The 41257-nt window shown below is 70.9% G+C and carries 28 protein-coding genes and 1 pseudogene; 19 read left to right on the top strand and 10 right to left on the bottom strand.

The window, feature by feature from the left end:
* Nucleotides 1–99: 99 nt before the first annotated feature.
* The 3 genes from pepN (ACZ53N_RS23770) to ACZ53N_RS23760 all read right to left on the bottom strand — a co-directional run bounded on the left by pepN (ACZ53N_RS23770) (nt 100) and on the right by ACZ53N_RS23760 (nt 7413).
* Entirely contained in the window at nt 100–2667 is a 2568-nt protein-coding gene (gene pepN, locus ACZ53N_RS23770; RefSeq protein ID WP_469142824.1) for an aminopeptidase N, read from the bottom strand.
* Between the two features lie 217 nt (nt 2668–2884).
* Complete coding sequence (locus ACZ53N_RS23765; protein ID WP_469142823.1) at nt 2885–3913, bottom strand: aspartate-semialdehyde dehydrogenase; 1029 nt, start codon at nt 3911–3913, stop codon at nt 2885–2887.
* Between the two features lie 197 nt (nt 3914–4110).
* Nucleotides 4111–7413 (bottom strand): S8 family serine peptidase, encoded by a 3303-nt coding sequence (locus ACZ53N_RS23760; RefSeq protein ID WP_469142822.1) that lies wholly within the window; start codon nt 7411–7413, stop codon nt 4111–4113.
* 506 nt (nt 7414–7919) lie between these two features.
* On the opposite strand from ACZ53N_RS23760, the gene ACZ53N_RS23755 reads away from it, so the two are divergent.
* Nucleotides 7920–9650, top strand: coding sequence for a TIGR03767 family metallophosphoesterase (locus ACZ53N_RS23755; protein ID WP_469142821.1), 1731 nt, complete (start codon nt 7920–7922; stop codon nt 9648–9650).
* A gap of 225 nt (nt 9651–9875) precedes the next feature.
* On the opposite strand, the gene ACZ53N_RS23750 is transcribed toward ACZ53N_RS23755, so the two are convergent.
* Together ACZ53N_RS23750 and pepN (ACZ53N_RS23745) are read right to left on the bottom strand one after the other, a co-directional pair.
* Nucleotides 9876–10922, bottom strand: coding sequence for a hypothetical protein (locus ACZ53N_RS23750; RefSeq protein WP_469142869.1), 1047 nt, complete (start codon nt 10920–10922; stop codon nt 9876–9878).
* Between the two features lie 137 nt (nt 10923–11059).
* Nucleotides 11060–13666, bottom strand: coding sequence for an aminopeptidase N (gene pepN, locus ACZ53N_RS23745; RefSeq protein WP_469142820.1), 2607 nt, complete (start codon nt 13664–13666; stop codon nt 11060–11062).
* A 113-nt stretch (nt 13667–13779) separates the two neighbouring features.
* Between pepN (ACZ53N_RS23745) and ACZ53N_RS23740 the strand changes: the two genes are divergently transcribed.
* Complete coding sequence (locus ACZ53N_RS23740) at nt 13780–14418, top strand: DsbA family oxidoreductase (protein WP_469142819.1); 639 nt, start codon at nt 13780–13782, stop codon at nt 14416–14418.
* Nucleotides 14419–14681: 263 nt separating this feature from the next.
* On the opposite strand, the gene ACZ53N_RS23735 is transcribed toward ACZ53N_RS23740, so the two are convergent.
* The 3 genes from ACZ53N_RS23735 to ACZ53N_RS23725 form a co-directional block, all read right to left on the bottom strand.
* Complete coding sequence (locus ACZ53N_RS23735) at nt 14682–15323, bottom strand: superoxide dismutase (protein WP_130877757.1); 642 nt, start codon at nt 15321–15323, stop codon at nt 14682–14684.
* Between the two features lie 164 nt (nt 15324–15487).
* Nucleotides 15488–16924 carry an amino acid permease gene (locus tag ACZ53N_RS23730; RefSeq protein ID WP_469142818.1) on the bottom strand — a complete coding sequence of 479 codons (1437 nt, stop codon included), beginning with the start codon at nt 16922–16924 and terminating at the stop codon, nt 15488–15490.
* A 160-nt stretch (nt 16925–17084) separates the two neighbouring features.
* The gene (locus tag ACZ53N_RS23725; RefSeq protein WP_469142817.1) at nt 17085–18494 is read right to left on the bottom strand and encodes an amino acid permease; all 1410 of its coding nucleotides are present in this window, start codon (nt 18492–18494) and stop codon (nt 17085–17087) included.
* Between the two features lie 630 nt (nt 18495–19124).
* Here ACZ53N_RS23725 and ACZ53N_RS23720 point away from each other — a divergent pair.
* On the top strand, nt 19125–19727 hold the full coding sequence (locus tag ACZ53N_RS23720) for a biotin transporter BioY (protein ID WP_469142816.1): 603 nt from the start codon (nt 19125–19127) through the stop codon (nt 19725–19727).
* A gap of 269 nt (nt 19728–19996) precedes the next feature.
* Nucleotides 19997–20737, top strand: coding sequence for a CAP domain-containing protein (locus ACZ53N_RS23715; RefSeq protein ID WP_469142815.1), 741 nt, complete (start codon nt 19997–19999; stop codon nt 20735–20737).
* Nucleotides 20738–20893: 156 nt separating this feature from the next.
* Here ACZ53N_RS23715 and ACZ53N_RS23710 read toward each other — a convergent pair whose 3' ends face one another.
* A complete protein-coding gene (locus ACZ53N_RS23710) occupies nt 20894–22342 on the bottom strand; it encodes an amino acid permease (RefSeq protein WP_469142814.1) in 1449 nt (482 codons plus the stop codon).
* 154 nt (nt 22343–22496) lie between these two features.
* On the opposite strand from ACZ53N_RS23710, the gene ACZ53N_RS23705 reads away from it, so the two are divergent.
* Nucleotides 22497–22985, top strand: coding sequence for a ribose-5-phosphate isomerase (locus ACZ53N_RS23705; RefSeq protein ID WP_365370578.1), 489 nt, complete (start codon nt 22497–22499; stop codon nt 22983–22985).
* A 159-nt stretch (nt 22986–23144) separates the two neighbouring features.
* Nucleotides 23145–23948 (top strand): Fpg/Nei family DNA glycosylase, encoded by an 804-nt coding sequence (locus ACZ53N_RS23700; protein WP_469142813.1) that lies wholly within the window; start codon nt 23145–23147, stop codon nt 23946–23948.
* Between the two features lie 22 nt (nt 23949–23970).
* Here the strand turns inward: ACZ53N_RS23700 and ACZ53N_RS23695 are convergent, their stop codons facing one another.
* A complete protein-coding gene (locus ACZ53N_RS23695; RefSeq protein ID WP_469142812.1) occupies nt 23971–25218 on the bottom strand; it encodes a GNAT family N-acetyltransferase in 1248 nt (415 codons plus the stop codon).
* Nucleotides 25219–25388: 170 nt separating this feature from the next.
* Here ACZ53N_RS23695 and ACZ53N_RS23690 point away from each other — a divergent pair, with 170 nt between their 5' ends.
* The 13 genes and pseudogenes from ACZ53N_RS23690 (at nt 25389) to ACZ53N_RS23630 (ending at nt 41096) form a co-directional block, all read left to right on the top strand.
* Nucleotides 25389–26528 (top strand): PP2C family protein-serine/threonine phosphatase, encoded by a 1140-nt coding sequence (locus ACZ53N_RS23690; RefSeq protein ID WP_469142811.1) that lies wholly within the window; start codon nt 25389–25391, stop codon nt 26526–26528.
* Nucleotides 26529–26718: 190 nt separating this feature from the next.
* Complete coding sequence (locus ACZ53N_RS23685; RefSeq protein ID WP_469142810.1) at nt 26719–27051, top strand: hypothetical protein; 333 nt, start codon at nt 26719–26721, stop codon at nt 27049–27051.
* 19 nt (nt 27052–27070) lie between these two features.
* The gene (locus ACZ53N_RS23680; RefSeq protein WP_469142809.1) at nt 27071–27385 is read left to right on the top strand and encodes a pore-forming ESAT-6 family protein; all 315 of its coding nucleotides are present in this window, start codon (nt 27071–27073) and stop codon (nt 27383–27385) included.
* Between the two features lie 44 nt (nt 27386–27429).
* Nucleotides 27430–27813, top strand: a complete 384-nt coding sequence (locus ACZ53N_RS23675) for a DUF6507 family protein (RefSeq protein WP_469142808.1) — start codon at nt 27430–27432, stop codon at nt 27811–27813.
* A complete protein-coding gene (locus ACZ53N_RS23670; RefSeq protein ID WP_469142807.1) occupies nt 27810–30506 on the top strand; it encodes a hypothetical protein in 2697 nt (898 codons plus the stop codon). Before ACZ53N_RS23675 ends, ACZ53N_RS23670 begins: the two co-directional genes overlap by 4 nt.
* A 37-nt stretch (nt 30507–30543) precedes the next feature.
* Nucleotides 30544–31317, top strand: coding sequence for a hypothetical protein (locus ACZ53N_RS23665; protein ID WP_469142806.1), 774 nt, complete (start codon nt 30544–30546; stop codon nt 31315–31317).
* A 166-nt stretch (nt 31318–31483) separates the two neighbouring features.
* On the top strand, nt 31484–31654 hold the full coding sequence (locus ACZ53N_RS23660; protein WP_469142805.1) for a hypothetical protein: 171 nt from the start codon (nt 31484–31486) through the stop codon (nt 31652–31654).
* A 373-nt stretch (nt 31655–32027) separates the two neighbouring features.
* Nucleotides 32028–32564 (top strand): hypothetical protein, encoded by a 537-nt coding sequence (locus ACZ53N_RS23655; protein WP_469142804.1) that lies wholly within the window; start codon nt 32028–32030, stop codon nt 32562–32564.
* Between the two features lie 39 nt (nt 32565–32603).
* Nucleotides 32604–32906: pseudogene (locus ACZ53N_RS23650) on the top strand (hypothetical protein); the annotation flags it as partial.
* Nucleotides 32907–33069: 163 nt separating this feature from the next.
* A complete protein-coding gene (gene eccD, locus ACZ53N_RS23645) occupies nt 33070–34467 on the top strand; it encodes a type VII secretion integral membrane protein EccD (RefSeq protein WP_469142803.1) in 1398 nt (465 codons plus the stop codon).
* A 17-nt stretch (nt 34468–34484) separates the two neighbouring features.
* On the top strand, nt 34485–35651 hold the full coding sequence (locus ACZ53N_RS23640) for a MinD/ParA family ATP-binding protein (protein WP_469142802.1): 1167 nt from the start codon (nt 34485–34487) through the stop codon (nt 35649–35651).
* On the top strand, nt 35648–39652 hold the full coding sequence (gene eccCa / locus ACZ53N_RS23635) for a type VII secretion protein EccCa (protein ID WP_469142801.1): 4005 nt from the start codon (nt 35648–35650) through the stop codon (nt 39650–39652). Before ACZ53N_RS23640 ends, eccCa begins: the two co-directional genes overlap by 4 nt.
* Nucleotides 39653–39668: 16 nt before the next feature.
* On the top strand, nt 39669–41096 hold the full coding sequence (locus ACZ53N_RS23630; protein WP_469142800.1) for a DUF6177 family protein: 1428 nt from the start codon (nt 39669–39671) through the stop codon (nt 41094–41096).
* Nucleotides 41097–41257 lie beyond the last annotated feature (161 nt).

Below are 41257 nucleotides of genomic sequence, written 5' to 3'. Positions count from 1 at the left end.
GGAAGGGAGGAAGCCCCACAAGAGGGGGGGAAAGACTCGGGGGCCCCCCCCCCCCCCCCCCCCCCCCCCCGCCCCCGTTTCTGTCGTCTCCTACGGGCGTCAGGCCGCCGCGGCGTCCGCCGCCTGGGCCTTCAGCGCGCGCTCGACACCCGCGCGGGACTCGGTGACCAGCCGGCGCAGGGCCGCGTTCGGCCCGGCCGAGGCCAGCCACGCGTCCGTCGCGTCCAGCGTGTCCTGCGACACCAGCAGGGACGGGTAGAGACCGACCGCGATCTGCTGCGCGATCTCGTGGCTGCGGCTCTCCCAGATGTCCTTGACCACCGCGAAGTACTTCTCGCTGTAGGGGGCGAGCAGCTCGCGCTGGTCGGTCTGGACGAAGCCGCCGATGACCGCTTCCTGCACCGCGTTGGGCAGCTTGTCGGACTCCACGACCGCGGCCCACGCCTCGGCCTTCGCCTCGGCCGTGGGACGCGCGGCGCGTGCCGAGGCGGCGTGCCGCTCGCCCGCCGAGGTCTTGTCGCGCTCCAGCTCCGCCGCGATGGCCTTCTCGTCGGCGCGGCCGGTGGCGGCGAGACGCTCCAGCAGCGCCCAGCGCAGCTCGGTGTCGACGGCGAGGCCCTCGATCACCTCCGTGCCGTCCAGCAGCCCCTGGAGCAGGTCGAGCTGGTCACCGGTGCGGGCCGTGTCGGCGAACGCGCGGGCCCACGCCAGCTGGTGGTCGCTGCCGCCCTCGGCGGCGCGCAGCTGCTCGAGCGTCGCCTCGGTCCACCGCGCCAGACCGCTCTCGCGCCAGTCGGGGGCCGCGTACAGGTCCAGGGCGAGCTTCGCCTGGCGCTGCAGCGACTGCACCACGCCGATGTCCGACTCCTTGGTGACGCCGGACAGCACCAGCGAGAGGTAGTCGCGGGTGGCCAGCTCGCCGTCGCGCGTCATGTCCCACGCGGAGGCCCAGCACAGGGCGCGCGGGAGGGACTCGGTGAAGTCGCCCAGGTGCGCGGTGACGGTCGCCAGCGACTCGGCGTCCAGCCGCACCTTCGCGTAGCTCAGGTCGTCGTCGTTGAGCAGCACGACGGCCGGGCGGGCCCGGCCCACCAGTGCCTCGACGGGCGTCAGCTCGCCGTCGACGTCCAGCTCGACGCGGTCCTTGCGGACCAGCTTGCCGTCCTCGTGCTCGTACAGGCCGATCGCGATGCGGTGCGGGCGCAGCGTCGGCTCACCCTTGGCGCCGGCGGGCAGCGCCGGGGCCTCCTGCTTGACGGCGAAGGAGGTGATGACGCCGTCGGCGTCCGTGGTGATCTCCGGGCGCAGGATGTTGATCCCGGCCGTCTCCAGCCATGCCTTCGACCAGGTCTTGAGGTCACGCCCGGAGGTTTTCTCCAGTGCGCCCAGCAGATCGGACAGCCGGGTGTTGCCGAAGGCGTGCGCCTTGAAGTACGCCTGCACGCCCCGGAAGAACTCGTCCTGCCCCACGTACGCCACCAACTGCTTGAGCACGGAGGCGCCCTTGGCGTAGGTGATGCCGTCGAAGTTGACCAGGACGTCGTCCAGGTCGCGGATGTCCGCCATGATCGGGTGGGTGGACGGCAACTGGTCCTGCCGGTACGCCCAGGTCTTCATGGAGTTCGCGAACGTGGTCCACGAGTGCGGCCACTTCGAGCCCGGCGCGTACGCCTGGCAGGCGATGGAGGTGTACGTGGCGAACGACTCGTTCAGCCACAGGTCGTTCCACCACTCCATGGTGACCAGGTCGCCGAACCACATGTGGGCGAGCTCGTGCAGGATCGTCTCCGCCCGCACCTCGTACGCCGCGTCCGTCACCTTCGAGCGGAAGACGTACTGGTCGCGGATGGTGACCGCGCCCGCGTTCTCCATCGCGCCCGCGTTGAACTCCGGCACGAACAGCTGGTCGTACTTGGCGAAGGGGTACGCGTAGTCGAACTTCTCCTCGAACCACTCGAAGCCCTGCCGCGTGACCTCGAAGATGGCGTCCGCGTCGAGGAACTCGGCGAGCGAGGGACGGCAGTAGATGCCGAGCGGGACGCTGCGCCCGTCCTTCTCGTACGCGCTGTGCACGCTGTGGTACGGGCCGACGATCAGCGCGGTGATGTAGCTGGAGATCCGCGGCGTCGGCTCGAAGCGCCAGACGTTGTCGGCGGGCTCGGGGGTCGGCGAGTTCGAGATGACCGTCCAGCCCTCGGGCGCCTTCACCGTGAACTGGAAGGTGGCCTTGAGGTCCGGCTGCTCGAAGGAGGCGAACACGCGGCGCGCGTCCGGCACCTCGAACTGTGTGTAGAGATAGGCCTGCTGGTCGACCGGGTCGACGAACCGGTGCAGTCCCTCACCGGTGTTGGTGTACGCGCAGTCCGCGACGACCGTGAGCTCATTGCGCCCGGCGAGCAGGCCCGGCAGCGCGATCCGGCTGTCGGCGAACACCTCGGCGGCGTCGAGCGCGGTGCCGTTCAGCACCACCTCGTGCACGGCGGGGGCCACCAGGTCGATGAACGACTCCGCGCCCGCCTCGGCCGCGTCGAAGCGGACCGTGGTCTTCGACCGGTAGGTGCCGCCCTCCTGCGCGCCGGAGAGGTCGAGGTCGATCTCGTACGAGTCGACGGTGAGCAGACTCGCCCGCCGCCGCGCCTCTTCGCGGGTCAGATTCGTTCCAGGCACCTGGGCATCTCCTTAACATCGCGACTTTCCGCCCATCCTTCCACGCGGATGGGGGCGGGCGCCCGTGTTAATCCGGCTGCGGGCCGCCCGTGCCGCCTGCGGCGGCGAGCGCCCTGCGGGCGCGTCCTCAAACGCCGGACGGGCTGCGCATGCAGCCCGTCCGGCGATTGAGGACACCGCCGCGCAGCGGTGGTGCGGACGACGTGCCCCGAAGGCGTCAGCCCCGAAGCTCGGCCGCCACCAGCTCCGCGATCTGCACGGCGTTGAGCGCCGCGCCCTTGCGGAGGTTGTCGTTGGAGAGGAACAGCGCGAGAGCGTTCTCGGCGGTCTCGTCGGCGCGGATCCGGCCCACGTAGCTGACGTCCTGGCCGGCCGCCTGGAGCGGGGTCGGGATCTCGGAGAGGGCGACCCCGGGCGCGTCCTTCAACAGCTCGTGCGCGCGCTCGACGCTCAGCGGACGCTCGAAGCGCGCGTTGATCTGGAGCGAGTGGCCGGAGAAGACCGGGACGCGGACACAGGTGCCGGAGACCTTGAGGTCCGGGATCTCCATGATCTTGCGGGACTCGTTGCGGAGCTTCTGCTCCTCGTCCGTCTCGAAGCTGCCGTCGTCGACGATCGAGCCGGCCAGCGGCAGCACGTTGAAGGCGATGGGGCGCTTGTAGACACCGGGCTCGGGGAACGTCACGGCGTCACCGTCGAAGGCGAGCTGGTCGGCGGCCTCGGCGACCTGGCAGACCTGGGTGTGCAGCTCGGCGACGCCGGCCACGCCCGAGCCGGAGACGGCCTGGTAGGTGGTGGCGACCATGGCGGTCAGCCCGGCCTCGTCGTGCAGCGGACGCAGCACCGGCATGGCGGCCATGGTGGTGCAGTTGGGGTTGGCGATGATGCCCTTGGGGCGGTTCGCGATCGCGTGCGGGTTGACCTCGGAGACGACCAGCGGCACCTCGGGGTCCAGCCGCCAGGCGGAGGAGTTGTCGATCACCACGGCACCGGCCGCGGCGACCTTCTCCGCGAGGGCGCGGGAGGTGGCGCCGCCGGCCGAGAAGAGCACGATGTCCAGGCCGGAGTAGTCGGCGGTGGACGCGTCCTCGACGGTGATCTCGGTGCCCCGCCACGGCAGCGTGGACCCGGCGGAGCGGGCCGAGGCGAACAGCCGCAGCTCGGCGACGGGGAAGGCCCGCTCGTCGAGGATCTGGCGCATGACTCCGCCGACCTGACCGGTGGCTCCGACGATTCCGATCCTCACGGGCGCTCCCTACCTCATACGTTCAGTACGTCTGTACGCGAAAGACGGTGTTACCTGGCTCAACAGTTCCATCATGTGGTGCTACCCGCACCAAAAGTCCAATCCATTGCCGCAGGTCCCGGCCCTTCGGTGACCGGGATCACGAAGACGGGGCGGGCGCCCGTACGGCGCCCGCCCCGTGTGCCGTTCACCGAGGGTTACGACACGACCTTCTCGATCTTCACGCTGCCGCCGCCCGCGGCCGTGCCGGCCGCGTTGACCAGCTGGACGTCACCGAAGAAGGTGCGCCCTTCCGGGGCCGCGCCCGCGACCACGACCTGGGCCGTGACCTGGGCGGATGTGCCCGCGTCGAGCTTGACGACCGCGGTCGGGTCGACCTTGATCTCACCCAGCGCGGGGGCGAAGTACACATCGCGGTAGTCGTACTCCGCGCTGCCCGCGGGCACCTCGTAGCCGGTGACCTCGACGGTGTACTCGCCCGCCGCGGGCTTGCTCAGGCTGACCAGCTCGTCCGAGCCGCCGCTGGTGGAGGCGCCGACGGGCTTGCCGTCCTTGAAGACGGCCAGGTCCAGGTCCGCCTTGGGGTCGGAGGCGCCGCCGATGGCGGCGTCGAAGCGGGAGACGCCCTCGCCGAGAGTGACCTTGGTGGTCCGCTTCTCACCCTTCTTGATCGACGGCCGGTCGATCTTCGACGAGCCGAGCTGGCCGCCCTTGAGCCTGCCGTCGAGCGCGGCGAAGCCGTTGGTGGCCTTCCAGGTCACCGCGGTGGGGTTGCCGATCTTCGCCTCGGGCACGGTCTGCGTGGCCGGGTCGAAGGTGACGCCCAGCACGGAGGCCGTCAGCGCGTACGGGTTGTCGAGCAGCGGGGAGGTGCGACGGGACTCGACCTCGATCTCCCAGACGCCCGGCATCGGGTTGGCGTACGTCCGCAGCTCGGGGCGGCAGGTGTTGGCCGGGTTCGGGTAGTTCGGGTAGCAGTTGACCGTGGAGGTCGGATCGGCCGGGACGCCGTAGGGGCTGATGGCGATGAACCGGGTCTGGCTGCCCGTGGCCAGGCCGCCGAGCGAGACCTCCAGCGACTTGGCGCCCTTCGGCACCGTCACGAAGTACGAGGTGGAGGCGTTGCGCGTGGCCGTGCCCGAAGCCTTGACCACGTAGGACGGCTTCGCCAGTGGCTGTGCGACGACGACGGTCGACAGGATCTGCTTGTCGATGCCCTCGGTGCGGCCGTCGTCGACGGTCAGGATCGCGCTGTGGATGCCGGCCGCCTTGGCCTTGGCGCGCACCTTGACGGTGACCGGCTTGTTCAGCGGCAGCCGGACCTCGTTGTCGCCGACGATCTTGAACGTGCCGTCGTTGTTCTCCCAGCCCAGCTCGTGCCAGAGGGCACGGTCGGGGCCGGTGGTGCGGGTGACGACGACGTCGTACGTCTTGGTCTCGCCCGCCTTGAGGCCGCTCTCGCGGTCGTAGACGCCGGTGCCGAAGCCCGGGGTCTTCAGCGCGCCGGAGAGCGCCGTTGCGACCGGGGCCTTGACCGAGTACGCGTGGGCGGTGGCGCCCGCGCGCAGCGCGTCCCAGGCGTCCTCGATCTGCATCAGGCCCGCACCCTGCTCGTGCGGCTGGAAGCCCTTGATCTTCTTCGCGGTGCTGGTGAGCGCCGTGCGCAGATCGGCCGGGCTGAGCTTCATCTTCTTCTGCTTGGCGGCCGAGATCAGCAGCGCCGAGGCACCCGCGGCCTGCGGGGAGGCCATCGAGGTGCCCTGCAGCATGCCGTAGCCCGGCGGGAGCTGGTAGCCGGCTTCGGCGACGGGCGCGCCCGGCTCCCAGGTGGGAGTCGTGTTGATCGAGGCACCCGGGGCGGAGATCGTCGGGGTGAAGCCGCCGTCCTCACGCGGGCCGCGCGAGGAGAACGGCATCATCGCGTACTTGGTCTTGACTTCGGAGCCGTAGTTGGCGGCCCAGGTCTCCTTCGACACGGACGCGCCGACGCTGATGACCTTGTCGGCCAGGCCGGGGTCGCCGATGGTGTTGGTGCCGGGGCCGCTGTTGCCCGCCGAGATGACGAGCTGGACGCCGTAGTCGTCGATGAGCCGGTTGTACAGCTCGGAGCGGGCGTTGTTGCCGTCGTTCAGCGCGGGCAGCCCGCCGATCGACATGTTGACGATGTCGACGCCGCGGTTGACGACGAGGTCGATCATGCCCTCGGTGAGCGCCACGTTGGTGCAGCCACCGGACCAGGTGCAGGCGCGCGAGGAGACGAGCTTCGCGCCCGGGGCCGCGCCGTTCATCTTCCCGCCGAACAGGCCGTTGGCGGCGGTGATGCCCGCGACGTGGGTGCCGTGCTCGGACTCGATGACGCCGATGTTGACGAAGTCGGCCTTCTTGCCGACCCAGTCGCCGCCCTTCGGCGTCATCGACACGTCCTTGCGGATCTGGACGACGAAGGGGATGCGCTCGGCGATCGGGGTGTCGGGGTTGTCGGTCCCGAAGTAGCCGACCTGGTAACCGTCCTTGTACGGCTTCAGCTCGGCGTCGTTGCCGAAGTCGCCGTTGTCGTCGAGGTCGACGCGGACGGTGCCCTTGGCCTTGTCGTACAGGACCGCCCAGGCGTCGGTGGTGTCGCCGTCCCGGTTCAGGTCGCCCTTCATGTCGCCGCCGGCGGTCACGCTCTCCCGGAAGAGGCTGACGTCGTAGGACCCGGCGGGCACGGTGTAGTTGCGGCCGTTGAAGGAGAAGCTCGGCCCGGAGACGGAGTTCGTCATCGGCAGCCACGTGCCGTCCGCGTCCGCGAGCGGGTCGGTGGCGGTGACCCAGTCGACGATCTTGCGCTCGCCGGTGGTGGTCTTCTGCAGCGCGGGGTGGCCGAGGTCGACGCCGGAGTCGAGGATGCCGATGGTCACGCCGCGGCCGTCGGCCTTGGGGTGGTCCTCGACGAAGTCGACGGCACCGGTCTCGAAGGCCGGCTGGTAGGGGTTGGCGGCCGGGGTCTTCCTGCCCGGGCCGGGGTACGCCTTGGCCTTCGCGGTGCGCTCGCCCTTGACGGTGTCGGCGCGCGGCGTCGGGTCGGGAAGCTTGATCTCCTGCTGGAGGTCGATGCCGTGCACGGAGGCGAGCTTCTTCGCCTCGTCGATGGCGGCGTCGGCCTTGCCGGTCGGGACGGTGGCCCGGACGTAGCCGAGCTTGTCGTAGGACTCACCGACCGAGGCGCCCTTGATGGCGCCGAGCTTGTCCTTGATCTGCTCGGTCCCGCCGGGGGCCGTCGCGATCATCATGGTGACGGTCTTGGCGCCGTCGGCCTTGGCGTCGGCGAGCAGCTTCGCGTCGTGCGAACCGAGCTTGTCGGAGGACGACTTGACCGGGCCCGGGGCGGGCCGGGGGTCGTCGGCGAAGGCGGGCACGGCGCCCGCGGCGGTGAGCGCGGCCACGACGGAGGCCGCGACGGCTATTCGCGCCGCGCGTCTCGCGCCGCCGACGGGGGCGTGCTGGGGATCGGGGGTCATGAACATCCCTAGGTGACGACGTAGAAGGACGTACGAGGACCTGGCAGGGCCAGGGAGGAAGCGTCCGGAAATCGGAGCCGGATGAGCGCCCACTTTTATGGAAGTGACGGGGGTTTGGGGAGAGTTGTCGGGGTGGGAAAGTAAGGATGGCGTAAACCCGCCATGCGCCACACGGGATGAAGCATGCCGAAGGCCGTGAAGCGGTCAGGGGCGTTCTCGCAGCTCAGCGCGTGTAAGGCAAACGGACTACACCACCGCCCCCGTGACCGGCGGGGCCATTCCCCTCGCGAGTGAACGCTGAGTGAGCGTCAGCGCGCCAGGGGACGAGTGCTGTATGTCTGTTCGCAATCGCCAAGATCGATGTGAGGTGATCGGCGGCGGCCGTTGCGGCCGCGTTCACGCCCAGGTCACCCGCGCTGCCAACGATCCTCACTGACAGAGCCGACTCACAGGACCGCAGCTCAGCAGCCCGTCCCGCCTTCGCGTTCGCACCGGGGAGACCGCATATGCCTCGCAGATCCCGTAGACCCGCAGGACTCGACCGCCGCACGTTCCTCGCTGCGGCGGGCGCCGTCGGCACCGCCACCGGGCTCGGAGTCGCCCTGGGGCCCGACAGCGGCCGGGCCGCCGCCCTGCAGCCCACGGCCGACACCACCGAGAGCGCGGCCGCCCCGGAGGAGGTCGCGGCAGGCACCCCCACCGGGGCCGGCACCACCCTCGTCTCCGTCGCCGCGCCCACCGGCACCACCGGCTACCGACGGCTCGGCGAGGGCCCCGGCTGGCCGCGCGTCGTGCGCTCCGAGCTCGCCGCCGGCCGGCCGGGCCGCGAGGACCGCCGTACCACACTGGCGTCCTTCGTGCAGTTCACGGACCTCCACCTGACGGATGTGCAGCACCCGCTGCGCTACGAGTTCTTCCGGGCCGGCGACGCCGGGGCCTGGCGTCCGCACGAGGCGCTCACCCTGCCCGGCGCCGTCGCCCTGGTCGAGCGCGTCAACAAGCTCCGCCGGGGACCCGCCACCGGTACGCCCCTGGGCTTCGTCATCACCACCGGCGACAACGGCGACGAGAACGCGAAGATCGAGACGGAGTGGTTCCTGACCGCCCTCAGCGGTGGCCGGATGAACCCCCAGACCGGCGACCCCCGCCGCTACGAGGGCGTCCAGGACAGCGGCCTCAAGCTGTACTGGCACCCCGACAGCGCCCTGAACGACGACGACAAGAAGCTCGGCTACCCCCGCATCCCCGGCTACCTCCGCGCCGCCACCCGCCGCGTCGACAGCCCCGGCCTGCGGATCCCCTGGTACTCGACCTTCGGCAACCACGACCTCCTCTCCGGCGGCTGCTACCCGGCCAAGGGCAGCTTCATCGAAGAGGTCTGCGTCGGGGACAAGAAGCTCCAGACCATCTCCGCCGCCGAGGCCAAGTGGCTCATGGAGGGCGAGGCCGCGGGCGTCGACCCCAAGGGCGAGCGCATCCGGGCGCTGCTGCGCGAGCACAAGAAGAACCTGCGCACGGTCACCGCCGACCCGCGCCGGGTGCCGCTGACCGCCCGCGAGTACATCGCCGCCCACCTCGACCCCGCCCACAAGGGGCGCGGACCGCTCGGCCACGGCTACACGCGCGCCAACCTCGACTCCGGCGAGCTCTACTACTCCTTCCGGGTCTCCGACCGGGTCGTCGGCATCAGCCTCGACACGACGGACCCCGGCGGCCACTACCAGGGCTCGCTGGGCACCGCCCAACTCCAGTGGCTGGAGCGGACGCTGAAGGACCACCGGGACGAGTACGCGCTGATCTTCAGCCACCACCCGAGCTGGAGCATGAACAACCTCACGCCCGACCCCGCCCGCCCGGGCGAGAAGCGGCACGACGGCAACGAGCTGATCGCCCTCCTCCAGCGCCACACCAACGTCCTGGCCTGGATCAACGGCCACAGCCACCGCAACCGGGTGCGGCCGCGCGGCAGCTTCTGGGAGGTCTCCACCGCCTCGCACGTGGACTACCCGCAGCTCGCGCGGGTCATCGAGGTCACCGACAACAAGGACGGCACGGTCTCGCTCTTCACCACCCTCATCGAATCGGCCGCCCCCTACCGCACCGACTACGCGGACCTCTCCCAGACCGGACTCGCCTCCCTCTACCGCGAACTGGCCTTCAACGCCCCGGGTTCGGACGGCTCCCTCGCCGGTTCACCCACCGACCGGAACACGGAGTTGTTGCTCGCGCGGGCCTGATCTCCCGCCTCTCGCCTGTCCGGCGAATCATCGACTGCGGGCGGTCCTTGCCGCCTGCGGCGGCGGGCGCCCGGCGGGCGCGTCCTCAAGCTCCCCCAGCTACCGCTGGGAGGTGCCCCCAGCGGGCTGATAGTGGCTGGGCTCAGCCGCCGAGCCCGTCCGGCGCTTGAGGACATCCGCCGCGCAGCGGTGGTGCGAACGGCACGGCCCAACGGGTCGACCCGCTCACTTCGGCAGGACGACGACGTACGCGGCGGGCTCGCGGTCGGCCGACGCCATCAAGGCGGTACGGGCCACCGCGGCCTGCTGCTCCGGCGCCTCGCGCAGCTTCTTCGGCGTGATGTGCACGACCAGGATGCCGAGCCGCTCCAGGCGGTCGCGTTTGCCCGCCTGCTCCGCCCAGAGCGCGTCGTCGTCCTGGCGCGGCGTCCGGGCGTCGATCTCCAGCGCCACCCCGTACTCCGGCCAGTAGGCGTCCACACCGCCCAGCCGCGGGCCGCCGGGCAGTCGCAGGTCCACGTTCCACAGCGGCTCGGGCAGCCCGTGCCCGCGCACCACGTCGTAGAGTCTGCTCTCCGCGATCGCCCGGCTCTCGGCGAGGAGGGTGTCGACGGCGTCCACCACGGCGGGCCGGTTCAGCAGCCGGGCGCGGGTCAACTCCCGTACCACGGCGCTTGCTTCGCAGTGGCCGCCGCGTACCGCCTCGGTCAGCAGCCGGTGCACCGTCGTCGGCTCGGCGAGGCTGCCCACCGCGTCGGCGACCGCGCGGGCGGGCGGTGCGACCGGCACCCCCGTCAGCCGGATCGGGCGCGGCAGGGTGTGGGCCCGCACCACCCGTACGAAGCCGGACGAGCGCAGCCGCCGGGTGCGCGGCACGAGGACGTCGATCCGGCCGAGGGAGATCAGCGGGGGAGCGGAGGTGAAGTCGTGCAGGGCCAGCGCCGCCAGCCCGGTGATCATGGCCTCGCCGTACGGGGCGGCCTCCGCCGCGGCGTCGGCGTCGCCCGGCCGCGGGCGGTCCGCCGCGGCCCGGGTGCGCGGCACGGTGTACAGCAGCCCGGCGTGCAGCCGCTCCTCGCTGGTCGGCGGGCCGGGGCGGAGCAGGAAGACGCCGGGCAGCAACTGCTGCCAGGGGCCGCCGGGCCGGCAGCGCTCGGTGACCGTGGTCCCCGGGACGCCGTGCTCGCGCAGTTGACGTGTCGTCAGAACGCGGTGCCGGACGTCGGAGCGGTGGTGCAGGGGGCGGGGGGACAGGGGGGTGTCGGGGTTCATGCCCCGGCCATTCCCGCTGTCCACCCACCTCCTAACCGCTGTTACACACCCGTCGGCAAATCAGGACAACTTCGCCCTAAAGTACGGGCGTTCGATGCCGATTACGGGCCGTCGCGCCACCGTCACCGATGGTGATTTCAGTTGGCCGCGCCCGTGTCGCAGTCCTGCGCCAGCAGTGCCCGCGCCAGGTCGTCCCGCTCCTCCAGCACCAGGCGCCGCAGCGCGGGCGCCGCGTCCTCGTGCGCCGCGAGCCAGGCGTCCGTCGCCTCCAGCGTCCGCCGGTCGTCCTGGAGCATCGGGAACAGCCCGCGCACCACGGCCATGGCGATCTCGATGGACCGCTCCCGCCACACCCGCTCGATCACCTCGAAGTAGCGGGCCGCGTAGGGCGCCAGCAGCTCCCGCTGCCCCGGCTGGTCGAAGCCCGCGATGGTGGCCTCGGCGAGAGCGTTGGAGAGGGCGTCGGACTCCACCACCGCCGCCCACGCCTCGGCCTTGACCTCCGCCGAGGGCCGCGAGGCCAGGCAGCGGACCTGGTGCCGCTTGCCGGAGGCGGTGTTGTCACGGGCCAGCTCGGCGGTGACGGCCTGCTCGTCGGCCGCGCCCCGGGCGGCGAGCGTGCCCAGGAGTGCCCAGCGCAGCTCCTGGTCGACCTCCAGGCCGTCGATCCTCGCGTTGCCGTCCAGCAGCCCGCGCAGCAGCTGCAGATCGGCCGCGCTCTTCGCCGTCTGCGCGAAGAACCGCATCCACGCCAGCTGGTGGCCGCTGCCGGGCTCGGCGAGCCGCAGTTCGCTCAGCGCGGCCTGGGCGAGCCGCCGGCCGCCCTCCTCGCGCCAGTCGGGCGCCACGTAGTGCACCAGGGCCGTCCGCGCGCAGCCGTGCAGCGTCTGGAGCACCCCGATGTCGCTCTCGGCCCCGGCGAACCGCTCCACCAGCCCCAGGTATTCGCGGGCGGGCAGCAGGCCGTCGCGGGTGAGGTTCCACAGCGCGGACCAGCACAGGGCGCGGGCGAGGGGGTCGGTGAGGTCGCCGAGGTGCTCCCGCAGGGTGGCGAGCGAGACCTCGTCGAAGCGGATCTTGCAGTAGGTGAGGTCGTCGTCGTTGACGAGGATCAGCTCGGGCCGCTCGGCCCCGGCCAGCTCGCTCACGACCGTGCGCGGACCGGCGACGTCCACCTCGGCGCGGGCGTAGCGCACGAGCGCGCCACTGATGTCCTCGCGGCGGTAGAGGCCCACAGCCACCCGGTGCGGGCGCAGCTCGGGGTGCGAGGCGGGGGCCTCCTGGAAGACGGAGAGCTCGGTGATCCGGTCGGCGTCGTCGTAGGTCGCGTGCGGGGTCAGGGAGTTGACCCCGGCCGTCTGGAGCCAGGACCGGGACCATGCGGTCATGTCGCGGCCCGAGGTCTCCTCCAGCACCCGCAGCAGGTCCGTCAGCCGGGTGTTGCCGAACGCGTGGCGCTTGAAGTAGCGCCGGGCGCCCTCGAGGAAGGCGTCCCGGCCCGCGTAGGCCACCAGCTGCTTGAGCACCGAGGCGCCCTTGGCGTAGGTGATGCCGTCGAAGTTGAGCTTGGCGTCCTCCAGGTCACGGATGTCGGCCGTGACGGGGTGGGTGGAGGGCAGCTGGTCGGCGCGGTAGGCCCAGGCCTTGCGCTGGTTGGCGAAGGTGATCCAGGCGTTCTCGAAGCGGGTCGCCTCCACCTGCGAGAAGGCGCCCATGAAGTCCGCGAAGGACTCCTTGAGCCACAGATCGTCCCACCACTCCATGGTGACCAGGTCGCCGAACCACATGTGCGCCATCTCGTGCAGGATGACGTTGGCCCGCCGCTCGTACGCCGCCTGCGTCACCTTGCCGCGGAAGACGAACTCCTCCCGGAAGGTCACGCACCCCGGGTTCTCCATGGCGCCGATGTTGTACTCCGGCACGAACGCCTGGTCGTACTTCCCGAAGGGGTACGGGTAGTCGAAGTGGTCGTGGAAGAAGTCCAGGCCCTGCTTGGTGACGGTGAAGACGTCCTCGGCGTCGAAGTGCTTGGCGAGACCCTTGCGGCACAGCGCGCCCAGCGGGATGTCGAGGACGGTCCCGTCGTCGAACGTGCGGCGGTAGTGGTCGCGGACGACGTGGTACGGGCCGGCGACGACGGCCGTGATGTAGGTGGAGATCGGCTTCGTCGGCACAAAGCTCCACGTGGTGCCGTCGATGCCGTCGGCGCTCGCCGGGCGGGGCTCGCCGTCCTGCGCGCCGTTGCTGAGCACCGTCCAGCCGGTGGGCGCGGTCACCGTGAAGGTGAAGGGGGCCTTGAGGTCCGGCTGCTCGAAGTTCGCGAAGACACGGCGGGCGTCGGCGGGCTCGTACTGCGTGTAGAGGTAGACCTCGCCGTCCTCGGGGTCGACGAAGCGGTGCATGCCCTCGCCGGTGCGGCTGTACGCGCACTGGGCGTCCACGACCAGCGTGTTCTCGGCGGCGAGGGACGCCAGCTCGATCCGGGTCCCGTCGAAGACGGCCTTGGCATCCAGCTCCGTGCCGTTGAGCGTGACGGCGGTCACCGACGGCGCCACCAGGTCCGCGAACGTGCTCGCCCCCGGCTCGGCGCAACGGAAGCGGATGGTGGTCACCGAACGGAACGTGCGGGGCTCCGGGCCGGCGCCCACCGCGGACCGCAGGTCGAGTGCCACCTCGTAGCCGTCCACGGTCAGCAGCGCGGCCCGCTCGCGGGCCTCCTCACGGGTCAGGTTCTCACCGGGCACGACGGGACTCCCTCGGATGAATGTCACGTATGTCGAATGTCGAACACCAGGAATCATGGCACGCGGGTCGGTTGTTGATTCAGCTACTGACCTGCCCGGATGAGGAGACCCGCGTGACCGTTTCGGAGAAGACCCCCGTCGACTTCTGGTTCGACCCGATCTGCCCCTGGGCGTGGATGACCTCGCGCTGGATGCTCGAGGTGGAGAAGGTCCGCCCGGTCGAGGTGCGCTGGCACGTCATGAGCCTTGCGGTGCTGAACGAGGACAAGCTCGACCAGGTGCCCGAGGAGTTCCGCGAGTACCTGCGCACGGGCGCCTGGGGCCCGGTGCGGGTCCTGATCGCGGCGGCGAAGGAGTACGGCGACGAGGTGCTCGGCCGGCTGTACACCGCGCTCGGTACCCGCTTCCACAACGAGGACCTGCCGCGCGACCGCGAGACGATCGTGGCCGCCCTGGCCGAGGCGGGCCTGCCGGCCCGGCTGGCGGACGCCGCCGGATCCGACGCCCTCGACGCCGATCTGCGCGTCTCGCACAAGGAGGGCATCGAGAAGGTCGGGCAGGAGGTCGGCACCCCGGTCATCGCCGTCCCCGGTCCGGACGGCGGCCAGGTGGCCTTCTTCGGTCCGGTCGTCACCCCCGCCCCCAAGGGCGAGGCGGCGGCCAGACTCTGGGACGGCACGCTGCTGGTCGCCTCGACGCCCGGTTTCTACGAGCTGAAGCGCACCCGGACGCGGGGCCCGGTCTTCGACTGAGGCGCACCGACCGCTGCGCGGCGGTGTCCGCTGAGCTCAGCCACATCAAGCCCGTCCGGCGTTTGAGGACGTGCCCGAAGGGCGCTCGCCGCCGCAGGCGGCAACGACGGCCCGCAGCCGAAGGCCCGCCGAACAGGCCATGATGGGGAAAGGCCCCCGCGCGATGCGACCGTGCGGGGGCCTTCCGTATGCCTGCCGCGTGAAGGGTGAGAAGACGATCACGAGCAGGCCGTGCGCGGGGTGCCGCTCGGGCACCCGGGGTGTTACGGGACCAGCAGGAGCGTGTTGCCCCGCTCCTTGGCCGCGGCGTAACGGGCGGCGACGTCCTGCCAGTTGACGACCTGCCACATGGCCTCGATGAAGTCCACCTTCTGGTTCTTGTACTGAAGGTAGAAGGCGTGCTCCCAGGCGTCGAAGACCAGGATCGGGACCGAGCCCTGGCCGACGTTGCCCTGGTGGTCGTAGACCTGCTCGACGATGAGCCGGCCGCTGACCTGCTCGTAGGCCAGCACGCCCCAGCCGGAGCCCTGGGTGGTGGCCGAGGCCTTGGTCAGCTGGGCCTTGAACTTCTCGAAGGAGCCGAAGGACTCCGCGATGGCGTCGGCCAGCTCGCCCACGCCGTCCTTGTCGAGGGGCTCGCCGCCGCCGTCACCGGTCATGTTCTGCCAGTAGATGCTGTGCAGGATGTGACCGGAGAGGTGGAAGGCCAGGCTCTTCTCCAGGCCGTTGATCGCGCCCCACTGGTCCTTGTCGCGGGCCTCGGCGAGCTGCTCGAGGGTGTCGTTCGCGCCCTTGACGTACGCCGCGTGGTGCTTGTCGTGGTGCAGCTCAATGATCTTCGCGTCGATGACGGGCTGGAGCGCCGCGTAATCGTAGGGAAGTTCGGGAAGTGTGTAGATGGCCATGCCGAGCCCTCCGACTGCTTATTGCAATTAACTTGCAGGTAAACGCTATCAGCAAGTGCGTCTGAGGTGCCGTCACGGGGCCGGTCTTCCGTCGAAAGACCGAGGCGGGGTAGGTCCTGAAGATCAGGACCTACCCCGCCTCGGTGCCGGGATGTGGTGGGCCGTCAGCGCTTGGCGGCCGCCGCCGCGCGCTGCTTGAGGTAGCCGATCAGGGCGAGGGCGAGCGTCAGTCCGGCCGTGAAGTACAGCTGGAGACGGGTCTCCTCCTCGCGCAGCATCAGCGCCAGGACCCCGACGATGCCGGCCAGGGCCAGCCAGGTCAGGTACGGGAAGAGCCACATGCGCACGATGAGCTTGTCCTGCGGGATCTGCCGGCGCCCCACGAGCTGGGACACCGCGATGAAGCCCCACACCACGAGCGTGGCCGCGCCGACCATGTTGAGCAGCCACTTGAAGATGGTGTCCGGCCACCAGTAGCTGAGCAGGACGGCGACGAAGCCGAAGGAGGCGGAGGCGATGACCGCGAGGCGCGGCACGCCGTTGCTGACCTTGGCGAGGACCTTCCAGCCCTGGCCGCGCGCGACGAGCGAGTACGCGATGCGCGAGGAACCGTAGATGTTCGCGTTCATCGCGGACAGCAGCGCCACCAGCACGACGACGTTCATGATCTGGCCGGCGTGCGGGATGTCCAGGTAGTCGAGGACCGCGACGTACGGGCCCTTGGCGGTCACCGACGGGTCGTTCCAGGGGATCAGGGTGACGACGATGGCCAGCGAGCCGACGTAGAAGAGGGCGATGCGCCACATCGAGGTGCGGACCGCGCGGGCGACGCCCTCACGCGGCTTCTCGGACTCGGCCGCCGCGATGGTCACCGTCTCCAGGCCGCCGTAGGCGAAGACGGAGGCGAGCAGGCCGACGACGAGTCCGTCGAGGCCGGTGGGGAAGAAGCCGCCGTTGCCGGTGAGGTTGTCGGCCCCCGGGGCGTCGGTGCCGGGCAGGACGCCCACGATGGCGAGCACGCCGAGGATCAGGAAGAGGCTGATCGCGCCGACCTTCAGCGTCGCGAACCAGAACTCGAACTCACCGAAGTTGGCGACCGCGGCCAGGTTGGTGACCGTGAAGACGACCATGAACAGCGCGACCCACATCCAGGACGAGGTGTCCGGGAACCAGCCGACCATGATCTTCGCCGCGCCTATCCCCTCGGCGGCGACGGCGACGCACAGCAGGGTCCAGAACACCCAGCCGGAGGTGAAGCCCGCCCACGGGCCGATCGTGCGCTCCGCGTGCACCGAGAAGCTGCCGGAGGCCGGGTTGGCCGCCGACATCTCACCGAGCATGCGCATCACGAGCATCACCAGCAGCCCGGACGCCGCATAGGCGAGCACGACCGCGGGGCCGGCGGCGGCGATGCCGCCGCCGGAGCCGACGAAGAGCCCCGCGCCGATGACGCCACCGAGCGCGATCATCGACAGATGCCGCTGCTTGAGGCTGTGCGACAGGGCCCCGGCGTCGGTGCCGACGCCATTGGCCGGAACGGCGGTGTTCGATTTCGGGTCGGAGGCCGCGCACTCAGGCGGAGAGGGGGGTATACCGGTCATGATCGTGTCTGCCCCGTTGGGTGTGAGCGGAAAAGTTGCCTCAGTGTGAAGGCCACGTTCGCTCAGGACAACACCCTTTGCAGAGGTGTCCGATATTCAGACGTCGGTATGACCGTGCGTACCTGATGTATCGCCAGAACAAACGTGTTTTACGGCCGATCTATCGGGCCGGGCGGCCCGTCGCGCGCAGCCGGAGCTCGCGCAGCCCCGCGACCACGAGCACCGCGCCCGTCGCCGCCGCCGACCACAGCAACTGCGGCCGGGCCTCGTCGTCGGTCAGCATGAGCACCAGCACGGCACCCATCGCGGCCAGGGCGACCCAGGTCAGATAGGGGAAGCACCACATGCGCAGGGTCAGCCGCTCCGGTGCGTCGCGCTCGATGCGCGGACGCAGCCGCAGTTGGGAGACGGCGATCAGGCCCCAGACGAAAAGCAGGACCGCGCCCACCGCGTTGAGCAGATAGTGAAAGATCGAATCCGGCCACTTCAAGTTCAATATGACCGAGATGAAGCCGAAAGCGACCGACGCGAAGACCGCTCGTCGGGGCACGCCACCGTCGGAGATCTTCAGCAGCGCGCGCGGCGCCTCCCCGCGCTCGGCGAGCGAGAAGACCATCCGCGACGAGCCGTAGAGGTTCGCGTTCAGCGCGGACAGCAGCGCCACGAAGACCACGATGTTCATGATCTGTCCGGCCCCGGGCACCCCGATGTGGTCGAGGACGGCCACGTAGGGGCTCTGCCCCGGCTTCATCGAGGACCAGGGGAGAAGGGTGACGATGACGAGCATCGAGCCGACGTAGAAGAAGAGGATGCGGTACACGGCGCTGCGCACCGCCCGGGCCACCGCGCGCGCCGGGTCGTCGGACTCGGCGGCGGCGATCGTGACGACCTCCAGGCCGCCGAAGGCGAAGACGACGGCGAGGACGCCGGAGACCACGCCGCTGACGCCGTTGGGCAGGAAGCCGCCCTGTCCGGTGAGATTGGTGAAGCCCACGGCCTCGGTGTCCGGCAGCACGCCGAAGATCGCCAGCAGGCTCAGGACCAGGAAGAGGACGATCGCGCCGACCTTGAGCGCCGCGAACCAGAACTCGAACTCGCCGAAGTTCTTCACCGCGGCGAGGTTGGCGGTGGTGAACACCACCATGAACAGCAGTACCCAGCCCCACTGCGGCACCGACGGCACCCAGCCATGGGCGATCTGCGCGGCGCCGGTCGCCTCCACGGCGAGCACGACCACGAGCAGGAACCAGTACAGCCAGCCCACCGAGAACCCGGCCCAGCGGCCCAGCGCCCGCTCCGCGTGCACCGAGAAGGCGCCCGAGGCGGGCATCGCCGAGGACATCTCGCCGAGCATCCGCATCACCAGCATCGCGAGCGCGCCCGCGATCAGATACGACACGATGATCCCCGGCCCCGCCACGGCGATCCCGGCCCCGGACCCGACGAACAGCCCGGCCCCGATCACTCCGCCCAGCCCGAGCATGGTCAGATGCCGCTGCTTCAGCCCCGCTGACAGTGGTTCTCTCTCGTCGCCGGTACGGGACTCGGCGACAGACGGTGCGTCGTGCATGGGGCTTCGTACTCTCGGGATCTGTGCGGTGCGCTGTGCGACGGGGCGGTGACGGACTAGGGGGCTCCGGATGTGTGGACTCCGCGAATCCGACTACTTCCGACAGATTCTCCCGACCGAGCGGTATGTGCCAAGCTGCGCAGGTCGGGGGTGACGAGCATCACGGTGGCGCTGGGTGCTGGCCTGTGCGCTTGCCGTTGCCACGGCTGGGCCGGTGGCGCGTAGCCGGTGGCACCACCGCTGCGCGGCGGTGTCCTCAATCGCCGGACGGGCTGGTTTTGGCTGGGCTTGGCTGTCATGGCCAGCCACATCAAGCCCGTCCGGCGATTGAGGACGCGCCCGCAGGGCGCTCGCCGCCGCAGGCGGCACAACCGGCCGGCAGTCGAGGATCCGCCGGCCAGGCGAGAGGCGCTCGCCGCCGCAGGCGGCAATACGGCCCGCAGTCGGAGGCGCCAGGCGGCACAGACGGCCCGCAGCCGCAGACGGCACAATCACCCCCGCCGGAGGCGCCAGGTTTGGAACTCTCCAAGCCGGAGGCCACCGCTTTGTCATGGGTGCCCGGTGCTCACGCGGTGACGCTCGGCTAACGTCAGGCTGTCCTTAATTGCCCAGTCACCTCGCGGAGTACCGATGGCCACCGCCGCTGCCTCAGTTTCCCGGACCGGTACGGTCCTCGCCGATCTGCTCCCCGCCTCCACCGCCGGCCGCGCCCGCGTCCGTGACGCGGCCCTGGTCCTGGGCGGCGCGGCCCTCACCGGCCTCACCGCCCAGATAGCCGTCCCGGTGCCCGGCTCGCCGGTCCCGGTCAGTGGTCAGACCTTCGCCGCGCTGCTGGTCGGCACCGCGCTGGGGGCCCGGCGCGGCTTCCTCTCCCTCGCGCTGTACGCCGTCGTCGGCATGGCGGGCATGCCGTGGTTCGCCGAGGCCAAGTCCGGCGCCGCGTTCCCGTCCTTCGGTTACGTCCTCGGCATGCTGCTCGCGGCGACCGTCGTGGGTGCCCTCGCCCGCCGCGGTGCCGACCGTTCCGTGCTGCGCACCGCCGGTGCCATGGCGCTGGGCTCCGCGATCATCTACGCGGTCGGTGTCCCCTACCTCGCGCTGGCCACGCACATGTCCTTCGCGGACGCCGTCGCCGCCGGTCTGACGCCCTTCCTGATCGGTGACGTCCTGAAGGCCGCCCTCGCGATGGGCGCGCTGCCCGCCGCCTGGAAGCTGCTGGACCGCCGGGGCTGACCCGCCCGCAGGCACCTCTCCCCGATACGGGCCGGGCCCGCACCACCTCGCGAAGAGGGGGGCGGGCCCGGCCCGTACACGCGTCCGCGGATTTTTGTTATCGGCGTCCGGCCGCCGCGTCTCCTGAGTGTTGGACCAGCACTCAGCAGACCCCGCACCGGAAGTGGATCCGCGTGAACCGTGAACCCGAGACTGTGACGTTCGACCCCGCCCCCGAGGGAAGCCGGCGCTCCCGCCGGAACCGGGGCAGGCGCCCGCGACGAGCCGTGATGGTGACCGGGGCGGTGGCCCTGATAGCCGTCGCCGGTGGCGGCTACGGCGTGGCCCAGGCGGTCGGGGGCGGCGGCGGGGACAGCCGTCCGGCCGCCGGGGCGGCCTCGGTGCGGGACGGGCGCCAGGCCACCGAGCCGGCCGCCGTCGCCGCCGGGAAGAAGAAGGCGACCCCGGCCGCCACCGCCGGCGCCTCCGCGAAGCCGAAGAAGAAGCCCGAGGAGACCGGCAAGGGGACGGCGGACCCGGCGAAGGCCGGCAAGAAGAGCGGGTCCCCCGCCAAGCCCAAGCCCAAGCCGACGAAGAAGCCCAAGCCGAAGCCCAAGCCCAAGGGCACCCCGGCGGGCGGGCCGACCGCACGCCTCGCGCAGCAGGTCGTGGAGATGGTCAACGCGGAGCGGGCCCGCGCCGGCTGCTCGCCCGTCACCGTCAACGCCAAGCTCCGGGCCGCGGCCCAGGGCCACTCCGACGACATGGCCGCCCGCGACTACTACGACCACACCTCCCCCGAGGGCAAGAGCCCCGGCGACCGGATCACGGCCGCCGGATACCGCTGGAGCACCTACGGCGAGAACATCTTCAAGAGCCCCAAGGACGCCCGTACGGCGATGGACGGCTGGATGAAGAGCCAGGGGCACCGGGACAACATCCTGAACTGCTCCTTCAAGGAGATAGGCGTCGGCATCAACCTCAGCGCCAACGGTCCCTGGTGGACCCAGAACTTCGGCGCTTCCCGCTAGAGCCCGGCCGGCGGATCTTCGCGGCCCATAGGGCGGACACCCCCCGGCGGCGCCTCCGCCGCGGCCGCGCATACGAAAGCCGCGCATACGAAACGGGCCGGGCCCGCACCCCCTGGTGAAGGGGGGTGCGGGCCCGGCCCGAAACGCGAGAGGAAACTACTTCGTGGCAGCCGCCCCGATCTTGCGGCGGCGGTCCAGGACGATGCCGATGACCAGGACGATCACACCCAGCAGCGTCGAGAGAAGGACCTGCTGACGGTTGTCGCCACCGTCGTAGACCATGTAGCCGAGCACGAAGGTGATCATGCCGATGGTCAGCCACGTCAGGTACGGGAAGAGCCACATCTTCACGACGTGCCGCTCCGGCGTCTCACGCTCGATGATCTTCCGCATCTTCAGCTGGGTGAAGCAGATCGCCAGCCAGACGAAGAGGGCCACCGCACCGGAGGCGTTGAGCAGGAACTTGAAGACCGTGTCCGGCCACATGTAGTTGAAGAACACCGACAGGAAGCCGAAGACGACCGAGCCGAGGATCGCGGCCCGCGGCACGCCGTTCGGGCGGACCTGGGCGAACGCCTTCGGGGCGTCACCTCGCTGGCCGAGGGAGAAGGCCATGCGGGAGGCGGTGTAGAGGCCGGAGTTCAGGCACGAGAGCACCGCGGTCAGCACGATCACGTTCATGATCTGGCCGGCGTGCGGGATGCCGATCGTGTCGAGGGCGGCGACATAGCTGCCCTTCTCGGCGATCTCCTTGGAGTCCCAGGGGAGCAGCGAGACGACGACGAAGATCGAGCCCAGGTAGAAGACGCCGATGCGCCAGATCACGCTGTTGGTGGCCTTGGTGACCGCGCGCTGCGGGTCCTCGGACTCACCGGCGGCCAGGGTGACGATCTCGCTGCCCATGAAGGAGAAGACGACCATCAGCACACCGGCGAGGATCGCGCCCGGCCCGTTGGGCATGAAGCCGCCGTGCGCGGTGAGGTTGTCCAGCCCCGCGCCCGGGTTGTCCGAGCCCGGCAGCAGACCGAACACCGCGAGCCCGCCGATGATGACGAACGCGGAGATCGCGACGACCTTGATGCCGGCGAACCAGAACTCGAACTCACCGTAGGAGCTGACCGAGCCGAGGTTGGTCGCGGTGAGCACCACCATGACGATCAGCGCCCAGGCCCACTGCGGCACGGCCGGTATCCAGCCCTCGAGGATCTCGGCGCCCGCGGTCGCCTCGACCGCCAGCACGACGACCCAGAAGAACCAGTACAGCCAGCCGATGGAGAAGCCGGCCCAGCGGCCCAGCGCCCGGTCGGCGTAGGAGGAGAAGGAGCCGGAGGTCGGATTGGCGGCGGCCATCTCGCCGAGCATCCGCATCACGAAGACGACCATCGCGCCCACGAGCGCGTAGGAGATGAGGATGGCGGGGCCGGCGGCGGCGATGCCGCTCTTGGAACCGACGAAGAGGCCCGCGCCGATCACGCCACCGATGGCGATCATGGACAGGTGGCGGTTCTTGAGCCCGGCCTTCAGGCCGTCCTGGCCGGACGCGGGGCCCTGGCCGGGATCGCCGGCCGTCGGCGCCTTCGTCATTGTCGGCGGTGTCGCGCTCATAGAACGTTTCCTTTGGTTCTCGGGTTTCGAGCTTCCGCATTAGAACTTTTTGCAGGTGTCTTTCGGAAGACCCGAATCCGTATCGTTGTATTCACGGGGTAACCCCCGGCCCCGACGACGAGTGCCCCCCGAGAGTCGTGCCACACTCGGACGCATGCGCGTGTACCTCGGCTCCGACCATGCCGGCTACGAACTCAAGAACCACCTCGTCGAGTGGCTCACGGCCCAGGGCCATGACCCCGTCGACTGTGGACCGCACATCTACGACGCCCAGGACGACTACCCCCCGTTCTGCCTCCGCGCCGCGGAGCGGACCGCCGCGGACCCCGACAGCCTCGGGATCGTGATCGGCGGCTCGGGCAACGGCGAGCAGATCGCCGCGAACAAGGTCAAGGGCGTCCGGGCCGCGCTGGCCTGGAGCGAGCAGACCGCCGCCCTCGGGCGCGAGCACAACAACGCCAACGTGATCAGCGTCGGCGGCCGGATGCACACCCAGGAAGAGGCGACGAAGTTCGTCGAGATCTTCCTCGCCACGCCGTACTCGGGTGAGGAGCGCCACACGCGCCGCATCGAGATGCTGAGCCGGTACGAGAGCACCGGCGAGCTGCCGGAGATCCCCGCCCACCACCCGCAGCAGGGCTGATACCCCTTTGTCCTCAAACGCCGGACGGGCCGGATAAGCCCGTCCGGCGCTTGAGGACACAGCGCAGCAGCCCGTCCGGCGTTTGAGGACCGGGGGCCCGGGGCAGCGCCCCGGTCTTGAAGCCGCACCAGTCAACGCGACCCGTCCGGAGGACAAGCCGTGCCCGAGGGGCATACGATCCACCGCCTCGCGGCGGACCACCGTGACCTCTTCGCGGGCCGACCGGCCCGGGTGAGCAGCCCGCAGGGCAAGTTCGCCGACAGCGCGGCCCTGCTCGACGGCCGGGTGCTGGAGAGTGCCGAAGCCCACGGCAAGCACCTCTTCCTCGGCTTCGCCGCGACCGGCTGGGTCCATATCCACCTCGGCCTCTTCGGCAAGCTCGGCTTCGGCACGGGCCAGGCGCCGCCGCCCACCGAGACCGTCCGACTGCGGCTCGCGAACCCCGGTGCCTACGCCGATCTGCGCGGGCCCACCACCTGCGCCCTGATCACCGACGGCGAGAAGCAGGCGATACACGACCGGCTCGGCCCCGACCCGCTGCGCTCCGGCGACGACCCCGACAAGGCGTGGCGGCGGATCTCCAGGAGCCGCACCACGATCGCCGCGCTGCTCATGGACCAGAAGGTCATCGCCGGGGTCGGCAACGTCTACCGCGCGGAGGTCCTCTTCCGGCACGGCGTCGACCCGTACCGCCCCGGCCGCGATCTCACCCGGTCCGAGTGGGACGCGATCTGGGCCGACCTGGTCGCTCTGATGCGCGAGGGCGTGCGGAACAACCGGATCGACACCGTCCGGCCCGAGCACATGCCCGAGGCCATGGGGCGCCCGCCGCGCGTCGACGACCACGGCGGCGAGGTCTACGTCTACCGCCGGGCCCACCTTCCCTGCCACATCTGCGACGGCGAGATCCGTACCGCCGAGCTCGCCGCCCGCAACCTCTTCTGGTGCCCCACCTGTCAGTGACCGGCCCGGTCGGCCGGGCGGTTCAGAACCCGTGCGGCAGCCAGGGCGCCACCGCGGCGCCGAAGGCCGAGGACGCCTCCTCCAGCGCGGACGGCCGCAGCTCCGTCACCCGGCCCGCGCCCGCGAGCGAGGTCAGCGACACCCCGCCCAGGTACGCCGTGCCCAGCTCCCGTACGGACAGGGCCAGATCGGGTGCGTCGTCGGTGCGCTCGCAGGACGCGCCCTTCGCGTCACCGGTCAGCCGCCAGCGCCCGGCGTTCCAGGGACAGAAGTCGTCCTCCACCTCGAACACCACGTCCACCGGCGTCCGGTACGTACGGGCGGACAGCGCCGCGCCCACGTCGACCAGCCGGACGTGGAGCGAGTCCCGCACCCCGATCTCGCAGCGCCGGATGTCGGTCACCAGGTGCAGCAGCGGGTCGTCGACGGGACGGTTCGTCGTGGTGACCCGCGTCGTCAGGTCGATCTCGGTCAGGAAGCGCCACAGCGCGGCGTACGCCTGCGGGGTCAGCGCCTCCAGATCGCGCAGGACCACCGAGCCCTTCGGGCCGGCCAGGTCCCAGTCGGCGCGCACCGCGTAGCGCGCGTAGCCGACCACCTCGCCGTCGGCCTCGGCGAGCACGCACTGGAGCGGTGAGGCCCCTTCGCGCTTGTCCGCCGGGTCGAGCAGCGGCTGCTTCTCCCAGCCCGGCTGCCGGACCAGCATGCCCGGACGGGCGGCTACCCGGCGCGCGTAGACGGCCTCGCACGCGTCGCGCGCATCCTCGGGCTTCGAGTAGCGCAACCGCACGCCCTGCGCGCCGTCCGACGCGTCGGTACCGGGTGGCACCGTGACCCGCACCCGGGTGGTGTCGATGCTCGCGTGCAGGCTGTGCGTCGCGGCCCCGTAGCCGAACCGGCCGTAGATCACGGGCTCCGAGGCGGTCAGCGCGGCCAGCGGCTCGTCCCGGGACCGGACGTCGTCGAGCAGGCGCCGCATCATGTCCCGCAGCACCCCGCGCCGGCGGTGCGTCGGCCGGACCCCCACCATCGTCACGCCGGCGGTGGGCACCGCCTCACCGCCGGGCACCGTCATCCTGAACGCGAACGAGCCCGCCGTACCGATGATTTCATCGCCGTCCCAGGCGCCGAAGGAGCGGTCGAAGCACGTCAGCTCCCGCCACAGCGCCCGCTCCTCGGGGGCGTCCGCCGCCCCGCCGAAGGCCAGTTCCAACGTTCCGTACCACCGGTCCCAGTCGGCAGGACGCAGCACCCGTAATTCCGTCGTCATGCCCCATGCCTAGCAGCGCGTTCCCGGCCCGCGCGAACGAATTTCGCATAGGCTGTTGCCTTCCGAGTCGTTCCCGAGGCCCTCTGGCGGCACACCGGTGCCTTCCGGCGGACGTGTCGGCGCGGCGTGAATCGACGCACCGCCGAATGGGTGGATAAGGTCCCGATGCAATGACTGGCGGCGCGGAGACCCCGACGGCCCGGATGCGCAAAAGACTGCACCGGGTCCGCACGAGTGTGCGCAAAGCCGGTGTCGACTATTTCCGCGGCGACGGCTCCGACTGGCTGGCCCTGACCGCCCTGCTGCTCGCCGTCCCCGCCCTCACGTTCGGCACCGTGGCCAACCCCGAGTGGTGCGACCCCGCCGCGCTCGTCCTGCCCATCGTGGCCGGTGGGCTGCTGCTGCGGCCCGCGAGCCTGCTCGGTCTCTACGCGGCCTCGGCCGCTGCCCTCATCGTGGAGTCGGCGGCGCTGGACGACCCCGGCTCGTACGGCGCCGACCGGGTCACCCCCGGCACCATCCTCGTCGTCGCCGCGGTGGGCTTCCTCGGGCTGCTGATCGCGCAGTTCCGCAGCCGCGTCGGGGTGCCCTGGCGGCGCGGCGGCACGATGCTCTTCGACCTGCGCGAGCGGATCCGGGTCCAGAGCAAGCTGCCGAAGCTGCCGCGCGGCTGGCACCGGGAGATGGCCCTGCGCCCGGCCGGCGGCCAGTCCTTCTCCGGCGACTTCGTCGTCGCCGCGCGGACCAACGGCGGCCGCACGCTGGAGGTCGTCCTCACCGACGTCTCCGGCAAGGGCATGGACGCGGCCTCCCGCGCCCTGCTGCTCTCCGGGGCCTTCGGAGGCCTGCTGGGCTCCCTGCCGCCCCCGCAGTTCCTGCCCGCCGCCAACGCCTATCTGCTCAGACAGGACTGGGACGAGGGCTTCGCGACCTCCGTCCACCTCGTCCTCGACCTCGACAGCGGCGACTACGAACTGCTCTCCGCCGGCCATCTGCCGGGGCTCCAACTCAGCGCGGGCACCGGCCGCTGGGAGGAGAAGGCCGCCGAAGGCCCCCTGCTCGGCGTCTACGACGGCGCGCGGTTCGACCCCGTCAAGGGCACCCTACGCCCCGGCGATGTCCTCATGCTCTTCACCGACGGCCTCGTCGAGACGGCCGACCGGGACCTGACCGAGGGCATGGACCGGCTCACCGGGGAGGCCGACCGCTATGTCGCCTGCGGCTTCCACGGCGCCGCCTGGCACCTCATCGAGGCCGTCGCCAAGGACGTCAATGACGACCGGGCGCTGCTGCTCATCTGCCGCGACTGACCCCGCTTTGTCACAAGCGCGTGACAAGCGGGGTTTGTTGTGCGACGAATGCCACTTCTGAGTAACAGCTATGCGGAAGCGACCCCTGCTCACGTTGCAGGCGGCAATGAGGGGTTGATAGACATGGCACGCCAGTGCGGGCCGTGGATGTTCGAGCGGCCTGTTGTGAGAGGTGACCGGGGGTGAGCTCGTGAAGTTCGATATGGGTAACACGGCGTTGACGGGACTGATGTCCCGTACGCAGGGTTCGAGTGATGATCTTGGTGGTCTGATCCGCCAGCTGATCGCCGCTGCCGCACCGTTGGAGGGCAAGTTCAACGGTTCGGGCAAAGTGGCCTTCGATCAGTTCAAGGAGCACTCGGACGATGTGACGGCCGCGCTGAACGGCTCGCTGCGCTCGATCCTGGGTGGTCAGTCGGGGATGGACACGTCGTTCGGTCAGGGTGACCAGGAATCGGCGGACAACGCGAAGCAGCAGATGGCGGCGGCGAACTTCGACGCGGCTCGTTTCTCGGGCCGCTAGGAATACGGGGGTAGTTGACATGGGTGGTACGGGTACGGACCGGCGGAGTTACGACGTCGGCGCCTCGACCGAGGTGCAGGGCTCGCTGGCGGGCATCATCGGCCGGCTGGAGACGGTGCTCGGCGAGCGCGAGGCGGCGGTGAAGGCGGCGATGGCCGACTTCCAGGCCGACGGCGTCTCGGACGAGTACCACGGCAAGGAGCAGCGCTGGGACAAGGCGGCCGCCGAGGTCCGCTCCATCATCACGCTGCTGCGCTCGACGATGGAGAAGAACGACGGCACGGCGCACCAGACGCTGGCCAGGGCCAAGGCCGCCGTCGACAACATCGGCTGACGCCGGGGCACCGGAAAGAAACGTTTTACAGAACGGGGGGCATCGTGTCCAAGTGGGACATCAAGCCGGATGGCGTTCGTGGAGTCCTGAACAAGACCGCCGAGGCCGGCGGCAAGTTCGAGGAAGAGTTCAAGTCGTACGGCGAGCACTTGGTGGGCGCCGCGACCTACGCGGGCACGATGGTTCTGGGCGGGACCGAGATCCCCAAGGGCGGTGCGTTCGGCCCCGTTGCCCAGGCTCTGCAGGAGTTCCAGCAGAAGACGGAGAACGACCTGAAGTTCCTCCCCGTCCGGACGGGGAAGTCCATCACCGGGGCGCGCCTGGCCACTGAGGAGTACCTCAAGGGCGACCTGGAGATGGCGAAGAACAAGCAGGAGGAGTACTCCAAGGCTCCGACCCCGGAAGAGATGAAGGGCCCCAAGAAATGATCGACCTGGGGAAGATACCGACCTTCACGGGCAATCTGGAGACCTTGGAGACGCATGCGTCCCAGCTGAAGACGACTGCCTCCAGCATTCGCGGCACGGGCAAGAACGTCCATGAGGCCTTTCAGGCGCTGGATCCGGTCTATGACGCTCCTGAGCAGGAGCACCTGCTCAATTCGACGATTCCGGTGCGGGACAAAGCGGATGAGTTCGCGAAGAAGCTGGAGTCCGTCAGCAGTGCGCTGTCGACTTTCGCGTCGACCGCGAAGCCGCTCGTCGACAAGATGAAGCAGCTGCGCAGCGACGCCGAGAAGTTCGTCGCCGAGAACAAGGACGACGACGACTGGCAGAAGGACCAGGGCAAGATCGACGAGAATGCGCGTCTTGTCCGCGAGGTCGGCACGACCTGGGTGGCGTTCCAGGGCGTCGAGCGTGATGCGGCCAACAAGATCACCACGTTGGTCGGCGGCACGCATTTCGTCGTCGACGACGGTTCGCACAAGGCCGGCATGTACGGCTTCAAGGAAAGCGACGTCAAGGACGCCAAGGAAACGCCTTGGGGGACGGTCGACGAGCGCGAGTACACGGGTCTGCGGGCCGCGTGGGAGTGGACGAAGGACAACGTCGGCGGCGCGCTGAAGGGGTTCTTCGTCGACGGTGTCCTGGGCACCCTCAAGGGCCTCGGCAGCATGGTCAACTTCTTCGACTGGGACAACTTCAAGAAGACCTGGTCGGGTATCGGCGATGTCTTCGGTGGTGTCAGCGCGTACATCATGACGCCGTACGACTGGGCGATGGACAAGATGTTCGGCCCGGTCGACCACAGTGACACCGACAAGCAGAAGGCAGCCCTGCGCAACTTCGGCAAGTCGATGGTCGCGTGGGACGAGTGGGGCAAGGATCCTTCGCGGGCGTTCGGGACGGTGCTGTTCAACGGCCTGACCCTCGGCTCGGGCTCGTTGCTCAAGCTCGGCAAGGCCGGGAAGCTCGGTGTGGCCGGGGAGGCCGCGACCGTGATGGGCAAGGCGGGGGCGCTCGTCGACCCGATGAGCTACCTCGGCAAGGCGGCGGGCGTCACCAAGCTCAAGGTCGGCGACTTCATGGAGGGCCTGAAGGCCAGCCAGGCGGGCCTGGACGACATGGCCCGCAACGTCCCCACGGGCACTTCGCCGCACCCGACCGAGGTGAACGCGCCTTCGGCCCACGCGGGGGAGGGCTCGTCGACTCCGTCCCACGCGGGTGACGGTTCCTCGACTCCCTCCCGCACTGGCGAGGGCTCGTCGACGCCTGCTCACACGGGCGATGGCTCTTCGACTCCGTCCCACACGGGCGAGGGTTCTTCGACTCCCGCCCACACGGGCGACTCGTCGTCCACGCCTGCCGGCTCCGGTGAGAAGACGCCCGCCGGCCGTGAGTACGTCGACCCCGACGGCAACACGTACGTCGTCGGCGAGGACGGGCACATCCGGGACACGAACGGCAACGTCGTTCCCGACAAGGAGCCTCACCCGGAGCCGCACAAGGACGACCTGCCCAACGTCAGCGAGCACGAGACCGCTCCGGTCAAGGAGAAGGTGCTCGAGGGCGCGGGCGGCCCCAGCCGCGTGGAGAACTCCGCGAACCACCCGACGGGCTCGGCGCACCCGGGCGACGGGGCACACCCGGCGGGCGGCGACACCACGCCGAACACGCCGTCCACGGGCGGACACGTCGCGGACCACTCGACCGGCGGCGGCTCGGGCACGGGTGGGGGCTCGCACACTCCGTCGGGCGGAGGCGGCTCCCACACGCCGGGCGGTGGCGGCGCGGGGCACGGCACCGGCGGCCACGGCGAGACGCCGGGCACGGGTGCCGGCGCCGGCGGGCACGGCGGCTCGGACGGTCCCGGCGGCTCGGGCAAGGACTCCGGTCCCGCCGATTCGGGCTCCGGCTCGGACAAGGGCTCGGGTACCGGTCCCGGCGCGGGCGCGGGTCACACCGGCGACTCCGGCACGGGCTCCGGCTCGGGCGCAGGTGACTCCGGTTCCGGCTCCGGTGACTCCGGCTCGGGCGCAGGTGACTCCGGCTCCGGTTCGGGTGACTCCGGCTCCGGTTCGGGTGATCACACGCCGCCCGGCTCGTACAAGCCGGGTCCCGCGGAGGAGATCCCGCCCCTCAAGCGTCATGACGCGGACTTCTCGGACACCCACAACAACAAGGGCCAGCGCAAGAGCTACCTCAACGAGGACGGCGACCTCGTACCCGCCAACCCGCACGGTGACGCGACGATCGTCGACCACATCGTGGGGCGCGAGCCGAAGAAGTCGGAGAGCCCTTACACCTCGACCAGTGAGGACGGCGCCAACGCCAAGGACTACGGCGGCCAGAAGATCCAGATCGACCTGCCCCGGCTCGTGGACGACATAGCCAAGGGCAAGGTCAAGGGTGTGGAGGTCTACTCGCCGAGGGAGGTCGAGGCGGCGATCCAGCAGGCTGCCGACAAGGTCGCCGGTCGGCCCGTGGACATCACCGTCCCCCGGGACACACCGCACCCCGAGATCGATGCGAGGGCCGCCGAGATCGCCAAGGAGCTCGGCCTGGGCAAGGCCAAGACGAAGAGCCTCGCGCAGCGCATGAAGGACATGATGCACACCCGCCGGGATTCGGAGTGGCTCATCAAGGGCGTCGTGCCGCGTGACTACATCAGCGGACCGTGACGACGACCGACGGGCGGAATGCGAAAGGATGCCACTCATGACCCGCTTCAGTGAATTGCTCGGCACGGATTTCGATGGCGAGCCGACGACGGATATCGAGGACGTGCTCTTCGGGGCTTTCGACGAGCCCCGGCACCGGGACCGCGTGCCCGGACTCATCGAGCTGATGAACGATCCCGCCGAGCCGGAGATCGAGCGTTTCCTGGCCTGCGTGGCGCTGGCGACCTGGGGCGAGACGGCCGGTTACGAGGCGGTCATCCGGGCTGCCGCGGACCCCGAGGGCACGCCTTGGTACGACTTCTCGGTCGACCGCAAGTTCTCCGTCGACAGCACATTCGCGCAGCTCGCGGACGCGGTGGCCGACGGGGACCTGGCGCGGGAAAAGGGAACCGAGGAACTGCGCGTGGAGGCGGCCCGCGCCTTGGTGCGGCTCGCCGACAGCCAGTACTTCGAGGACAAGCTGGGCGAGTTGTTCGACAACGCCACGCTGCGGGCGCTGCTGGACGACATCAAGGAGGTCGTCGACCGGGGCGTACGGTCCCTGGCGGCGGGTGAGAAGCGGCTCTTCGACCTGCCCACCCAGCTGGTCGACCTGGCCAGTGCGGTGACGGTTCTCGATGGCCCCCTGGGCGTGGAAATGGCCATGAAGGTGCTGAACGTCAGCTCCTCCCCCCGCACGCTGAACCATGCCGTCGCCATCGTGTACCGCGCCAAGGGGCCGGAGGCCCGGCAATTCGGTGAGTACCTGCTGACGGTCGGCGACGAGAAGGTACGCGCGGAGGTCCGCGAGACGCTGGGCCGCGCCGAGTAGGACGGCTTCAGCCGAAGCGGCCGTAGGGGGGGCGGCGGCCGATGCACCGCTACGATCGCGGCCTACCTGCGCGGCGGCCACGTGCTCTTCGCCTCCCTGGGCGTGGTGGACGACGTGCTGGGGTCGGGCGAGAGCATCCTCGGTGGTGGTTCCCGGTTCACCGACGGTGAATGGGTATGGCGAGGAGATCTCTGGTTCTACGACCACTTATCACCTCGCCCTGCCGGACGAGTTCGTCACACGGGCCCGTGCGGCGGGCTTCCAGATGCCTGCCGTCGGGCAGGAACGCCTCATGGAGCTGACGGACGCGGTGCCGGAGCTCCGGGCGACGAAGTAAACGTGGCGAATGGTGATGCGGTGACCCCTGAATCCGGCTGTGAATTCAGGGGGCACTCTTGCGGACGCGGCACTCCCGGGCCGTCAGGATTCCTCCGGACCAAGGCCGTACTCGCGGCTTGAGAGGGCCCGGCCTGTGAAGGTGGGGATGGAGGGGAACGGAGCCCGAGCCCCCGGCTCGCGCGGTTCATGATCATCTGTTGAGGTCGGCGACGGAGGGGGCCGATCGCCGTCGGGTGGTGAACTACCGCCCGGCTATGGGCGGAATGTCGACGGCGCTTTGCGTTCCCCCGGCAAAAGTTGATAGGCATGGCAGCCGGCGTGTGTCATGACCGCGCCGTTCCAACTTGCAAATGAGTGATTCGGGGGATTTCGTGGCGACTCCGCCGCAGCAGCAGCCTTTTCCGGGGCAGCAGCCCTTCCAGCAGCAGCCCGGTTTTCCGCCCCCGCAGGGCCACGCCCCCCAGCAGGGCTGGGATCAGCAGGGCGTGCCGCAGCAGGGATTTCAGCCGCCTGCGGGGCAGGCGCACTGCCGGCTCTGTGGTGGATTCCCCGCCGTCGAGGCGACCGTGCGCGGGCATCAGGGCATTCTGATCATGATGCGGTTCCTGTCCCTCAAGGGCCCGTTCTGCCGCAATTGCGGAACGGCCGTGTGGCGCGACATGACCGGAAAGACCCTGCTCCAGGGCTGGTGGAGCCCGCTGTCGCTGGTCCTTCTGACCCCGTTCACCCTGCTGTGGAACCTCTTCGTCAGGGTCAAGATCAACAAACTCCCGCCGCCCGTTCCCGGGCAGCCGGGTATGCAGATGAATCCCGGTGTGCCGCTGCGGAAGCGGCCCGCCGCGCTGGGGTTGCTGATCCCGGTGTCCTGGCTGCTGTTCATGGCCTTTCAGATCGCCCGGGGTTCGTAGGTCCATACCGGCTCGCTGAGCCCGGCCGATCGGGGAATGATGGCGAAGGATTACGACAGTCAGCTGCTGGAGTCGGTGTCGGTACGGCGTCGGCGTATGCGTGATGCGCTGCTCTACGGTGCCCAGCGGGCCCGCCGTACGGCGGACGAGAAGCTCGGCAAGATATTCGCGGGGATCGCCGTCGCGGCAGTGCTGTGTGCCGGTTGTGTGGGGTGGTCGTTCATCCAGCACACCCTGGCCAAGCAGAAAGAGCAGCAGAAACAGCAACAGCAGCGCTATGCGCCGCAGGTGACCCCGTCACCGTCGTTGTCGCCTTCGCCGTCCGCCTCGCCGCACGCGAAGTCTGCGCACACGAAGTCTTCCGTCTCGCATACGAAGCCGTCGGCGTCGCGTACGAAGTCTTCAGCCTTGCAGGCGAAGCCCTCCGCCTCGCATACGAAATCGGCGAAAAGCCCGAAAGGAACGCACAAAGTGACGGAGCCGGCCCAGTGATAGGTTCTGCCGCGTGGTAAATGTGGGGGACAAACAGCGTACGGAATTGAGCAGGATCACTCTCGTCGGCGACCGCCGGCGCGTGGATCTCGTGCTCCCCGCGGACGAGCCCATCGGGCGGCTTCTGCCCGATGTCCTGCGGCTGTTGGACGACAGGGTCGGTGAGCGACCGGCCGCCCGGCATCTGATCACTGCTGAGGGAACGGTTCTTCCGCAGGACGGGACTCTCGCCGAGGCCGCCGTGCCCGACGGTGCCGTGCTCCGGCTCGTCCGCGTGCACGACGCGCCCTCCGCCCCCGTCGTGCACGACGTCACCGACGAGCTCGCCGAGGACCTGGACGTCCGCGCCTGGCGCTGGCGGCCCGAGGCCCGGCGGTGGACCGCGAGCCTGGCGACGATCGTGCTGGCCGTGACCGCCGGTGTGCTCGCGCGCACCAGCCTCGGCCCGGCCTCGGTGGCGGCCGCTCTCGCCGTGACGGCCGCGCTCGTCGCGGCCGTCGGCGCGGTCGCCGCCCGGATCGGCACCCGGGCCGGCCGGCGCGACCGGACGGCAGGCCAGGCCGGTCAGGCAGGCCGCGACCTCGGCACCACCCTCGTGCTGACCGGTGGCGCGCTGGGCGTGCTCGCCGCGTGGACCGCCGCCGACGCGCACGCCTGGACCGGGCCCGCGCGGCTCGCCGCCGTGGCCGCCGCGATCACCGTGACCCTCGCCCTCCTCGGACTGTTCTCGCAGCTCGGCAAGGGCGGCCTGATCGGCGCCGGAGCCGTCGCCCTGACCACCGGGGTGTGGGAGGCCGTCGCCGCGTTCCAGCACGACACGGCACGCGTCGGATCCGTCATGGCCGTCGTCTCCGTCGTCGTCCTCGGCCTGCTGCCCCGCCTCGCGCTGATGGCGGCCGGGCTCACCGGACTCGACGACCGCCGCTCCGGCGGCGCCTCCGTCAGCCGCCACGAGGTCGAGACCGCCCTGGCCGCCACCCACCGCGGGCTGGTCCTGGCCACGGTCGCCGTCGCCGTGTCCGCCGCGGCGGGCGGGCTGCTGGCCGTCACCTCGCCCTCGTGGTGGACGGTCCTGCTCGCGTCCGTCGTGGTGGTCGTGCTGCTCTCCCGCGCGCGTGCCTTCCCCCTGATCGCCGAGGTCGTCACGCTGCTGGCGGCCGCCCTGGTGCTGCTCGTCCGCCTCGTGGTGCTGTGGATCGACCACCTCCCCGGCACCCCGTACGGGCCGCTGGCCGCGCTCTGCGGGGTGGCGGTCGTGCCGCTCGCCGTGCTGGCGGTCCGGCTGCCGGAACACGTCGGCGTCCGGCTGCGCCGCGCCGTGGACCTCGTCGAGACCATCGGCGTGATCGCACTGTTCCCGCTCGCGGTCGGGGTGTTCGGCGTCTACGTACGTCTGCTCCACCAGTTCTGAGCTCCAGGAGAGACCGCATGTCCCAGGACGACTGGCAGGGCGACGTACTGCGCAACCTGCGCAACCTCACCAACGAACCCGGTGAACCGGATCGGCCCGGCGATCCGGCCCGGCCCGGGGAACAGGCCGGCCGGCCCCCGGCCGCGGCCGCCGACGCGCCTTCGCGGGCCGAGGTGCCGGGCCGGGCCGAGGCGCCGGGCCAAGCCGTTACCGACGCCCGCCCGGCGCCCGCCCCCGCCCCCCGGCCCCTGCCCACGCCCGTCACCATGGAGCTCCCGCTCCCCGACGAGCTGGTCAAGGGCAAGCCGCTCAGCGGGGACACCGCCGCCAAGCGGACCTCCCGCTCGCTGCGCCGGCTCGTCGGCTCCTCGGCCACCCGCGAGGTGGAGGAGGCGACCCGCGTCGCGCAGGCGCTGCAGCAGCCGCTCACCACGGGCCGGCAGATCATCGTCACCAGCATCCGCGGCGGCGCGGGCAAGACCACTGTCGCCGCGCTGCTCGGCCGCACCTACGCGCACTACCGCCAGGACCCCGTGCTGATGCTGGAGGCCGACCCGGCGCTGGGCACCCTGCCGGCCAGGCTCGGCGTCACCAAGGTGCGCTGGACGACGAGCGACGTCGCGCAGCTCATCGACCCGTCGATGCAACTCACCGACGTCGTCGGCTACCTCGTCCAGCTGCCCGACCGGGGCTGGCTGCTGCCCGGCAGCCAGGGCCGGGTGGGCCACCGGCTGGAACTGGCCGACTACCGCTCGGTGATGGTCGCGCTGCGCCGCTACTTCGGCATCACCGTCGTCGACTGCGACAGCCTCCCGAGCGAGCTGTCCCGCACCGCCCTGGCGGCGGCACAGGCACGGGTGCTGGTCACCCCCGCCACCGTCGAGGGCATCACCAGCACCCGCTCGGTGCTGGACTGGATGGCGTCGCTGTCGCGACCCAAGATGCTGGAGGGAACCGTGGTGGTCGTCGCCGCGTCGTCCCCGCATATGACGCTTGATGTGACCGCGGCACGAGAGCACCTCCAGCTCGACGGCGTGAAGGTCCTGATGCTCCCGTACGACCGGCACCTCGCCACCGGCGGCCCGATCCGCACCGACCTGCTCGGCCAGGTCACGCGCGAGGCCGTCACCGAGCTCGCCGCCGAAGTCCTCACCCGAGCCATGAGCAGGCGAAGCAACCGATGAGCACCCGCATAGTCCACCGCCCCGCCCGCACCACCCGGCCGCTGCCCACACCCCAGGCACGCACCATCGAGCCGCCGCCCAATCTGCCCGAGGGCAAGACCGGCGGCGCCATGCACACCCTCATGCCCATCGCCGGCGTGATGAGCTCCGTCGTGATGATGACGATGGTGCGCAACAGCCAGTTCGCCGGGCTCGGCGCGATCGTGCTCCTCGTCACCGTCATCGGCTCGGTGGGCATGCTGCTGTCCCAGCGCGGCAAGGCCCAGCGCACCCGGCGCCAGCAGCGCGAGCGCTATCTGGAGTACCTGGAGGAGCTCCGCGAGGAGCTGGGCGCCGAGGAGCGTGAGCGCCGCGAGACGGCCCGGGTCCTCGACCCGCCGCCCGAGGCGCTCTACGACATCGTGCGCGACCCCGCCCGGCTGTGGGAGCGGCGCCGTCTCGACAGCGACTTCCTGCGCGTGCGCGTGGGCACCGGCCGGATGCCCGTACGCCCCCTGGACATCGGCGAGCAGGGCAGCAGCGTCCTCACCCCGCCCGACCGATTCATGCTCAACGAGGCCGGGGCGCTGAAGAATCGATTCTCCACAGCCACCGACCTGCCCCTGACGGTCCCCCTCGACCGCGCCGGCAACGTCAGCGTCGTCGGCGACCGCGAGGGCGTCCTGCGTGTCGTCCGCGCCCTGCTCACCCAGACCGCCGTCGCCCACGCCCCCGACGACGTCGCCATCGCCCTCGCCTGCCCCGGCGACCGCATGACCGACTGGTCCTGGCTCAAGTGGCTGCCCCACACCCTCGACCCCGACGAGCACGACGGACCCGTCAGCGCCCGCCGCATCGCCCCCGCGCTCGCCCAGCTCGCCCGGCTCATGAACCGGGACCTGCGCGCCCGCGCCTCCTACGCCGCCGAGGTGCGCCGCGGCCTCTCCGGCAAGGACGCCCTGGAGATGACCGGCCGACTGCTGGTCGTCAGTGACGAGTACGGCGAGGACGCGCACGAACTGCCCCGCCCTGACGACGCCGTGACCCTGCGGGACATGGGCGTCACCGTGCTGCACCTGGTGGCCGAGCGGGTGCAGGAGCCCGGCCAGGTCTCCCTGCGCATCACCGTCGACGGCGACCAGGTCCACATCGAGGACCTGCGCCCCGCCGAGCCGGTCACCTCGCACGGCACCGCCGACCGGGCCACCACCCCCGGCGCCGAGGGCCTCGCCCGCCTGCTGTCCCCGCTGCGGCTGTCACCCGAATCCCTCGTCGACGCCCCGCTCTCCGGCCCCGTCGACTTCGCCGAGATGCTCGGCGTCGAGGACCCCGCCGCCCTGGACGTCCGCGAACTGTGGCGGCCCCGCGGCGAACGCGCCTTCCTGCGCGTACCGATCGGCATCAGCGACTCCCGCCAGCCCGTCCTGCTCGACCTCAAGGAATCCTCCGAACTCGGCATGGGCCCGCACGGCCTGTGCGTCGGCGCCACCGGCTCCGGCAAGAGCGAGCTGCTGCGCACCCTGGTACTGGCCCTGGTCGCCACGCACCCGCCGGAGGACCTGGCGATGGTCCTGGTCGACTACAAGGGCGGTGCCACCTTCGCGCCGTTCGCCGACCTGCCGCACGTCGCCGGCGTCATCACCAACCTGGAGAACCAGGCCGGGCTCGTCGAGCGCGTCCACTCCTCCCTCGCCGGCGAGGTACAGCGCCGCCAGCAGGTCCTCAAGGACGCCGGGAACATCGCCGACATCGGCCACTACGCCGCGCTGCGCGAGACCCGCCCCGACCTGGAGCCGCTGCCGCACCTCTTCGTCGTCATCGACGAGTTCGGCGAACTCCTCACCGCCAAACCCGACTTCATCGACCTGTTCCTGTCCATCGGCCGCATCGGCCGCTCCATCGGCGTGCACCTGCTGCTCTCCAGCCAGCGCATCGAGGGCGGCAAGCTCAAGGGCCTGGACACCTACCTCTCCTACCGGCTCGGCCTGCGCACCTTCTCCGCCGACGAGTCCCGCACGGTGCTCGACACCACCGACGCCTTCCACCTGCCGCCCATCCCCGGCTTCGGCTACCTCAAGGTCGACACCAGCGCCTACGAGCGGTTCAAGGCCAGCTTCGTGTCCGGCCCCTACCACGGCCCGGTCGCCCGGAACGTCGAGGACGAGGGACCGGTCGTCCACCCCTACCCGGACTTCAACACCCTCGGCGAGCCCGAGACGGGCCCCGGCGAGAGCCAGCCGGCCATGCGCCACCGCAACCCCGGCCCCACCGTCATGTCCGTCGTCGTCGACCAGCTCCGCGACGCCGCCCGGCCCACCCGCGGCATCTGGCTGCCGCCGCTGCCCCGGGCCATCGCCCTGGACACCTCGGCGGGCCCGCTCCGGGCCGGCGAGCGCGGCATGCAGCTGGCCGTCCGGCCCGGCCCGCTCAAGGTGCCGCTCGGCCTCCTCGACGACCCGGCCAAGCAGTGGCAGGGGCAGTGGGTCCTCGACCTCACCGTCGCCGGCGGCCACGCCGCCGTCATCGGCGGCCCCCAGTCCGGCAAGACCACCCTGCTGCGCACCCTGGCGCTGTCCCTCGCCATGACGCACACACCGCGCGAGGTCGGCATCTACGGACTCGACCTCGTCGGCGGCGGCCTCGCCGCGCTCTCCGGACTCCCGCACGTCGGCGGCATCGCCGGCCGTGCCGACCGCGAACGCGCCGCCCGCACGGTCGAAGAGGTCCGCGGCATGCTCGCCGCCCGCGAGGAACTCTTCCGCGAGCACGGCATCGACTCCGTCGAGCGGCTGCGCGAACTGCGCGCCGAAGGCCGGCTCCCCGAGCTGTCCTCGACCGAGATCGTGCTCCTCATCGACGGCTTCGGCGCCCTGCGCGACGACTTCGACGAGCTCGACGACGCCGTCACCGACCTGCTCAAGCGCGGCGGCGGCTACGGCATCCACGTCGTCGCGGGCATGCTGCGCTGGAACGACGTCCGCATCGCCACCCAGTCCCTGTTCGGCACCCGCGTCGAGCTGCGCCTGAACGACCCCGGCGACTCCAGCATCGACCGCAAGCTCGCCGAGACCCTGGCCCCCGACGAGAAGGGCCGCGTCCTGACCGACGGCAAGCTCTTCGCCCAGACGGCGCTGCCCCGCATCGACTCCCTCGCCTCGGTCTCCGAGCTGGGCCCGGCCGTCGAACAGGCGGCCATGGTGATCCGCTCGTCCTGGTCCGGCGACGGCGCCCAGCGGGTCAGGGTGCTGCCCACCCGCATCCCCGCCGCCTCCCTGCCGTCCGTGACGTCCGAGCCCAACCGGGTGCCCCTCGGGCTCGACCAGACGGCCCTCGCGCCCGTCCTGCTCGACCTGTTCAAGCGCGACCAGCACCTGATGATCCTGGGCGACAGCGAGTGCGGGAAGACCAACCTGCTGCGCCTGGTCACCCAGGGGCTCATGGAGCGCTACTCCGACGAGGAGATCGTCTTCGCGGTCATGGACCCCCGCCGGGGCCTGCGCAAGCTGGTGCCCGAGGAGTACCGCGGCGGCTACGCCCACAACTCCCGGCTGTGCGGCGCGCTGGCCGCCGGCATCGCCACCGAGCTCGAGAAGCGCATGCCCGACGACCTCGGCGCCCAGGACGCCCTCGCGTCCGGCACCTGGTACTCGGGTCCACGCATCGTCATCCTCATCGACGACTACGACATCCTCACCACCGGCGGCCAGCAACCGCTCGCGCCGTTCATGCCGTTCATCCCCTCCGCGCAGGACATCGGCCTGCACTTCGTCGTCACCCGCAGGGTGGCGGGAGCCTCGCGGGCGCTGTACGAGCCGTTCCTGATGACGCTCCGGGAGAGCGGCACCACGGCGGTCGTCATGACCGGCGACCGGCAGGAGGGCCAGCTCTTCCCCGGCGTGTACGCGAGCGCCCAGCCGCCCGGGCGCGGCACGCTCGTGCGCCGGGGCGAGGCGACCCGGCTGATCCAGACGGCGCTCGCCGCCGCGGACGGCGACACCGAGACGACAGCCGACCACGCATGACCAGGGGGACCACCGCATGACCAAGGACGTGATCGCGCTCACCGAGCGCATGCCGGACGCCCTGAGCGTCCTGGCGGGCCTGCTCGCGGGCGGCCCGGACCTGCGGGTCGGGACCACCGGTGAGGGTGCCGTGGTCCAGCTGTGCGACGCCGAGGGCCGGCCGCTCGTCTCGATCGAGGCGCCGCTGCTGCTCCAGGTGCCGGGCGAGGCGGCCCGGCTGCTGGGGCCCGGAGCCGAGCCGTCCGGCGATGGCCCGGCATGGTGGATCGAGGCCCGCGCCACCACGGGCGTCCCCCAGGCCGAGCAGCTCGCGGGTGCCTTCGCGGCCCGGCTGACCATGCTTCTGGGCGGCCGGGTCTGGCCGCCGGACGCCCCCGGCACCGTCGGCGCGGCCCGCCCGGTCGACGTCTCGGGCGTCACGGCCGTACCGGTCCCCGCCGCCGCCCAGCCGGCCGTCGACATGCTCACCGACGAGGCCGCCGTCGTCCTCCAGGACCGCCCGGTCGTCCCGATGACGAGCTGGCTCTCCGAGGCGCTGCGAGCCACCGTGGAGAGCGACCGGTCCCTGCAGATCGTCACCCCGCCGCACTGCCGCCTCTCCCTGCCCACCCGCATGCTGCTGCAGTCCACACCCTCACGCTGGGTGGTGCAGGACGAGCGGTGCGGCTACTACGACGGGCTGACCGGCGCGGTGCTGCGCTGGCAGGACGGCGCCTTCTCCCCGGACCGGGACGAGAACGGCGAGAGCCCGGTGGCGGAGGCCTTCACCGACGTTCAGCCCACCGGCGAACGTCAGCTCATCGTCTCCTTCCGCACCCTGCACCAGCCCGAGGCGGACCTCGTGCTCGGCGGCGCCCTGGAAGCCGCCTGGCAGGCGCTGACCGGCACCCCGCCGGCCGGCTGGGGAACGTCGGAACCGGCCGGTCTGACCTGGTCGCGGCGACAGCTGACCGACCTGGCGTACGAGCGCGCCCCCCGGCCCACCTGGACGGTGGCCGTCGGCACCCCGGACCGCCCGGCCGTCGCCACCCTGCGCGTGATCCGCACCTCCGAGGGGGTGGAGGAGGACGTCACCCTCACCCTGGGCTACGGCCCCGATGAGAAGCCGCCCCTGGAGGCACTGCCGGACCTGGCCGGCGAGCTGGTGACCCGGCACGGGCTGAAGACCATGATGTGCCAGCTGCGCGAGGCGCGCCGGGACCTGAGCGCCCCGCCCCGCTTCGAGCGCCCGCCGCTGCCGTACGCCTTCGTGCTGGGCCCCGCGGAGGTCCGGGAGGCAGGGCGCGACACCGCGAGCAGGACGCCGCTGAAGGAACGCCCGGTGCGACTGGGCCCGAGCGCCCGGCCGGGCTTCTACTACCCGCTCGGCGACGGCGAGAGCGCGGAGGGCTGGACCGCTCTGGAGCAGCTCGTGCGCCATCTGCGGGGGGCGCCGCCGCTGTAGCCCCCGCCGCCGCCCCGCACCACCGCTGCGCGGCGGTGTCCTCAAACGCCGGACGGGCTGGTTGTGGCTGAGCCCAGCCACAACCAGCCCGTCCGGCGATTTGGGACGCGCCCGAAGGGCACCCGCCGCAGCAGGCGGCAAAAACCCAGCGGCTATGCCGT

This window comes from Streptomyces sp. NPDC033229 (assembly GCF_055576875.1).
This window is presented reverse-complemented; position numbering and strand designations above follow the sequence as displayed.

Excerpts from the sequence above, each read along its gene's own strand:
- ACZ53N_RS23630 (WP_469142800.1), top strand. The coding sequence starts at position 39,669 with ATGACCAAGGACGTGATCGCGCTCACCGAGCGCATGCCGGACGCCCTG.
- ACZ53N_RS23730 (WP_469142818.1), bottom strand. The coding sequence starts at position 16,924 with ATGACCGGTATACCCCCCTCTCCGCCTGAGTGCGCGGCCTCCGACCCG.
- ACZ53N_RS23735 (WP_130877757.1), bottom strand. The coding sequence starts at position 15,323 with ATGGCCATCTACACACTTCCCGAACTTCCCTACGATTACGCGGCGCTC.
- ACZ53N_RS23710 (WP_469142814.1), bottom strand. The coding sequence starts at position 22,342 with ATGAGCGCGACACCGCCGACAATGACGAAGGCGCCGACGGCCGGCGAT.
- ACZ53N_RS23755 (WP_469142821.1), top strand. The coding sequence starts at position 7,920 with ATGCCTCGCAGATCCCGTAGACCCGCAGGACTCGACCGCCGCACGTTC.
- ACZ53N_RS23640 (WP_469142802.1), top strand. The coding sequence starts at position 34,485 with ATGTCCCAGGACGACTGGCAGGGCGACGTACTGCGCAACCTGCGCAAC.
- ACZ53N_RS23750 (WP_469142869.1), bottom strand. The coding sequence starts at position 10,922 with ATGAACCCCGACACCCCCCTGTCCCCCCGCCCCCTGCACCACCGCTCC.
- ACZ53N_RS23680 (WP_469142809.1), top strand. The coding sequence starts at position 27,071 with ATGGGTGGTACGGGTACGGACCGGCGGAGTTACGACGTCGGCGCCTCG.
- ACZ53N_RS23670 (WP_469142807.1), top strand. The coding sequence starts at position 27,810 with ATGATCGACCTGGGGAAGATACCGACCTTCACGGGCAATCTGGAGACC.
- eccCa (WP_469142801.1), top strand. The coding sequence starts at position 35,648 with ATGAGCACCCGCATAGTCCACCGCCCCGCCCGCACCACCCGGCCGCTG.
- ACZ53N_RS23665 (WP_469142806.1), top strand. The coding sequence starts at position 30,544 with ATGACCCGCTTCAGTGAATTGCTCGGCACGGATTTCGATGGCGAGCCG.
- ACZ53N_RS23720 (WP_469142816.1), top strand. The coding sequence starts at position 19,125 with ATGGCCACCGCCGCTGCCTCAGTTTCCCGGACCGGTACGGTCCTCGCC.
- ACZ53N_RS23725 (WP_469142817.1), bottom strand. The coding sequence starts at position 18,494 with ATGCACGACGCACCGTCTGTCGCCGAGTCCCGTACCGGCGACGAGAGA.
- ACZ53N_RS23760 (WP_469142822.1), bottom strand. The coding sequence starts at position 7,413 with ATGACCCCCGATCCCCAGCACGCCCCCGTCGGCGGCGCGAGACGCGCG.
- ACZ53N_RS23695 (WP_469142812.1), bottom strand. The coding sequence starts at position 25,218 with ATGACGACGGAATTACGGGTGCTGCGTCCTGCCGACTGGGACCGGTGG.
- ACZ53N_RS23690 (WP_469142811.1), top strand. The coding sequence starts at position 25,389 with ATGACTGGCGGCGCGGAGACCCCGACGGCCCGGATGCGCAAAAGACTG.
- ACZ53N_RS23715 (WP_469142815.1), top strand. The coding sequence starts at position 19,997 with ATGGTGACCGGGGCGGTGGCCCTGATAGCCGTCGCCGGTGGCGGCTAC.
- ACZ53N_RS23705 (WP_365370578.1), top strand. The coding sequence starts at position 22,497 with ATGCGCGTGTACCTCGGCTCCGACCATGCCGGCTACGAACTCAAGAAC.